Annotated in this window: 42 protein-coding genes (1 of these 42 running past the window's edge); 17 read left to right on the top strand and 25 right to left on the bottom strand. The window is 68.3% G+C overall.

Annotated features, from left to right (window positions below; translation table 11 throughout):
- Both DBY63_RS15645 and DBY63_RS15640 read left to right on the top strand, forming a co-directional pair.
- Positions 1–1,063: efflux RND transporter periplasmic adaptor subunit (locus tag DBY63_RS15645; protein ID WP_218565013.1), on the top strand; the 1,063-nt coding region annotated here is incomplete at its 5' end.
- On the top strand, positions 1,063–4,161 hold the full coding sequence (locus DBY63_RS15640; RefSeq protein WP_108582397.1) for a multidrug efflux RND transporter permease subunit: 3,099 nt from the start codon (positions 1,063–1,065) through the stop codon (positions 4,159–4,161). The genes DBY63_RS15645 and DBY63_RS15640, both read left to right, overlap by 1 nt.
- A 2-nt stretch (positions 4,162–4,163) precedes the next feature.
- On the opposite strand, the gene DBY63_RS15635 is transcribed toward DBY63_RS15640, so the two are convergent.
- From DBY63_RS15635 to DBY63_RS15610, 6 genes are all read right to left on the bottom strand, one after another.
- A complete protein-coding gene (locus DBY63_RS15635) occupies positions 4,164–5,549 on the bottom strand; it encodes an MFS transporter (RefSeq protein WP_037007309.1) in 1,386 nt (461 codons plus the stop codon).
- Between the two features lie 77 nt (positions 5,550–5,626).
- Positions 5,627–6,553 carry a hydroxymethylglutaryl-CoA lyase gene (locus DBY63_RS15630; protein WP_027598452.1) on the bottom strand — a complete coding sequence of 309 codons (927 nt, stop codon included), beginning with the start codon at positions 6,551–6,553 and terminating at the stop codon, positions 5,627–5,629.
- Entirely contained in the window at positions 6,550–7,740 is a 1,191-nt protein-coding gene (locus DBY63_RS15625; RefSeq protein WP_027598451.1) for a CaiB/BaiF CoA-transferase family protein, read from the bottom strand. Before DBY63_RS15625 ends, DBY63_RS15630 begins: the two co-directional genes overlap by 4 nt.
- Before the next feature lie 110 nt (positions 7,741–7,850).
- Positions 7,851–8,756: a LysR family transcriptional regulator gene (locus DBY63_RS15620; protein WP_027602961.1), complete on the bottom strand. Its 906-nt coding sequence runs from the start codon at positions 8,754–8,756 to the stop codon at positions 7,851–7,853.
- A 72-nt stretch (positions 8,757–8,828) separates the two neighbouring features.
- Positions 8,829–9,299, bottom strand: coding sequence for a nuclear transport factor 2 family protein (locus DBY63_RS15615; protein WP_027598449.1), 471 nt, complete (start codon positions 9,297–9,299; stop codon positions 8,829–8,831).
- An 88-nt stretch (positions 9,300–9,387) separates the two neighbouring features.
- Positions 9,388–10,152 (bottom strand): LuxR family transcriptional regulator, encoded by a 765-nt coding sequence (locus DBY63_RS15610; protein ID WP_027602960.1) that lies wholly within the window; start codon positions 10,150–10,152, stop codon positions 9,388–9,390.
- 154 nt (positions 10,153–10,306) lie between these two features.
- On the opposite strand from DBY63_RS15610, the gene DBY63_RS15605 reads away from it, so the two are divergent.
- On the top strand, positions 10,307–11,689 hold the full coding sequence (locus tag DBY63_RS15605) for an APC family permease (protein WP_108582396.1): 1,383 nt from the start codon (positions 10,307–10,309) through the stop codon (positions 11,687–11,689).
- Between the two features lie 26 nt (positions 11,690–11,715).
- Positions 11,716–12,648 (top strand): acetamidase/formamidase family protein, encoded by a 933-nt coding sequence (locus DBY63_RS15600; RefSeq protein ID WP_108582395.1) that lies wholly within the window; start codon positions 11,716–11,718, stop codon positions 12,646–12,648.
- Here DBY63_RS15600 and DBY63_RS15595 read toward each other — a convergent pair.
- The gene (locus DBY63_RS15595; protein WP_058790362.1) at positions 12,614–13,531 is read right to left on the bottom strand and encodes a DMT family transporter; all 918 of its coding nucleotides are present in this window, start codon (positions 13,529–13,531) and stop codon (positions 12,614–12,616) included. The two genes, DBY63_RS15600 and DBY63_RS15595, sit on opposite strands and share 35 nt — an antisense overlap.
- 138 nt (positions 13,532–13,669) lie before the next feature.
- On the opposite strand from DBY63_RS15595, the gene DBY63_RS15590 reads away from it, so the two are divergent.
- Entirely contained in the window at positions 13,670–14,596 is a 927-nt protein-coding gene (locus tag DBY63_RS15590) for a LysR family transcriptional regulator (RefSeq protein ID WP_108582394.1), read from the top strand.
- Here the strand turns inward: DBY63_RS15590 and modC are convergent.
- From modC to ettA, 4 genes are all read right to left on the bottom strand, one after another.
- Positions 14,588–15,664 (bottom strand): molybdenum ABC transporter ATP-binding protein, encoded by a 1,077-nt coding sequence (gene modC, locus DBY63_RS15585; RefSeq protein ID WP_108582393.1) that lies wholly within the window; start codon positions 15,662–15,664, stop codon positions 14,588–14,590. The genes DBY63_RS15590 and modC overlap by 9 nt on opposite strands.
- A complete protein-coding gene (gene modB, locus DBY63_RS15580) occupies positions 15,661–16,338 on the bottom strand; it encodes a molybdate ABC transporter permease subunit (protein WP_042136720.1) in 678 nt (225 codons plus the stop codon). Before modB ends, modC begins: the two co-directional genes overlap by 4 nt.
- A gap of 4 nt (positions 16,339–16,342) precedes the next feature.
- Positions 16,343–17,098 (bottom strand): molybdate ABC transporter substrate-binding protein, encoded by a 756-nt coding sequence (modA, locus tag DBY63_RS15575; RefSeq protein WP_027598442.1) that lies wholly within the window; start codon positions 17,096–17,098, stop codon positions 16,343–16,345.
- Positions 17,099–17,211: 113 nt separating this feature from the next.
- The gene (gene ettA / locus DBY63_RS15570; RefSeq protein ID WP_007162716.1) at positions 17,212–18,876 is read right to left on the bottom strand and encodes an energy-dependent translational throttle protein EttA; all 1,665 of its coding nucleotides are present in this window, start codon (positions 18,874–18,876) and stop codon (positions 17,212–17,214) included.
- A 211-nt stretch (positions 18,877–19,087) separates the two neighbouring features.
- Between ettA and DBY63_RS15565 the strand changes: the two genes are divergently transcribed.
- Positions 19,088–23,281 (top strand): EAL domain-containing protein, encoded by a 4,194-nt coding sequence (locus DBY63_RS15565; RefSeq protein ID WP_108582392.1) that lies wholly within the window; start codon positions 19,088–19,090, stop codon positions 23,279–23,281.
- Between the two features lie 123 nt (positions 23,282–23,404).
- Positions 23,405–24,658, top strand: a complete 1,254-nt coding sequence (glyA, locus tag DBY63_RS15560; RefSeq protein WP_027602952.1) for a serine hydroxymethyltransferase — start codon at positions 23,405–23,407, stop codon at positions 24,656–24,658.
- Positions 24,659–24,867: 209 nt separating this feature from the next.
- Here the strand turns inward: glyA and trxB are convergent, their stop codons facing one another.
- Positions 24,868–25,842: a thioredoxin-disulfide reductase gene (trxB, locus tag DBY63_RS15555; protein WP_108582391.1), complete on the bottom strand. Its 975-nt coding sequence runs from the start codon at positions 25,840–25,842 to the stop codon at positions 24,868–24,870.
- Between the two features lie 300 nt (positions 25,843–26,142).
- On the opposite strand from trxB, the gene cysZ reads away from it, so the two are divergent.
- Positions 26,143–26,913 (top strand): sulfate transporter CysZ, encoded by a 771-nt coding sequence (gene cysZ / locus DBY63_RS15550; protein ID WP_108582390.1) that lies wholly within the window; start codon positions 26,143–26,145, stop codon positions 26,911–26,913.
- A gap of 209 nt (positions 26,914–27,122) precedes the next feature.
- Here cysZ and DBY63_RS15545 read toward each other — a convergent pair whose 3' ends face one another.
- Positions 27,123–27,608: a peptidylprolyl isomerase gene (locus DBY63_RS15545; RefSeq protein ID WP_027598438.1), complete on the bottom strand. Its 486-nt coding sequence runs from the start codon at positions 27,606–27,608 to the stop codon at positions 27,123–27,125.
- A 225-nt stretch (positions 27,609–27,833) separates the two neighbouring features.
- Here DBY63_RS15545 and DBY63_RS15540 point away from each other — a divergent pair, with 225 nt between their 5' ends.
- Both DBY63_RS15540 and DBY63_RS15535 read left to right on the top strand, forming a co-directional pair.
- On the top strand, positions 27,834–28,562 hold the full coding sequence (locus tag DBY63_RS15540; RefSeq protein ID WP_044341928.1) for a GNAT family N-acyltransferase: 729 nt from the start codon (positions 27,834–27,836) through the stop codon (positions 28,560–28,562).
- Positions 28,559–29,356: a lysophospholipid acyltransferase family protein gene (locus DBY63_RS15535; protein ID WP_108582389.1), complete on the top strand. Its 798-nt coding sequence runs from the start codon at positions 28,559–28,561 to the stop codon at positions 29,354–29,356. The genes DBY63_RS15540 and DBY63_RS15535 overlap by 4 nt, the downstream gene beginning before the upstream one ends.
- Here the strand turns inward: DBY63_RS15535 and DBY63_RS15530 are convergent.
- The gene (locus DBY63_RS15530; RefSeq protein ID WP_108582388.1) at positions 29,299–29,886 is read right to left on the bottom strand and encodes an ACP phosphodiesterase; all 588 of its coding nucleotides are present in this window, start codon (positions 29,884–29,886) and stop codon (positions 29,299–29,301) included. The two genes, DBY63_RS15535 and DBY63_RS15530, sit on opposite strands and share 58 nt — an antisense overlap.
- A 94-nt stretch (positions 29,887–29,980) precedes the next feature.
- On the opposite strand from DBY63_RS15530, the gene DBY63_RS15525 reads away from it, so the two are divergent.
- Both DBY63_RS15525 and DBY63_RS15520 read left to right on the top strand, forming a co-directional pair.
- Positions 29,981–30,940, top strand: a complete 960-nt coding sequence (locus DBY63_RS15525) for a 2-hydroxyacid dehydrogenase (RefSeq protein ID WP_108582387.1) — start codon at positions 29,981–29,983, stop codon at positions 30,938–30,940.
- 29 nt (positions 30,941–30,969) lie between these two features.
- Positions 30,970–31,971 (top strand): class I SAM-dependent methyltransferase, encoded by a 1,002-nt coding sequence (locus tag DBY63_RS15520; RefSeq protein WP_108582386.1) that lies wholly within the window; start codon positions 30,970–30,972, stop codon positions 31,969–31,971.
- 117 nt (positions 31,972–32,088) lie between these two features.
- Here DBY63_RS15520 and DBY63_RS15515 read toward each other — a convergent pair whose 3' ends face one another.
- Positions 32,089–32,910 (bottom strand): M48 family metallopeptidase, encoded by an 822-nt coding sequence (locus DBY63_RS15515; RefSeq protein ID WP_007162727.1) that lies wholly within the window; start codon positions 32,908–32,910, stop codon positions 32,089–32,091.
- A 161-nt stretch (positions 32,911–33,071) separates the two neighbouring features.
- On the opposite strand from DBY63_RS15515, the gene DBY63_RS15510 reads away from it, so the two are divergent.
- Complete coding sequence (locus tag DBY63_RS15510) at positions 33,072–35,201, top strand: methyl-accepting chemotaxis protein (RefSeq protein WP_108582385.1); 2,130 nt, start codon at positions 33,072–33,074, stop codon at positions 35,199–35,201.
- 66 nt (positions 35,202–35,267) lie between these two features.
- Here DBY63_RS15510 and DBY63_RS15505 read toward each other — a convergent pair whose 3' ends face one another.
- From DBY63_RS15505 to DBY63_RS15495, 3 genes are all read right to left on the bottom strand, one after another.
- The gene (locus DBY63_RS15505) at positions 35,268–35,885 is read right to left on the bottom strand and encodes an SOS response-associated peptidase (protein ID WP_042136699.1); all 618 of its coding nucleotides are present in this window, start codon (positions 35,883–35,885) and stop codon (positions 35,268–35,270) included.
- A gap of 154 nt (positions 35,886–36,039) precedes the next feature.
- Complete coding sequence (locus DBY63_RS15500; protein WP_007162730.1) at positions 36,040–36,300, bottom strand: DUF2007 domain-containing protein; 261 nt, start codon at positions 36,298–36,300, stop codon at positions 36,040–36,042.
- Complete coding sequence (locus DBY63_RS15495) at positions 36,300–36,482, bottom strand: CPXCG motif-containing cysteine-rich protein (RefSeq protein WP_017639858.1); 183 nt, start codon at positions 36,480–36,482, stop codon at positions 36,300–36,302. Before DBY63_RS15495 ends, DBY63_RS15500 begins: the two co-directional genes overlap by 1 nt.
- A 107-nt stretch (positions 36,483–36,589) precedes the next feature.
- Here DBY63_RS15495 and DBY63_RS15490 point away from each other — a divergent pair, with 107 nt between their 5' ends.
- Entirely contained in the window at positions 36,590–37,750 is a 1,161-nt protein-coding gene (locus DBY63_RS15490) for a 1-acyl-sn-glycerol-3-phosphate acyltransferase (protein WP_108582384.1), read from the top strand.
- A 60-nt stretch (positions 37,751–37,810) separates the two neighbouring features.
- Here the strand turns inward: DBY63_RS15490 and DBY63_RS15485 are convergent, their stop codons facing one another.
- The 7 genes from DBY63_RS15485 to DBY63_RS15455 all read right to left on the bottom strand — a co-directional run bounded on the left by DBY63_RS15485 (position 37,811) and on the right by DBY63_RS15455 (position 47,633).
- Positions 37,811–38,398 (bottom strand): YajG family lipoprotein, encoded by a 588-nt coding sequence (locus DBY63_RS15485; RefSeq protein ID WP_007161696.1) that lies wholly within the window; start codon positions 38,396–38,398, stop codon positions 37,811–37,813.
- A gap of 118 nt (positions 38,399–38,516) precedes the next feature.
- Complete coding sequence (locus tag DBY63_RS15480; RefSeq protein ID WP_042136696.1) at positions 38,517–40,019, bottom strand: efflux transporter outer membrane subunit; 1,503 nt, start codon at positions 40,017–40,019, stop codon at positions 38,517–38,519.
- A 1-nt stretch (position 40,020) separates the two neighbouring features.
- Complete coding sequence (locus DBY63_RS15475) at positions 40,021–43,158, bottom strand: efflux RND transporter permease subunit (protein ID WP_027598429.1); 3,138 nt, start codon at positions 43,156–43,158, stop codon at positions 40,021–40,023.
- Between the two features lie 12 nt (positions 43,159–43,170).
- Positions 43,171–44,367: an efflux RND transporter periplasmic adaptor subunit gene (locus tag DBY63_RS15470; RefSeq protein WP_027598428.1), complete on the bottom strand. Its 1,197-nt coding sequence runs from the start codon at positions 44,365–44,367 to the stop codon at positions 43,171–43,173.
- A 346-nt stretch (positions 44,368–44,713) separates the two neighbouring features.
- Positions 44,714–45,292, bottom strand: a complete 579-nt coding sequence (locus tag DBY63_RS15465; RefSeq protein ID WP_007161692.1) for a YceI family protein — start codon at positions 45,290–45,292, stop codon at positions 44,714–44,716.
- A 35-nt stretch (positions 45,293–45,327) separates the two neighbouring features.
- The gene (locus DBY63_RS15460) at positions 45,328–45,882 is read right to left on the bottom strand and encodes a cytochrome b (RefSeq protein ID WP_108582383.1); all 555 of its coding nucleotides are present in this window, start codon (positions 45,880–45,882) and stop codon (positions 45,328–45,330) included.
- Positions 45,883–46,055: 173 nt separating this feature from the next.
- Positions 46,056–47,633 (bottom strand): flavin monoamine oxidase family protein, encoded by a 1,578-nt coding sequence (locus DBY63_RS15455; protein WP_108582382.1) that lies wholly within the window; start codon positions 47,631–47,633, stop codon positions 46,056–46,058.
- 174 nt (positions 47,634–47,807) lie between these two features.
- Here DBY63_RS15455 and DBY63_RS15450 point away from each other — a divergent pair, with 174 nt between their 5' ends.
- The 3 genes from DBY63_RS15450 to DBY63_RS15440 form a co-directional block, all read left to right on the top strand.
- Positions 47,808–49,208, top strand: a complete 1,401-nt coding sequence (locus tag DBY63_RS15450; protein WP_108582381.1) for an adenosylmethionine--8-amino-7-oxononanoate transaminase — start codon at positions 47,808–47,810, stop codon at positions 49,206–49,208.
- Between the two features lie 13 nt (positions 49,209–49,221).
- On the top strand, positions 49,222–49,950 hold the full coding sequence (locus DBY63_RS15445) for a 16S rRNA (uracil(1498)-N(3))-methyltransferase (protein ID WP_108582380.1): 729 nt from the start codon (positions 49,222–49,224) through the stop codon (positions 49,948–49,950).
- Positions 49,951–50,016: 66 nt separating this feature from the next.
- Positions 50,017–50,382: the 5' portion of an HAD-IA family hydrolase gene (locus DBY63_RS15440; protein ID WP_027602939.1), read on the top strand. It continues 294 nt past the right edge of the window; 366 of the gene's 660 nt are visible here — the first part of the coding sequence; the start codon lies at positions 50,017–50,019; its stop codon lies beyond the right edge, outside the window.

Genomic DNA, 50,382 nt, shown 5'->3' with positions numbered 1-50,382 from the left:
AGCCGCCACCCCGCCCGCGCCCAGGGTGCAGGTGGAGACGCTGCACCCCTCGCCCCTGGCCATCGCCAGCGAACTCAGTGGCCGCCTGGTGGCGCCGCGGACCGCCGAGGTACGGGCGCGGGTCGCCGGCATCGTGCTGCAGCGGGTGTTTCACGAGGGCAGCGAGGTCAAGGCCGGCGCGGTGCTGTTCCGTATCGATCCGGCGCCGCTGCAGGCCGAGGTGGACAGCGCCGCGGCCGCCCTGCGCAAGGCCGAGGCCAGCGCCTTCCAGGCCCGCCGCCTGGCGGAGCGCTATGCGGCACTGGTGGAGAGCGAGGCGATCAGTCGTCAGGCGCAGGACGATGCCCAGGGTGCCAGTCTGCAGGCGCAGGCCGAGGTGGCGGCCGCCCAGGCGGCGCTCAAGCGGGCGCGGCTGAATCTGGGCTATACCACGGTCACCGCGCCCATCGCCGGGCGCATCGGCAAGGCTCTGGTCAGCGAAGGCGCCCTGGTCGGCCAGGGCGATGCCACGCCGTTGGCGATCATCCAGCAGCTGGACCCCATCCATGCCGACGTCACCCAGTCGACCCGCCAGCTCAAGGCGCTGCGCGATGCCCTCAGCGACGGCCGGCTGCAGCAGGTGGCGCCGGACCAGGCGCGGGTCACCCTGCTGCAGGAAGACGGCAGCCCCTACCCTGAGAGCGGCCGCCTGCTATTCGCCGATCTGGCGGTGGACGCCAGCACCGGCCAGATCACCCTGCGCAGCCAGTTTCCCAATCCACGGCGCGAACTCCTGCCGGGCAGCTTCGTGCGGGTGCGCCTGGAGCAGGCACGGCTCGACCAGGGCCTGAGCGTGGCGCAACGGGCGGTGCAGCGCAGCGCCGGCGGCCAGGCCCAGGTCTGGGTGGTGGATGCCGAAGACCGGCTCGCCCTGCGCGAGGTGCGCCTGGGACCGGTGGTGGACGGTCGCTGGGTGGTGGAATCCGGCCTGGCCGCTGGTGAGCGGGTACTGCTCTCGGGCCTGCAACAGGCGCAGCCGGGCCTGGTGGTAGAACCCCAGGCCGCCCCGGCGGAGGCGCGCTGATGGCCAATTTCTTCATCGACCGCCCGGTGTTCGCCTGGGTGGTGGCGCTGTTCATCCTGCTCGCCGGCCTGCTGGCCCTGCCGCAGTTGCCGGTGGCCCAGTATCCCAACGTGGCGCCGCCGCAGATCGAGTTGACCCTGAGCTATCCGGGCGCCTCGCCGCAGACCCTGGACGAGAGCGTGGTCAGCCTGGTCGAGCAGGAACTCAATGGCGTCAATCACCTGCTCTACTTCTCGTCCAGCAGCAGCCAGGGCAGCGCCACCCTGACCGTGACCTTCCAGCCCGGCACCGATCCGGAGCTGGCCAAGGTGGACATCCAGAATCGCCTCAAGGTGGTGGAGCCGCGCCTGCCGCGGGCGGTCACCCAGCAGGGCATCCAGATCGAGGAGACTTCCGCCGGCTACCTGCTGTTCGTCACCCTCACCGCCACCGACGCGCGCCTCGACACCACCGCCCTGAGCGACTACCTGGCGCGCAACGTGGTCAACGAACTGCGCCGGCTGGACGGGGTGGGCAAGGCCCAGCTGTTTGGCGCCGAGCACGCCTTGCGCGTCTGGCTCGACCCCAGTCGCCTGGTGGCGGTCGGCCTGACCCCGGCCGACGTGACCCGCGCCATCGCCGAGCAGAACGTGCAGGTGGCGGCCGGCAGCCTCGGCGAGTTGCCCGCCCCCGCGGGTCAGGAGCTGACCGCGCCGGTGCTGATCAAGGGCCAGCTCAGCGACCCGGCCGAATTCGCCGGCATCCTGCTGCGCGCCGGGGTCGATGGCTCCAGCGTGACCCTGGGCGATGTCGCCCGGGTCGAGGTGGGCAGCCAGAGCTACAACTTCGGCACCCGGCTGGACGGCAAGCCCTCGGTGGCGGTGGGGGTGCAGCTGGCGCCCACCGCCAATGCCCTGGCCACCGCCAAGGCGGTGCGCGCCAAGCTGGCCGAGTTGTCCCGGTACTTTCCGCCGGGGATGAAGTACGACATCCCCTACGACACGGCACCCTTCGTCGAGATCTCCATCACCCAGGTCATCCACACGCTGCTGGAGGCCATGGCGCTGGTGTTCGCGGTGATGTACCTGTTCCTGCAGAATCTGCGCTACACCCTGATCCCGACCCTGGTGGTGCCGGTGGCGCTGCTGGGCACCTGCGCCGTGCTCCTGGCGCTGGGCTATTCGATCAATGTGCTGACCCTGTTCGGCATGGTGCTGGCCATCGGTATCCTGGTGGACGACGCCATCGTGGTGGTGGAGAACGTCGAGCGCCTCATGGCCACGGAAGGACTCGATCCGCGCGCCGCCACGCGCAAGGCCATGGGCGAGATCTCCGGCGCCATCGTCGGCATCACCCTGGTGCTGACCGCGGTCTTCGTGCCCATGGCCTTCATGAGCGGTTCGGTGGGCGTCATCTATCGCCAGTTCTCGGCGTCCATGGCGGTGGCCATCCTCTTGTCCGCCTTTCTCGCCCTGAGCCTGACCCCGGCGCTGTGCGCCACCCTGCTCAAGCCGATTGCCCAGGGCGCCCATGCCCGCGGCGGCTTCTTCGGCGCCTTCAACCGGGGTTTCGAGCGCCTGACCGGCGGTTTCGAAGGCTGGGTGGCCCGCGCCATCCGCCGACTGCTGCCCAATCTCCTGCTGTTCGCCGTCCTGCTGGCGGCCCTGGTGGCGCTCTATGGCCGCCTGCCCGGCGCCTTTCTGCCCACCGAGGACCAGGGCTATCTGATCACCGACATCCAGCTGCCGCCGGGCGCTACCCAGGAGCGCACCCTCAAGGTGCTCGAGCGCCTGGAGCGCCATTACGCCGCGGAACCCGGGGTGGCCAACGACCTCGTGCTGCTCGGCTTCAGCTTTTCCGGCAGCGGCCAGAACGCCGCCCTGGCCTTCACTACCCTCAAGGACTGGTCCGCCCGCGGCCCGGCCGACTCCGCCGCAGCCATCGCCGAGCGGGCCAATACCGTCCTGGCGGGCGAGAGCGAGGCCCAGGGCTTCGCCGTGCTGCCGCCGCCGGTGGAAGGCCTGGGCACCTCCAGCGGCTTCGAGGTGCGTCTGCAGGACAGGTCCAATCGCGGCCAGGCGGCGCTCAAGGCGGCGCGCGATGAACTGCAGGCCAGACTGGCAGGCAATCCGATCATCGCCTACGTGCGGGAGACCGCCCTGGCCGACAGCGCCCAGGTGCAGCTGGTGGTGGATCGCCGCCAGGCCGCCGCGCTAGGAGTGAGTTTCAGCGCCCTCGGCGAGACCCTGGGCACGGCCCTGGGCTCCAGCTACGTCAACGACTTTCCCAATCGCGGCCGGATGCAGCAGGTGATCGTGCAGGCCGACCTGGGTACCCGCAGCCAGGTGGACGACCTGCTGCGCCTGGAGGTACGCAACGAGCGCGGACGCATGGTGCCGCTGTCCGCCTTCGTCAGCGCCGACTGGACCCAGGGCCCGGCGCAGTTGTCGCGCTACAACGGCTACCCCGCCATCAGCCTGGCCGGCGAACCGCTGCCCGGTCATACCACCGGCGAGGCCATGGCCGAACTGGAGCGCCTGGCCGCCGAGTTGCCGCGCGGCTTCGCCCTGGAGTGGACGGCGCTGTCGCTGCAGGAACGCCTCTCCGCCGGCCAGGCGCCCCTGCTGCTGGGCCTGTCGCTGCTGGTGGTGTTCCTCTGCCTGGCGGCGCTCTACGAGAGTTGGTCGATTCCCACCGCGGTGCTGCTGGTGGTGCCCCTGGGGGTACTCGGCGCGGTGCTGGCGGTGACCCTGAGGGGGATGCCCAACGACGTCTTCTTCAAGGTCGGCCTGATCACGGTGATCGGCCTCACGGCGAAGAACGCCATCCTGCTGATCGAATTCGCCAAGCGTCTGCACGACGAAGGCATGGACCTGCACCAGGCCACCTGCCGCGCCGCCCGCCTGCGCCTGCGACCCATCGTCATGACCTCGCTGGCCTTCATCCTCGGCGTGGTGCCCCTGGCCCTGGCCACCGGGGCCAGCTCGGCGAGCCAGCAGGCGGTGGGCACCGGGGTGATCGGCGGCATGCTCAGCGCCACCCTGGCGCTGGTCTTCGTGCCGGTGTTCTTCGTACTGGTGCTGCGGCTGGTCCGGCGCTGGCGCGCGCCGGACCGTTAGCCTCAGGCGTTGTGGGGGCGCTTGTCGCCCAGCAGCGTGGCGTCCTCGACCGGCGCGGGCTCGGGCTTGCGGGCGCCGAGCTTGTCCGAGGTCCGCAGGCTCTGCGGCAGCGCCCAGAACATCAGGCCGGCGGCCAGCAGGCTGGTGCAGCCGATGAGATAGAGCGCCGGGGTGGTGCTGCCGGTCAGGTCCTTGATGTAGCCCACCATCACCGGACTGACGATGCCGCCGACCTGCCCCAGGGTGTTGATCAGGGCGATGCCCCCCGCGGCGCCTGCGCCGGCGCCGGCCAGCAGTTTCGGCGGCAGCGACCAGAAGGTCGGGATGGCGGCGATGATGCCGGCGCCCATCAGGGCCAGGGACAGGATCAGGAAGAGGGTGTGGTCGGCGAAGAGTCCTGCGCTGAAGAACCCCAGGGCGCCGGCGATCACCAGGCCGCAGACGAACTTGCGCCGCTCGCCGCTGGCGTCCGACAGCCGTCCCACCACCACCATGGTGATGGCGCCAAACACGTAGGGCACGGCGGTCAGCAGGCCGATGAGGGTGGGACTCTCGGTACCGGCGCTGCGGATCAGCTGCGGCGCCCAGAAGTTGAGGCCATAGGAGGCGACCTGGATCAGGAAGTAGATCACCGCGAGCAGCAGGAAGCCCGGCAGCCGGATCGCCGCCAGCAGCGAGCCGTGGCTGTTGTTTTCATGGCGGGCGATGCGGCTGGCCAGGAAGGTCTTCTCGTCGGCGTTGAGCCAGGGCGCATCGGCGATGCGGTCATGCAGCAGGCGCAGCACCAGCACGCCGAGCAGCACGCAGGGGATGCCACCGACCAGGAACAGCCAGTGCCAGCCGCGCATGCCGAGCAGACCGTCCATCTGCCCGAGGATCACCCCCGAGACCGGGGCGCCGATCAGCCCGGCAAAGGCCGAGGCGAGAAACAGCGTCGAGGTGATGCGCCCGCGATAGCTCTGTGGAAACCACAGCGTCAGGTAGTAGAGGATGCCCGGCGCGAAGCCGGCCTCCATGGCGCCGATCAGGAAGCGCAGCACATAGAACTGCCATTCGGCGGTGACGAACATCATCAGCGCCGTAGCGATGCCCCAGGAGATCATGATGCGGGCGATCCAGCGCCGGGCGCCGACCTTGTACAGCATCATGTTGCTGGGTACCTCGAACAGCACATAGCCCACCACGAAGAGTCCCGCGCCCAGGCCATAGGCGGTGTTGCTCAGCGACAGGTCCGCCTGCAGCTGGAACTTGGCGAAGCTGATGTTGATGCGGTCGAAGAAGGCGAACAGGTAGCAGACCATGATCAGCGGCATGAGCCGCCAGGCGACCTTGCGGACGATGGCCTGTTCGGTGGCCGCCAGGGCGGCGGAGGTTGCGGATGAGGACATAGCGGTCTCCCGGGAGCGGCCAGGCTGGCGCTCCTTTGTTGTTGTAGTCAGGGCGAACGAATGAAAACGGGGGCGGCTCAGCCAGTGGCGGCGGGCGGCGGATGCAGATCGCAGTTGCGACCGGCCTTGGCCAGCTGACCGGGGGTGTCGTGGCCGAGCAGCGCCGGCAGGGTGCGCGACAGCGCGATCAGCCGCTCCAGGTCGATTCCGGTCTCCACTCCGGTTTCCACGCAGAGATTCACCAGGTCCTCGGTGCAGATGTTGCCGGACGCACCGGGCGCGAAGGGGCAGCCGCCGAGGCCGCCGAGGGCGGCGTCGAAGCGGCGCGCGCCGGCTTCATAAGCCGCCAGCACGTTGCACAGGCCGAGGCCGCGGGTGTTGTGGAAATGCAGGGTCAGGGCGGACGCCGGGATCAGTTCCAGCACCTGGCGGACGATCCGCGCGACCTGCCGCGGATTGGCCATGCCGGTGGTGTCGGCGAGGGTGATGCCGGTCATGCCCAGCGCCAGATAGCGCTGCACCAGCTCGAACACCCAGCCTTCGTCGATGCGCCCTTCGAAGGGGCAGCCGAAGGTGGTCGCCACCGTGCCGTTGAGCGAGACCGCCTGCCCCTTGGCCAGCTGCACCACCTCGGCGAAGCTGGCGAGGGACTGCTCGCAACTCATGCGCATGTTGGCGCGGTTGTGGGTCTGGCTGGCGGAGAGCACCAGGTTCAGCTCGTCGGCGCCGGCCGCCAGGGCACGCTGGGCGCCCTTGAGATTGGGCACCAGGGCGACGTAGGTCACCCCGGGCCGGCGGGCGATGCCCTGGAACACCGCCTCGCCGTCGCGCAGCATGGGTACCGCCTTGGGCGAGACGAAGGAACCGGCTTCGATCCGCGAGAAACCCAGCGCCGAAAGCTCGTCGATCAGAGCGATCTTGTCGGTGGTTTCCACCCAGCTCGGCTCGATCTGCAAGCCATCGCGGGGGGCGACTTCCTGGACGATCAGGCGTTCGGTACTCATTGCACCACCCCGCCCTGCCTGAGTCGCTGGATGTCCGCTTCGCTCAGCCCCAGTTCGGCCAGCAGGCCGTCGGTGTGCTGACCGAGGGTCGGACCCTGCCAGTTGACCTGGCCCGGAGTGGCCGACAGCTTGGGCACGATGCCCGGCATCTTCAGGGTGGCGCCGTCGGGCAGCGTGGTGTCCAGCAGCATCTCCCGCGCCTGGTAATGGGGATCGGCGACGATGTCGGCGGCCGAATAGATGCGACCGGCCGGGACCTCGGCGCCTTCGAGGATCTCCAGCACCTCGTCGATGCCGCGACTGCCGGTCCAGGCGGCGATGGCCTCGTCGATCAGCTCGCAGTGGCGGGCGCGCCCATCGTTCTGCGCAAGGTCCGGGCGCTCGGCCAGATCGGGACGGCCGATGGCCTGCATCAGCCGGACATAGATGGGATCGCTGTTGCCGGCGATCACCACGAAACCGCCATCGCCGGTGGGATAGGTGTTGGACGGCGCGATGCCCGGCAACGCCCCGCCGGTGCGCTCGCGCACATGACCGAGCATGGAGTATTCGGGCACCAGGCTTTCCATGACGTTGAACACGCTCTCGACCAGGGAGACATCGACCACCTGGCCGTCGCCCTGGCCGGTCTTGACCCGCAGCACCGACATCAGGGCGCCGATCACCGCGTGCATGGAGGCCAGGGAATCGCCGAGGCTGACCCCGACCCGCGCCGGCGGCACGCCCGGGGTACCGGTGGTGTAGCGGATGCCGCCCATGGCCTCGCCGATGGCACCGAAGCCGGGTCTATCACGATAGGGGCCGGTCTGGCCGTAGCCGGAGATGCGCACCAGGGTGAGCTTGGGATTGAGGGCGTGCAGGACGTCCCAGCCGAGGCCGAGCTTTTCCAGGGCGCCCGGGCGCAGGTTCTCGATGAGCACGTCGGCGCCCTCGACCAGCTGCTTGACCAGGGCCACGCCTTCGGCGGAGCGCAGATTCAGGGCGAGGGACTTCTTGTTGCGCGACTGCAGGTACCACCAGAGCGAGGTGCCCTCGTGCAGCTTGCGCCACTTGCGCAGGGGATCGCCCTTGTCCAGGGCTTCGATCTTGATCACCTCGGCGCCGAATTCGGCCATCAGCCGAGCGGCGAAGGGGGCGGCAATGAGCGTGCCGATCTCGATGACACGGAGTCCGGTGAGAGCCGTCATGGTGGCCTAGCCTCTCTTTGTTATTGGAATGAGGCCGATGCTAGGACAATAGTGCAGTCGGTGGTTAACGTCTTTCGGCAAGGGGTCTTCGCAGATCGCGAAGACCCGATTCACACGTCCAGCAGGTGGTCGTAGAGCAGCCGGCTGACCGGCGACAGCGACTCGACGTCGCGCACCACCAGCGCCAGGCTGCGCTGGGACCAGTCGTCATCCAGCGCCGCGGCGATCAGCCCGAGCGGTCGCCCGATGAGCTCGAAGGCCTGCAGCGGCAGCACGCCCAGGCCGAAGCCCGCCTGCACCATGCGGCACACGGCATCGAAGCCGGGCACATGGATGCGCAGGCGCAGGGCCTTGCCGTGACTGCGTGCGGCCGCCTTGGTGCGCAGGTTGATGAAGCTGTCGGCGTGCAGGCCGACGTGGTCGTCGTCCAGGGTCTCGGCGAAGGCCAGCCGCGGGCGTGCGGCCAGGCGATGATCCGGACGCATCACCACCACCAGGGTGTCCTGCCGGTAGGGCACGGCCAGCAGGCCGCGGGTATCGGTGTCCGAGGAGCAGATGCCCAGGTCGGCGGCGCCTTCCAGCACGCCCTTCACCACCCCCGCGCTGGGTCGTTCGTCCAGGCTGACCTTGACCTGGGGATGGCCGACGGTGAAGGCCTGCAGGTCTTCGGGGAGGAATTCGATGATGGCGGAGATGTTGGCCATCATCCGCACGTAGCCGCGCACGCCCTGCAGGTGCTCGCCGACATCGATGCTGATGCGTTCGACGTCGGCGAGGATGCGCTTGGCGTAATGCAGCAGCGTCTCGCCGACCGGGGTGAGGGTGGTGCCCTTGGCGTTGCGCTCGAAGAGTTCGATGTCGAGCGAGCGCTCCAGGTCGTGCAGTCGCTTGCTGGCGGCGGACAAGGCGATCATCTCGCGCTCGGCGGCGCGGGTCAGGGTGCCCTCCTCGTGCACCGCCAGCAGCAGCTGCAGCGAGACCAGGTCGAGGCGGCGGAGCAGGTTGCGGTAGTGCATCGTCTTGGGGTCCAGGCGGCCAGAGGTCCTTGTACAGGACCCGGCGCGCCCGGGGTAGCCACCTGCCTCAGGTTAGAGACCCAGGTCGCTCAGGCCGGGATGGTCATCCGGGCGCCGCCCCTGGGGCCAATGAAACAGCCGCTCGGCTTCGGTGATCGGCAGGTCGTTGATGCTGGCGTGGCGCTCGGCCATCAGGCCCTGGTCGTCGAAGTGCCAGTTCTCGTTGCCGTAGGCGCGGTACCACTGACCATCTTCGTCCCGCCATTCGTAGGCGAAGCGCACGGCGATACGCGCGCCGTCATGGGCCCAGAGTTCCTTGATCAGCCGGTACTCGTGCTCGCGCTGCCACTTGCGGGTGAGAAAGGCCTCGATGGCGGCGCGGCCCTGGAGGAAATCGCTGCGATTGCGCCAGCGGCTGTCGGCGGTATAGGCCAGGGCCACCTTGGCCGGATCGCGGCTGTTCCAGCCGTCTTCGGCGGCACGGACCTTTTGCCGGGCGGATTCGAGGGTGAAGGGCGGGACGGGAGGACGGGCGGCGCTCATGGGACACTCCTGGGCAGATGAGGCTCCAGTGTCGGGCCGCAGCGAGGGTGTCACAAGGTCGATCAGCCCACGGATCCGGCCAAGTCGCTCAGACCTCGACCAGGCGATAGTGCAAGCCCCGCACCACCGCCTCGACCCGGTTGCGCGCGCCCAATTTGCGGGCGGCGGAGTTGAGGTGCAGGTTGACCGTGGCGGTGGAGCGGTTGAGGGTCGCGGCGATGCGCTTGGCGGTCAGGCCCTTGGCCGAGTACTGCAGGCATTCGCGCTCGCGCGGCGTCAGGCGGACCTGACCGCAGCGGCGTTCGGCCGGCGCGAGCAGTTCGTCGGCCCGGGCCTGGAAGGCATGGGCCAGCACCAGGAAGGCGCCCAGGCAGGCTTCGCCGGCGGCCTCGGCGTCCCGCGCATCGGCATCGAGGATGCCGGTCAGGGTGGCGAAGGCACCGCCCGGCAGGTGCAGCGGCACCGTCACCCCGGTGGCCAGGCCGCTGTCACGCACATAGCAGGTGACCGGGCGGTGACTGTCACCCAGGTACTCGCGCAGGGCGCTGCGGGTTTCGCTGCGAAACGACCAGACGAAGGGCGCCGCGCGCCGACTGGCGCATTGCTGCACCGGGTCGATCTGGTAGTAGCCGCGCTCGCACCAGAAGGCCTGCATGTCCGCCGGGGCGTTGCGCACCTTGAATACCGAGGGGGTGATGAGCACGCCCTCGTGACTGAGGGGCACCGGGGCATAGTCGTAGATCAGCGCCTTGCACCCCAGGTGGTCGGCACTGGCCTGGACGGCATCCAGACAGGCGTCGAGCGTGGGCAGTCCGGCGAGGCGGCTGCTGACGGTGAGCAGATCGGCATGCATCTTGGAGCTCCTCCCCTGGGTCGCGATGGGGAACGCGAAGCAAAGGTTCTGCCAGTCGCGACAGCACTGCTGCAAACCTAGCACTTTTGCGGATGGGGCCAGGCCCCACCCTGGCCTAGAGTCGAGCCTAACCCGCCCCTTCGAGGAAGCCCCCATGACTCAGCACGCTCCGTCCGGCGACGCCGCCGACCTCGCCCGCTTCGGCTACACCCAGGAACTCAGGCGCCAGCTCGGGTTGAAGGACCTGCTGATCTACGGCCTGGTGTTCATGGTGCCCATCGCGCCCTTTTCCATCTTTGGCGGGGTGTTCGATGCCAGCCATGGCATGGTGCCCCTCACCTACCTGATCGGCTTCGTCGCCATGCTGTTCACCGCGGTCAGCTACCAGCAGATGTCGCGCGCCTTCCCGGTGGCCGGTTCGGTCTATGCCTATGTCGGCCGCGGCCTGCACCCGGCCCTGGGCTTTCTCGCCGGCTGGGCCATCCTGCTCGACTACCTGCTGGTGCCCACCCTGCTCTATGTGATCGGCGCCAACGCCATGGCCAACGTCATCCCGGCGCTTCCCCAGCCGCTGTGGATCCTCTTCTTCGTCGGCCTCAACACCCTGGTCAACCTGCGCGGCATCGAGACCACCGCCCGCGCCAACCGGCTGTTCCTCTATGGCCAGCTGGCGGTGCTGCTGGTGTTCGTGGTGCTGGCGTCGCTGGCCATCAGCCGCGGCGTGAACGGCGCCGAGTGGAGCCTGAAGCCGCTGTACAACCCCCAGGAATTCTCCCTGCCGCTGATCTTCAGCGCCCTGTCGGTGGCGGTGCTGTCCTTTCTCGGCTTCGACGCCATCTCCACCCTTTCCGAGGAAACCCGCGGCGGCAGCCGCGTGGTGGGCCGCGCCACCCTGCTGGCCCTGACCCTGGTGGCGGCGCTGTTCATGGTGCAGACCTGGCTGGCCGCCCTGCTGCAACCCAACCTGATCCAGTACCCCGACGCCGACGCCTCCAACAACGCCTTCTACGAGATCGGTCGGCTGATCGCCGGTCCCTGGCTGCAGGTGGTGATCGCCTTGGCGGTGGCCATCGGCGCCGCCATCGCCAACGCCCTGGTGGCCCAGGCCGCCACCTCGCGCCTGCTGTTCGCCATGGCCCGGGATCGCCAGCTGCCGCAGTTCCTGCGCCAGATCCATCCCACGACCCGGGTGCCGCAACGCGCCATCCTGCTGGTGGCGGCCCTGAGTCTGGTGCTGGGGCTGTTCTTTGTCGGCCAGATCAATCTGCTCGCCTCCATGTGCAACTTCGGTGCGCTGACCGCCTTCCTGCTCCTGCATGTGGCAGTGGCCTGGCATCACCGCGGCGCCGGTCGCCCGCTGCTCCATGCGCTGGTCCCGCTGATCGGCTTCATCATCCTCGCCTATGTGCTGTTCAACGCCGACGTCTACGCCAAGGTCGGTGGCAGCTGCTGGATGGTGCTGGGCCTGGCCGTGCTGGCCTTCCTCAGGCTCAGCGGCCGGACCACGGAATTCAAGGCCAACGACGCCGTCCATTAGGCACAGACCCGCCGCGGAGGCTTCAGATGATCAAGACCCTGCACAGCCAGCACTGCCATTGCGGCTGGGACCACAGCCTCCCCCCGGCGCTGGAGGTCGCGCCGGGCGAAACGGTCAGCTTTGCCTGCCGCGACGCGGCGGACGGCCACTTCCACGGCCACTCCAGCGCCGCCGACATCGCCACCCTGCCCTTCGAGCGGGTCAATCCGGTCTGCGGTCCGCTGTGGATCGAGGGTGCCGAGCCGGGCGACGTGCTCAAGGTGACGCTGGACAGCTTCACCCCCAGCGGCTTTGGCTGGACCGCCAACATCCCCGGCTTCGGCCTGCTCGCCGACCAGTTTCCGGACCCGGTGCTGCAACTCTGGCAGTACGACCGCAGCGGTCAGACGCCGGCCGCCTTCGGCGAGCTGGCGCGGGTCCCGCTCAAGCCCTTCGCCGGCACCCTGGGGGTGGCGCCCGCGGCGCCGGGTCTGCACTCGGTGGTGCCACCGCGACGGGTGGGCGGCAATCTGGATATCCGCGACCTGGCCGCCGGCACCAGCCTCTACCTGCCGGTGGAGGTCGCCGGGGCGCTGTTTTCCATTGGCGACACCCATGCCGCCCAGGGCGATGGCGAGGTCTGCGGCACGGCCATCGAGACCGCCATGGCGGTCACCGCCACCTTCGAGCTGATCAAGGGGCAACCGCTGGCCATGCCGCGCTTCAGCACCCCAGGGCCGGTCACCCGCCACCTGGACGGCGCCGGTTACGAGGTCTTCACCGGCGTCGGACCGGACCTGCTGGCGGCGGCGCGCCTGGCCGTCAGCGGCGCCATCGACTGGCTCGGGCAGAGCCGCAACCTGCCGGCGGAACAGGCCTATCTGCTCTGCTCGGTGTGTGGCGACCTGCGCATCAGCGAGATCGTCGATCTGCCCAACTGGGTGGTCAGCTTCTACTTCCCGCGGATCGTGTTCGAATAGCCGGGGCCGAATGGTCCGGCGCCCGCCGCGGCAACGTCCCCCACAGCGAGGCGATGACGATCAGCAGGCCGCCCAGCCAGCCCCAGAGGCCCAGACGCTCGTCCAGCCAGACGCTGGCGAACAGTGCGCCGAACAGCGGCTCGGCGCCCATCAGCAGGGCGACGCGGGTGGCGCTGGTGCGGCCCAGGGCAAAGTTCTGGGCGAGAAAGGCGCCCAGGGTGCAGAACAGCACCAGGTAGCCGGTGGCGAGCCAGAAGCCTGGCTGTACGGGTAGCGGCGCCAGGCCCGGGCCGAGGGCGAACAGCAGCAGGCAGGCCAGGCCGACCACCCCGGTCTGTACCGCGGTCAGTGCCAGGGCCGGTACCGGGGCACTGGCCTGCTGCAGACGCCGGCGCACCACGCAGACATTGACCGCGCGCAATACGGCTGCCAGCAGGATCAGACCATCACCCAGGTTGAAGCTCAGGGTCACCCCACGGGTCAGCAACCCGGCGCCCGCCACCGCCAGGGCCGCGGCGGCCAGGGCGCGAGCCTCGGGGCGCTGACCGAGTAACCACCATTCGGCGAAGGGCGTCAGGGCCACGCACAGGCTGATGAGAAAGGCGGCGTTGCTGGCGCTGGTCAGGGCCACGCCATAGGTCTCGGCGAGAAAGATCGCCAATAGCAGCAGACCGGTCGGCACCCCGGGTCGCCAGGCCCGCCGGCCCTCGCCCCTCAGGGTGGGCAGCAGCAGCGCTGCGGTGAGACAGAAGCGCAGCGCCAGATAGCCGAGCACCGGATAGAGCACCACGGCGTCCTTGACCACGGCGTAGCTGGTTCCCCAGACCAGGGCGGTGGCGAGCAACAGGCCTTCGGCAAGGCCGAAGGTGGGGCGTGACGACATGACGGCTTCTCCCTGGATCAGGCCGCCAGTGTGCCCGTCTCGCGGTAGGCGCGATAAGCCTGTTCGCGTGCACAGCTCTTGTTCCGCCAGGGAAGCAATGCCAGTCTTTCCAGCCCCATTGCTTCCCACGGACTTGGCATGGATCTCGTGCGCGCCCTCCCCCTGCTGCCCTGCCTGGTCGCCTTCGCCAAGGTGGTGGAGACCGGCAGCTTCACCGCCGCCGCCCGCCTGCTGGACGCCACGCCTTCGGCGGTCAGTCGTCAGGTGGCGCGACTGGAGCGGGAGCTGGGCGTACGCCTGCTGCAACGCACCACCCGTCAGCTGCGCCTGAGCGAGGCCGGCCGCGAGGTGCTCGGCCACTGCCGCCAGCTGCTGGCCGCCGCCGGCGCGGCGCTGGACAGCGGTCTGCAGCATCGCGAGGAGCCCCGCGGCCAGGTGCGCCTTGCCGTTCCCAAGGCGGTCGGCTACCGGCTGATATCTCCGCTGTTGCCGGACTTCTTCCAGCGCTATCCCGAGGTGGATCTGCAACTGCGCCTGGACGATCGTCCGCTGGACCCCATCGCCGACGACCAGGATCTGCTGGTGCGCATCACCGAGCAGCCACCCGCCGGCTTCGTCGCCCGGCCATTGCGCGAGATGGACTTCGTGCTCTGCGCCAGCCCGGCCTATCTCGGGCGCCGCGGCACGCCGCAGCAGCCCCAGGCGCTGGCCGAGCACGATTGTCTCTACCTGGGCGAAACCCCGGGCGACCAGCGCTGGCAACTGCGCCGCGGCGACCGGGTGGAAAGCGTGACGGTGCGGGGCCGCCTGGCCTGCAACCACAGCGGCGTGCGCCTGGAAGCCACCCTCGCCGACCTGGGCATCGCCTGCCTGCCGGCCTTCGCCGCCGAAGCCGGTCTGGCCGACGGCCGCCTGCGGCGGGTGCTATCCGACTGGCAATACCTCGGCCCCTACCAGGGCACCGCCTGGCTGCTCTATCCGCCGGATCGCCAGTTGCCGGCGGCGGTCAGGGCGCTGGTGGACTTTCTGCTGGAGCGGCTCGGGCCAACCCCAGGTTCAGGCTAGCACCGCCACCGACTTGAGCTGCGCCCACACTCGACTCCCCGGCTGCAACGCCAGCCGCTCCAGCGAATAGCGGGTGATCCGCGCCAGCAGCGCCGTGCCGCCCAGGTCCAGGCGCAAGAGCACCTGGGCCGGCGAACGGGTCGGGGCGATCTCGGCGACGGTGGCCGGCAGCACATTGAGGATGCTGCTGTGCTGGCGTTCCAGGCTGAGGCTGACATCCCGCGCCAGCACCTTGATGCGCAGCGACTGCCCGGGCGGCAGCGGGGCATGGGCCAGCAGCACGCGCTGCTCGCCCGACAGGCCCAGGCTGAGCAGCCCGTAGTCCGGGTCATGGCCGAGCACCCGCCCTTCCAGCACCACCCCGGCGTCGTCGGCCAGGGCGATGGGCAGGTCGAGGCGCGCCAGTACCTCGGTGGTCGGCCCACTGGCCAGCACCCGCCCCCGCTCCAGCAGCACCAGGTGATCGGCCAGCCGCGCCACCTCATCGGGGGCATGGCTGACATAGAGGATCGGCAGCGCCAGCTCCCGGGTCAGGCGTTCCAGGTAGGGCAGGATCTCGGCCTTGCGCTCGGCGTCCAGCGCCGCCAGGGGTTCGTCCATCAGCAGCAGCCGCGGACTGGTCAGCAGCGCTCGGGCGATGCCGACCCGCTGGCGTTCGCCGCCGGACAGGCGCGCCGGCATCCGCGCGAGCAGTCCTTCGATGCCCAGCAACTCGACGACCTGCTCCAGTTCCAGCCGGCGCGCGGCGGGCGCCACCCGCCTCCAGCCGAACAGCAGGTTGCGGCGCACGTCCAGGTGCTCGAACAGATTGGCGTCCTGGAAGACGTAGCCCAGGGCGCGTCGGTGCGGCGGCAGGAACAGGCCGCGGTCGCTGTCCTGCCAGGTCTCTTCCGCCACCACCAGGCGGCCACGGGCGGCGGGCTCGAGTCCGGCCACGCACCTCAGGCAACTGGTCTTGCCCGAACCCGAGGGACCGAACAGCGCGGTGACGCCCCTGCCGGGCAGGGCGAGGTCCACGTCCAGCACGAAGTCGGCATGCCGCAATTCGAAGCGCGCAGCGAGACTCATGTCCAGGCCGACCGCCCACGGCGCCCATAGAGCAGCAGCAGGATCACGAAGGAGAAGGCCAGCATGCCCCCGGCCAGCAGGTGCGCCTGGGGATACTCCATGGCTTCCACATGATTGAAGATCTGGGTGGAGACCACCTGGGTGCGCCCGGGAATGTTGCCGCCGATCATCAGTACCACGCCGAATTCGCCCACGGTATGGGCAAAGCCGAGGATGGCGGCGGTGACGAAGCCCGGCCGCGCCAGCGGCAGCACCACGTGGAAGAAGGTATCCAGGGGACCGGCTCTGAGGGTCGCCGCCGCTTCCAGCGGGCGCGGACCGATGGCCTCGAAGGCGTTCTGCAGCGGCTGCACCACGAAGGGCAGCGAATAGCACAGCGAACCCACCACCAGCCCGGCGAAGGTGAAGGGCAACCGCCCCAGCCCCAGCGCCTCGGTCAATTGCCCTACCCAGCCCTCCGGCCCCATGGCCAGCAGCAGGTAGAAGCCGATCACCGTGGGCGGCAGCACCAGCGGCAGGGCCACCAGGGCGCCGACCGGTCCCTTGAGCCGGGAGCGGGTGCGCGCCAGCCACCAGGCGAGGGGCGTACCCAGCACCAGGAGCAGCAGGGTGGTCACGCTGGCCAGTTCCAGGGTCAGGCGGATCGCCGCCCAGTCCGCCGCGCTCAGGCTCATGGGGTCACTGCCGGTAGCCGTAGGCCTTGAGCACCGCGGCCGCCTGGGGGCCCTTGAGATAGGCCAGCAGCGCCTTGGCCGCCGGCTGGTCCTGGCCCTTGTCCAGCAATACGGCGTCCTGGCGGATCGGCTCATAGAGCTCGGCCGGCACGATCCAGGCCGAGCCTTCCTTGATCTTGCCGTCCCCGTAGATCTGCGACAGGGCGACGAAGCCCAGCTCGGCATTGCCGGTGGCGACGAACTGGTAGGTCTGGGTGATGTTCTGGCCTTCCACCCGCTTGGCCGCGACCGCCTCGGTCAGGCCCAGTTTGGCCAGCACTTGGCTGGCGGCCAGGCCATAGGGCGCGGTCTTGGGATTGGCCACGGCCAGGTGGGTGAAGGCGTTCCGCTTGAGCACCGCGCCGTCGCCGTCCACATAGCCGGGCTTGGGCGACCAGAGCGCCAGGGTGCCGATGGCATAGGTGAAGCGCGAGCCCTTGACCGCCGCGCCCTCGCTTTCCAGCTTGGCCGGGGTGCTGTCGTCGGCGGAGAGAAAGACCGCGAAGGGCGCGCCATTCCTGATCTGGCCATAGAGCTGGCCGGTGGCGCCGCTGGAAATCACCAGCTGATGGCCGGTGTCCTGGGCGAAGCGCTCGCCGATGGCCTTGAGCGGCGCGCTGAAATTGGCGGCCACGGCGACCTGGACCTCATCGGCCAGGGCCGGGGTGGCCAGGGCTGCGGTGAGCAGGGAAAGCAACAGGCGGGAACGGCTGGATGGCATCGGGCTTTCTTCCTCGGGGCTGGCAATCCCTCCGCAGTCGCAGGACGCTGGCGGCTGCGGAGGGCACAAAAGAAAACGCCGGCAGGTGGCCCCGCCGGCGTTGGTTCTGGCGCTTAGGCCAGCTTCTTGTACTTCACCCGCTTGGGCTGGGCAGCGGCCTCGCCCAGGCGCTTCTTGCGATCGGCTTCGTACTCTGTGTAGTTGCCTTCGAAGAACACCACGTTGGAGTCATCCTCGTAGGAGAGGATGTGGGTGGCGATGCGGTCGAGGAACCAGCGATCGTGGGAGATCACGATGGCCGCGCCGGGGAAGTCCAGCAGGGCGTCTTCCAGGGCGCGCAGGGTTTCCACGTCCAGGTCGTTGGAGGGTTCGTCCAGCAGCAGCACGTTGCCGCCCTGCTTGAGGGTCAGCGCCAGGTGCAGACGACCGCGCTCACCGCCGGAGAGATCCTTGACGAACTTCTGCTGGTCGGCGCCCTTGAAGTTGAAGCGACCCACATAGCTGCGCGAGGGTACCTCGTAGTTGCCGATCTTGATCACGTCGGAGCCATCGGAGACCTGCTCCCAGACGGTCTTGGTGTCGGACAGGTTCTCGCGGCTCTGGTCGACGCTGGCCAGTTGCACGGTGTCGCCGATCTCGATGCTGCCCGAATCCGGCTGCTCCTTGCCCATGATCATGCGGAACAGGGTCGACTTGCCCGCGCCGTTGCCGCCGATGACACCGACGATGGCGCCCTTGGGCACCACGAAGCTCAGGTCGTCGATCAGCAGGCGATCGCCGTAGCCCTTGCTGACGTTCTTGAACTCGATGACCTTGTCGCCCAGGCGCTGGCCGGCGGGGATGTAGATCTCGTTGGTCTCGCTGCGCTTCTGGAATTCCTGGGACTGCATTTCCTCGAAGCGCTGCAGGCGGGCCTTGGACTTGGACTGGCGGGCCTTGGCACCGGAGCGCACCCATTCCAGTTCGGCCTTCATGGCCTTGGCATGGGCGGCTTCCTGCTTGGCTTCCTGGGTCAGGCGCGCGGCCTTGGATTCCAGCCAGCCGGAGTAGTTGCCCTCGAAGGGGATGCCCTGGCCACGGTCCAGTTCCAGGATCCAGCCGGCGACGTTGTCGAGGAAGTAGCGGTCGTGGGTGATGGCCACCACGGTACCGGGGAAGTCGTGGAGGAAGTGCTCCAGCCAGGCCACCGAGTCGGCGTCCAGGTGGTTGGTGGGTTCGTCCAGCAGCAGCATGTCGGGGGCCGACAGCAGCAGGCGGCACAGTGCCACGCGGCGCTTCTCGCCACCGGAAAGCACCCCGACCTTGGCGTCCCAGGCCGGCAGGCGCAGGGCGTCGGCGGCGACTTCCAGCTGGCGGTCCAGGTTGTGACCGTCGGCGGCCTGGAGGATGGCTTCCAGCTTGGCCTGCTCGGCGGCCAGGGCGTCGAAGTCGGCATCCGGCTCGGCGTAGGCGGCATAGACCTCGTCCAGGCGGGCCTGGGCCTGCTTGATCTGACCGACCGCTTCCTCGACCACCTCACGAACCGTCTGCTCGGGATCAAGTTTCGGTTCCTGCGGCAGATAACCCACATTGATACCGGGCATCGGACGCGCTTCACCTTCGATCTCGGTATCGACGCCGGCCATGATGCGCAGCAGCGTCGATTTACCCGCACCGTTCAGACCGAGCACGCCGATCTTGGCGCCGGGAAAGAACGACAGGGAGATGTTCTTGAGGATTTCACGCTTGGGCGGCACGACCTTGCCGACCCGATGCATGGTGTAGACGTATTGAGCCATGGTGGGACCTTGGGACCGGAATGAAAAACAGGGGACACAGTATGGCGTCAGCAGCGAACGCTGTCGAAACCCCGCGCGACGAAAGCGCCGGCGCTGATCACGCGGAAAAAACCGGCGGAGACACCGTCCGGTCCCTTATCATAGGCCATCCCTGCCCCGCGGAATCGGGCGCAGCCGAACGGCCATCGCCTCTGCAGGAACGCAGTCCGTCGTGAACAGCCCGCCCTCCTCGCTGCCGGAAGCGCCGCTCGCCCCCGCCTCGCGACGCCTCACCCGCGGCCTGCTCGTCCTTTCGCTGGTGGCCATGCTGGCCCTGATGTTCTGGCAGGCCTTCGCCAGCGTGGCCGAGCGCGAGGCCCTGCGGCGCGAACAGCTGGACAGCCTGACCCAGCAACTGGCCAACACCGTCGAATTCGGCCTGGCGCTCAAGGCCCAGGCGGTGCGCAGCACCCTGCGCTGGTCGCTGGACCCTACCCTGCCGCTGGCTCCCAACCTGCTGCTCGGCCTCCAGGACTTCTTTCCCGGGCTGCAACAGGTGCGCTGGCTGCCGGCCAACGCCACTCTGCGCGCCGCCCGCCTGGGCGATACGCCGGACGCCGCCTTCATCCAGCAACTGATCGCGCGCGCCGGCCAGGCCGACTTCCGCTACGGCTACAATGCCGAGGCCGCGGCGGCGCCCCTCTATGTGCTGCTGGCCGGCGATCGCGAGGAGCAGCGGGGCTGGTGGGTGCTGACCAGCGCCCCCCTGCTCGAACCCCTGTGGCGGCCGACCCGGGTCCCGTCCGGCCTCGACTGGCGCCTGGAAGATCGCGCCCAGGGCACCCTGCTGTTCCGCGGCGGGGCGACCCCGGCGGCGGACAGCCGCGATGAAGTACGCCAGGAGCTGGCCTACAGCAACTGGCAGGTGGTGGGCAGCCATCCCGCCGAAGACATGGGCACCACCCTGCTGGGAGCCTCCTTCGGCCGCCTGGCGCTGTTCGGCCTGTCCGGCCTGGTGGCGGTCATCCTGCTCTACCTGCTGCTGCGCGAAGAACGTGGCCTGCGCGCCCTGACCCTCGCCTCGCGACGCGGCCTGCGCCTGGCCGGCATCGCCCTCAACGGCATCGAGGAAGCCGTCTGCATGACCCAGGCCGACGGTCGCCTGGTCCATGTCAACGCCACCGCCGCCCGCCTGCTGGGCATCGCCGCCGATGACGCCCAGCAGTTCTTCCTCGCCAGTCTGTTGCCCGAGGTGGTGGCCCTGACGCCCGCCGAACGTGATGGCGGTGCCCTGGTCACCCTGGTGGTGGAAGGCCAGCCGCGGCGCTTCGCGGTCAGCTGCCATGCCCTGGCGGCCAGCCAGCCCAGCGCCCGCGTCCTGCGCGACCGCACCCAGACCCAGGACGGCTTCGTCTGGGTACTGCGCGACGTCACCGAGCAGCAGCGCAACCTGGAGACCATCCAGACCACCCGGCAGCGCTACGAAAGCATCTTCAACGGGGTGCACACCGGCATCTGCGTGGTCGATCTGAGCGCCGTCCATCCCCACATGCACGCCCTGGGCCTGGAACGTCCCGAGCAACTGGCGGAGCTGTTCGCCCGCCAGCCCGAGGCCCTGGATGCCCTGGGCCGCCAGGTGCGCATCACCGAGATCAACCAGCGCGCCCTGGAAATGCTCGGCATCGGCCACCTGGACCAGGCCTGGGCGCGGCTGGTGGGTGACTCCCGCGTCCAGCTCGGCGGCAAGCGCTACCGCCTGCTGGCCGGTCTGCTCTCCGGCCAGCAGGTGCTGGAACTCGAGACCTGCATCGACACCGCCGAGGGCGAGCGCCATCTCTGGCTGACCATGCACCTGCCGGCCGATCCCCAGCACCTCGATGCCACCCTGCTCAGCCTCACCGACATCACCCAGCGCAAGCTCGGCGAATTGCGCCTGCTCGAGCGCGACAGCTTCTGGTCGAATCTGATCAGCGCCATCCCCGACACCCTCTACACCTACGACGTGGCCAGTGGCGAGCTGACCTACGAGAGTCATTCGCTGGCGCTCAAGCTCGGCTATCCGCCGGAGGCCTTCGCCAGCCTCGGTCGCGCGCGCCTGCATCCGGACGACGTCGAGCTGCACGAGCGGGTGGTCAGCATGCGGCCGACGCTGTCCGACCAACCCAGCAGCAGCCTCCTGCGCTGGCAGCACCGCAACGGCGGCTGGCGCTGGTTCGACGTGCGCGAGCAACGCCTCGCCAGTGCGGCGGACGGCAGCGCGGCGAGCGTGGTGGGGCTGGCTCTGGACGTCACCGACATGGTCCGCGCCAGCGAGCGCCTGCGCGAGAGCGAGAATCGCTACCGGCAGCTGGCGGAAAGCATCAGCGACGTCATCTTCACCACCGACGCCCAGCTGGTGCTCAACTACCTCAGCCCCTCGGTCGAGGAATTGCTCGGCTATCCCGTCACCGAGCTGCAACAGCGCACCCTGGCCGAGCTGGTGGTGCATTCGCGCCAGCTGCAGGAATTCCGCCGCACCCTGCAGCGGCTGTTGCGCAGCCTCGACGATCCGCGCGCCCTGGCCGAGCTGCGCCGGGAACACTTCGCGCCCCTGCTGCTGGATTGCCTGCACGCCCAGGGTCACACCCTGCAGATCGAGCTGCGGCTCAAGCCGCTGTGGGACGACCACGAGCGCTTCGCCGGCCTGCTCGGCATCTGCCGCGACATCTCCGCCCAGCGCCGTACGGAAAAGGACATGCGCATGGCGGCCACGGTCTTCGACCACTCCGCCGGCGCCATCCTGGTCACCGACCCGGCCGGCTACATCGTGCGGGTCAACCGCACCTTCACCCGCATCACCGGCTTCAGCCCCGAAGAGGTGTTCGACCAGCAGCCGATGATGCTCTGCGCGGACAAGCAGGAAGCCAACCAGCTGCAGCACGTGATGCAGCAGCTGCGCACCCAGGAGAGCTGGGAAGGCGAACTCTGGCAGCGACGCCAGGACAACGAGCCCTACCCCTCCTGGGTCGGCATCACCGCCATCCGCGACGACGACGGCGACCTGATGAGCTATGTCTGCTTCTTCGTCGACATCAGCGAGCGCAAGGCCAGCGAAAGACGCATCCATCGCCTCGCCTACTACGACGCCCTGACCCTGCTGCCCAACCGCACCCTGTTCCAGGACCGCCTGCACAACGCCCTGCAGCAGAGTCGCCACAACGGCAGCTGGGTGGTGCTGATGTTCCTCGACCTCGACCGCTTCAAGCCGATCAACGACAGCCTCGGCCACGCCGCCGGTGACCGCCTGCTCAAGGAGGTGGCCATGCGCCTGACCGCCTGCGTGGGCACCGAGGACAGCGTGGCGCGCATGGGCGGCGACGAATTCACCCTGCTGCTGTCGGGCCTGGAAACCCGCGAGGTGGCCCTGGCCCAGGCGATCCGCGTCGGCGAGCAGATCCTCACCCAGCTGTCCGAGGCCTTCGTGCTCGAAGGCCGCGAATTCTTCGTCTCCGCCAGCATCGGCATCGCCCTCTCGCCGCAGGACGGCCATGAGCTCAGCCAGCTGATGAAGAACGCCGACACCGCCATGTACCACGCCAAGGAGATGGGCAAGAACAACTTCCAGTTCTACCAGGCCGAGATGAACGCCCGCGCCCTGGAACGCCTGGAACTGGAAGCCGATCTGCGGCACGCCCTGCTGCAGGGTGAATTCCGCCTGCACTACCAGCCGCAGTACCGCTGCGACAACCGGCGCCTGACCGGGGTCGAGGCCCTGCTGCGCTGGGAGCATCCGGTGCGCGGCCACGTCTCGCCGGCGGAATTCATCCCGGTGCTCGAAGAGATCGGCCTGGTGGTCCAGGTCGGGGACTGGGTGATTCGCGAGGCCTGCCGGCAGATGCGCGAGTGGCACGCGGCCAGGGTGCGCATTCCCAAGGTCTCGGTGAATCTCTCCGCGCGGCAATTCAGCGACGGCCAGCTCGGCCAGCGCATCGCCGCGATCCTTGCCGAGACCGGCCTGGCGCCGGCCTGCCTGGAGCTGGAACTGACCGAGAGCATCCTGATGCGCGACGTCGGCGAGGCCCTGCAACTGCTCGGCGAACTCAAGAGCCTGGGCCTGTGCATCGCGGTGGACGACTTCGGCACCGGCTATTCCTCGCTCAACTACCTCAAGCAGTTCCCCATCGACATCCTCAAGATCGACCGCAGCTTCGTCGACGGCCTGCCCCACGGCGAGCAGGATGCGCAGATCGCCCGGGCCATCATCGCCATGGCCCACAGCCTCAATCTCTCGGTGATCGCCGAGGGCGTCGAGGAACCGGCGCAACTGGAATTCCTGCGCCTGCATGGCTGCGACGAGGTGCAGGGCTTCCTCTTCGACCGTCCGCTGCCGCCGGATCTGCTGCGCGAACGGCTGGAGCACCAGGGGCTGTTTCCGGTCCTGACATGAGACCGATGGCGCCACCGCATGACCGGCGCTCATACCTCAGAGTTCCCGCGATGGGGTAGAATACTGCCCCTCACGAGCCCGATCGGGCTCGCTCTTCGCCATGCCTCAGGGGACCCTGCCGCCATGTTCAGCCGTGAAACCACCCTCGCCCGCTTCGACGCCGACCTGTATGCCGCCATGCAGCAGGAAGCCCAGCGTCAGGAAGATCACATCGAGCTGATCGCTTCGGAAAACTACACCAGCCCGGCGGTCATGGAAGCCCAGGGCAGCGTGCTGACCAACAAGTACGCCGAAGGCTATCCCCACAAGCGCTACTATGGCGGCTGCGAATACGTCGACGTGGTCGAGCAACTGGCCATCGACCGCGCCAAGCAGCTGTTCGGCGCCGACTACGCCAACGTCCAGCCGCACTCCGGCTCCCAGGCCAACTCGGCCGTCTACCTCGCGCTGATCGAAGCCGGTGACACCATCCTCGGCATGAGCCTGGCTCACGGCGGTCACCTGACCCACGGCGCCACCGTGTCCTCTTCCGGCAAGCTGTACAACGCCGTGCAGTACGGCATCGACGAGCAGGGCCTGATCGACTACGCCGAGGTCGAGCGCCTGGCCCAGGAACACAAGCCCAAGGTCATCGTCGCCGGCTACTCCGCCTACTCCCAGGTGCTGGACTTCGCCCGCTTCCGTGCCATCGCCGATGCCGTGGGTGCCTACCTGTTCGTCGACATGGCCCACTTCGCCGGGCTGGTCGCCGCCGGCGTCTACCCCAACCCGGTCCCCTTCGCCGACGTGGTCACCAGCACCACCCACAAGACCCTGCGCGGCCCGCGTGGCGGCCTGATCCTGGCCAAGGCCAACGAAGCCATCGAGAAGAAGCTCAACTCGGCGGTCTTCCCCGGTGCCCAGGGCGGTCCGCTGATGCACGTCATCGCCGGCAAGGCGGTGTGCTTCAAGGAAGCCCTGCAGCCCGAGTTCAAGACCTACCAGCAGCAGGTGATCAAGAACGCCCAGGCCATGGCCGGCGTGTTCATCGAGCGTGGCTTCGACGTCGTCTCCGGCGGCACCGACAACCACCTGTTCCTGCTCAGCCTGATCAAGCAGGAAATCACCGGCAAGGACGCGGACGCCGCCCTGGGTCGCGCCTTCATCACCGTGAACAAGAACTCGGTGCCGAACGATCCGCGCTCGCCCTTCGTCACCTCCGGTCTGCGCATCGGCACCCCGGCCGTCACCACCCGTGGCTTCCAGGAAGCCGAGTGCCGCGAACTGGCCGGCTGGATCTGCGACATCCTCGGCAACATGGGCGACGAATCGGTGATCGACGCCGTCCGTGAAAAGGTCAAGGCCGTCTGCGCTCGCCTGCCGGTCTACGGCAAGTAAGAGGCACGCCTTCCCCCTCTCCCCCTGGGAGAGGGCCGGGGTGAGGGAACCCCCAAAACAAAGAGCCCCGACAAATGGCCGGGGCTCTTTGCATTTTGAGAGGGGTCGTCAAGGCAGCCAGGCCAGACCTTGCCGCCTGCCGGAAGACCCCGGAAACGAAAAACCCCGGCCAGTGCCGGGGTTTTTCTTTGTCAGGCGTCGATCAGGCCTTAGAGGACCTGGAGATCGCCCAACCCATCCAGGTAGCGCTCGGCGTCCAGCGCCGCCATGCAGCCGGCACCGGCCGAGGTGATGGCCTGGCGGTAGGTGTGGTCGGCCACGTCGCCGGCGGCGAACACGCCCGGCACGTTGGTGGCGGTGGCATTGGCCTCGCGACCGCCCTTCACCACCAGATAGCCGTCGTGGGTCTCCAGCTGGCCTTCGAACAACCCGGTGTTGGGGGTATGGCCGATGGCGACGAACAGACCGGCCACCTGCAGCTCTTCGCTGCTGCCATCGTTGTTCTTGATGCGCACGCCGGTGACGCCCATGTTGTCACCCAGCACCTCGTCGACGCTGGCGTTGAGCTTGAGCGCCATCTTGCCCTCGGCGACCCGGGCGCGCAGCTTGTCCTGCAGGATCTTCTCGGCGCGGAAGGTCTCGCGGCGGTGGATCAGGGTGACCTTGCTGGCGATGTTGGCCAGGTAGAGGGCCTCCTCGACCGCGGTGTTGCCGCCGCCGACCACCGCCACCTCGCGGTTGCGATAGAAGAAGCCGTCGCAGGTGGCGCAGGCGGACACGCCCTTGCCCATGAAGGCCTCCTCGCTGGCCAGGCCCAGGTAGCGGGCGCTGGCACCGGTGGCGATGATCAGGGCGTCGCAGGTGTAGGTGGCGCTGTCACCCTTGAGGGTGTAGGGCTTGCCGCCAAAGTCCACGGCGTTGATGTGATCGAAGATGATCTCGGTCTCGAAGCGCTCGGCGTGCTCGCGCATCCGCTCCATCAGCGCCGGACCGGTCAGGTCGTGGGGATCACCCGGCCAGTTGTCGACTTCGGTGGTGGTGGTCAGCTGGCCGCCCATCTGCATGCCGGTGATCAAGAGCGGCTTGAGGTTGGCACGGGCGGCATAGACCGCGGCCGTGTAACCGGCCGGACCGGAACCGAGGATGATGAGACGCGAATGGCGCGAGTTGCTGACTTCAGACATGACATTCTCCCTGCCGGGGTCTCCGGCAGACCTAAGAGTAGAGTGGCCGGCGCGCCCTGGGGGCATGCCGGCCGGTGTGCGTGCGGAGCCGTTCCGCAAGCGCCGGTCGCTCCTGGCGACGGCGCGACCGGCGCCGAAAGGCGGACACCGGGTCCAGGGATGGGGCTCAGCCTAACGGGTGCCGCCCCTCCACAGAAGCGACCATTCTAAATCCAGACCATAGGGCGCGCCTATGTCGACCGCTTCGGCCAGGGAGCCCTGAGGTAAGCTGTGCCTTCCCACCACCTGTCAGGAATCTTCATGGCTGTCGCTCCGCTGTCCGGCTCCGCCTACTTCGCCGAAGGGCTGCGCCTGGTGACCCGCCCCGGCATGCGCCGCTTCGTGGTCATCCCGCTGACCATCAACCTGCTGCTCTACGCCGCCATTCTCACCTTTGCCGTGCGCGGCTTCGAGGGTTGGCTGGAGCAGCTGATGCCGAGCCTGCCGGCCTGGGCGAGCTTCGTCGAATGGCTGCTCTGGCCGCTGTTCGTGCTCCTGCTGCTGGCGATCATCTTCTTTACCTTCACGATGCTGGCCAACCTGGTGGCGGCGCCCTTCAACGGCTTTCTGGCGGAAAAGGTCGAGGTCATGGTGCGCGGCCAGGACGGCTTCCCGCCGTTCAACCTCACCGAACTGGTCACCATGGTGCCACGCACCCTGCAGCGCGAACTGCGCAAGCTGGGCTACTACCTGCCGCGCGCCCTGGGCCTGCTGGTGCTGACCTTCATCCCCGGCCTCAACCTGATCGCCGCGCCGCTGTGGATCCTGTTCGGCGTCTGGATGATGGCGGTGCAGTACATCGACTTTCCCGCCGACAACCACAAGCTGGACTTCCGTGCCATGCTCGCCTGGCTGCGCACCCGCCGCCTGCGCTGCCTGGGCTTTGGCGGGGTGACCTACCTGGCGCTGCTGGTCCCTGGCCTGAACGCCCTGTTCATGCCCGCCGCGGTGGCTGGGGCGACGCTGTTCTGGGTGCGTGAAGGGGGCGACAAGGCCCTGGTGGTGCGTCCCCAAGGCAGCCTGGCCCGGTAGGGTGGAAAACCGCGCAGCGTTTTCCACGCGGCCATCGTGCCTCCGTGGATGAGGCTGCGCCGTCATCCACCCTAGGCCACATCATCCAACCAGCCCCCTCTCCCCCTGGGAGAGGGTTGGGGTGAGGGCCACCCCGCACGGACGCCACAAACGACAACGCCCGCGCCGGCAAGGCCGGACACGGGCGTCGCAGGAGCCTGAGGCCAGGCTTAGTGGTGGTGACCACCTTCGCCATGGATGTGGCCGTGGGCGATTTCTTCGTCGCTGGCCGCACGCACGTTGACCACCTTGACGTCGAAGTTCAGACGCTGGCCAGCCAGGGGGTGGTTGCCGTCGACGGTGACCTGGTCGCCGTCGATGTCACGCACGGTGACGATCTGCATGGCGCCGTCCGGGCCGGAGGCGTGGAACTGCATGCCCACTTCCAGCTCGTCCACGCCTTCGAACATTTCCTTGCCCAGGGTGGCAACCAGTTCGGGGGTGTATTCGCCGTAGGCGTCTTCCGGCTCGATGGCCACCTTCAGCTCGTCGCCGGCCTGCTTGCCGGAAAGGGCGCGCTCGAGGCCGGGAATGATGTTGCCCGCGCCTTGCAGGTACACCAGCGGAGCACCACCAGCGGAGCTGTCGATGACTTCGCCGGCGTCGTTGGTCAGGGTGTAGTCGATGGATACTGCCGTGTTCGCCGCGATCTGCATGGCCAGAACCTTCATGCTGGGAAAAAATAGGATTGACGCATCAGTCTACGCGTCCAACCTAGCAATTGCGAATGCGTTCGGTCAGTCCCCTGGCGCCCGGAGGCATCTGGAGGGCGCCCCTGCAACGGTGCCCGACCGCTCGTCACGAGATCGCCACGGCCGCTTCACGGGGCTGTCATCCCGGCTACCTAGGGTTTGCTGCATACCCACTGCCGGAGCCCTGCCATGCCGATTCCAGTGTCCGCACCGCCCGCGCTGCGCGCCGAACGCCTGTCGACCGCCGCGGATATCCGCGCCGCCCAGCGCCTGCGGGCCAACGTCTTCGGCAGCACCTACGGCGTGCATTTCGCCGACAACCTCGACCAGGACGCCTACGACGCCCACTGCCTGCACCTGGGGGTGCGCGACCTGCGCAGCGGCGAGCTGATCGCCACCACGCGACTGCTCGACGGACGCCGCCGCGAGCGCCTGGGCAGTCTCTACAGCGAAAGCGAATTCCAGCTGGAAGGCCTGGACGGCCTGCAGGGTCCGCTGCTGGAAATCGGCCGCACCTGCGTGGCGCCCGGGCATCGCACCGGCGCCGCCATCGCCCTTCTGTGGGCGGAACTGGCCGAAATCATGGCCTGTGGCGACTATCGCTACCTCATGGGCTGCGCCAGCGTGCCCATGGCCGATGGCGGCCTGCAGGCCGCCGCCCTGCTGCGCCAGGCCGCGCGGGACGAACGCATCCCGGCGATCCGCGCCACGCCGCGGCGCCCGCTGCCCTTCGTCGCCGTGCCGGACAACCTGGTGGTGCAGCTGCCGCCCCTGCTCAAGGCCTATCTGCGCCTGGGCGCCCAGGTCTGCGGCGCGCCCTGCTGGGATCCGGAATTCGGCGTGGCCGACGTCTTCATCCTGCTCAAGCGCGAAGACCTCTGCCCACGCTATGCCCGCCACTTCAAGGCCGCGGTATGAGGCGACTGCACCTCGCCCTGCGGTTGCTGCCGGTGCTGGCCGCGCTGCTGCTCGGGGCGCTGTTCGCCCTGACGGTGGCGCTGGCGGTAACGCTCGGTCGGCGGCCCTGCCTGGGGCTGCGGCAACGGCTGACGCGGCGCTTCTTCCAGCTGCTGGCCCGGGCGCTGCGCTTGCGCCTGGAGGTCCGGGGCGAGGTGCCGCACGGCACCCACCTGTGGCTGGCCAATCATGTGTCCTGGCTGGACATCGTCGCCCTCGGCAGCCTGCGGCCGCTGGGCTTCTTGTCCAAGGCGGAGGTGGCGGACTGGCCCTTCGCCGGCTGGCTGACGCGCCAGGCCGGCACCCTGTTCATCCGCCGCGGTGCCGAACGCGGCGACGCCCTGGGCGAAGCCTTGACCACGCGCCTGACCCAGGGCCTGTCGCTGGCGCTCTTTCCCGAGGGCACCACCACCGACGGCAGCGTGCTGCGGACCTTTCATGGCCGGCTGCTGAGTCCGGCCATCGCCACCGGCACCCCGCTGCAACCCGTGGCCCTGAGCTACTGGCGCCACGGCGAGCCTGACCGGGCCGCGGCCTTCATCGGCGACGACGACCTGGTGAGTCATCTGCTGCGCCTGCTGGAGAATGGCGGGACCACCCTGAGGATCGAGTTGCTGCCCGCGGTGCTGCCCCAAGGCCAGGCGCGCCAGGTACTGGCGGGTCGCTGCCAGGCGGCCATCGCCGGCCGCCTCGGGATTCAGCTGGAAACCCGCGCCGCCCGCTCGGCGGCGGCGAAGGCCTGCAACTGCGGATAGAAGTCGCGAAAGTCTGCCAGCAGGCCGTCGTAGGCGGCGTCCAGTTCGGCGAAGGCCCCGGCCAGCAGCTCCGGGCGTGACAGCCGCCGCGCCATGCCTTCCACCACCCGCTCCAGCACGGCGAAGTCTTGGTAGCTGCCCAGCCAGTCCTGACGCGCCATCAGGGGCGCAATGCGGGCCAGCCGCGGCGGCAGCTCCGGCTCCTCCAGCAGGGTCTGGTAGCAGTCCGCGACGAAATCCGGCAGCGGCTGCTCGGCATAGTCGTGCCAGAGGCGCGCCAGGCAGTGATCGAAGAAGACATCCACCAGCAGTCCGGCCACCCGCCGCCGCGCCGCGGGCAACCGGGTCTTGGCCCGGATCACCAGGGGATGGTCGTCGGTATAGACGTCGATGCGCCGGTGCAGCCGGATGCCGGCGGCAATCCCGGCCGGCCAGAGGTCCGCCGAGCCCTTGACGAAATCGCCGTAGAGACTGCCGAGGCGATCTTCGCGGCCGGGGCCGCCCAGGTGCAGGTGCGCGAGATAATTCATCCCCTCAGCATACTCCAGCCGCGCCCGGGCGGTTTTCCTGGACGACCCGCGGCTGCTAGGCTCGGACCTCCCTTCCCTGTCCGCTGGAGTCGTCATGCCCGTTCGCGCCGTGTTCCTCGACTATGCCTCTCTCGACCTGGGCGATCTGGACCCGGCGCCCTTGCGCGCGGTGTTCGACGAACTGGAACTCCATCCGGCGAGCGCCCCGGAGGAGGTCGCGGCGCGCCTGGCCGGCGCCCAGGTCGCCCTCGTCAACAAGGTGGTGCTGGACGTCGCCATCCTGGCCGCCTGCCCCGAGTTGAAGCTGATCCTGGTGAGCGCCACCGGCACCAACAACATCGACCTGGAGGCCGCGCGCGCCCAGGGCGTGCGCGTCTGCAACTGCCAGGGCTACGGCACCGCCTCGGTCGCCCAGCACACCCTGGCGCTGCTGCTGGCCCTGGCCACCCGGTTGCCGGACTACCAGGCGGACATCCGCGCCGGGCGCTGGCAGAGCGCCAGCCAGTTCTGCCTGCTCGATCACCCCATCGTCGAGCTGGAGGGCAAGACCCTGGGCCTGCTCGGCCTCGGCGAACTGGGCAGCGCGGTCAAGCGGCTGGCCGAAGCCTTCGGCATGCAGACCCTGGTGGGCCAGTTGCCCGGTCGGCCCGCCCGCCCGGGCAGCCTGCCGCTGGCCGAGCTGCTGCCCCAGGTGGATGCCCTGACGATGCACTGCCCGCTGACCGAGCAGACCCGCGGCCTGATCGGTACGGCGGAACTGGCGGCGATGAAACCCACGGCCTTCCTGGTCAACACCGCCCGCGGCGGCATCGTCGACGAACAGGCCCTGGCCGACTGCCTGAGACGCGGCCACCTGGCCGGCGCCGCCACCGACGTGCTCAGCGTCGAGCCGCCGCGCGACGGCAATCCGCTGCTGGCCGGCGACATTCCACGACTGATCGTCACCCCGCACAACGCCTGGGGCAGTCGCGAGGCGCGCCAGCGGATCATTGGCCAGCTCGCCGCCAATGCCGAGGGTCATTTCGCCGGCACGCCGCAGCGGGTGGTCTGCTAAAGTTCGCGCTTTTTTCGCCAGGTAGCCCCATGGATCCGCGCAGCGAAGTCCTCCTCCGTCACCCCGAGCGCTTTGGCGGCGCCTTGCTGCTGGCCGGCTTGCCGGCCGATGAGCTGCTGGGCGCCCTGCCCGCGGCCAGCGGCTGGAGTTGGCATGCGGGCGAGGCCGAACAACTGATGCGGCGCTATCCGGGTCGCGTCAGCCTGGGGATCGAGCCCCCGGCGGGCGACTTCACCGCTGCCGTGCTGTTCCTGCCCAAGTCCCGCGAGGCCACCGACTTCCTGCTCACCGCCCTGAGCCAGCGCCTGCCGGCCGCGGGTAGTCTGTTTCTGGTCGGGGAAAAGAAGGCCGGGATCGAACGCGCGGCGCGCCAGCTGGGCGTCCTGGGCCAGGCCAGCAAGCTCGACAGCGCCCGCCATTGCCAACTGTGGGTGGTGCAGGACCCTAGCACCTCGGCCGATCCGCAGCCGGACGCCTGGCTGCACCGCCATCGGCTGGAACGGGCGGGGATGAGTCTGGAGATTCTCAGCCTGCCGGGTGTGTTCAGCCATGGCCGGCTGGACGTGGGCACGGCGCTGCTGCTGGAACACCTCGACGGCCTGCCCGAGGGGGCGGTACTGGACTTCGGTTGTGGCGCCGGCGTGGTCGGCGCCGCCCTGGCCCGCCGCTATCCCGCCAGCACCCTGCACCTGCTCGACGTGGACGCCTTCGCCGTGGCCAGCAGTCGCCAGACCCTGGCGGCCAATGGCCTGGCCGGAACCGTGATCGCCGGTGACGGCATCGCCGCGGCGCCCAGCGGTCTTGCCGCCATCGTCAGCAATCCGCCCTTCCACAGCGGCGTGAAGACCGACTACCGCACCACCGAGACCCTGCTGGCCGAGGCGGTGCGCCATCTGCGCCCCGGCGGCGAATTGCGCCTGGTGGCCAACAGCTTCCTGCGCTATCCGCCGCTGATCGAGGCCGCCTTCGGCAATTGCCGCTCCCTGGCCGAGCGCGAAGGCTTCAAGGTCTACAGCGCCCGGCGGCGGTAGCGACGCTGAGCCCTGCCGGGCTTCGCTGCACTCAATCCAGCCTACGGCGCCTACCCGCCCCCTCTCCCCCTGGGAGAGGGCTGGGGTGAGGGAAACCCTCTCACCCAACCCAAACCCTCAACCCTTCTTCGCCGCCTCGTACAGCGGCATCACCTTGGGAATCGCCGCCTGCAGCGCCTTGGTGCGGTTGGCGTCGGAGGGGTGGGTGCTGAGGAATTCCGCCGGCTGCTTGCCCTGGCTGGCCTGGGCCATCTTCTGCCAGAGGGTGATGGCGGCATTGGGGTTGTAGCCGGCGCGCGCCGAGAGCTCCAGGCCGATCAGGTCGGCTTCGTTCTCGTTGCCGCGGCTGAATGGCAGGGTCAGGGCCACCTGGGACACCTGGTCGGCCAGCTGCATGCCGCCCTGGCCGACGCCCAGCAGGGCGCCGCCGAGGTTCTCGCCCATCTGGATGGCATAGGCCCGCGACATCTGCTCGCGGCTGTGCTCGCGCAGGGCGTGGGCGATCTCGTGGCCCATCACCGCCGCCAGTTCGTCGTCGGTCAGCTTGAGCTGATCGATGAGGCCGCTGTAGACGAAGATCTTGCCGCCGGGGCCGCAGTTGGCGTTGAGTTCGTCGCTCTGCACCAGGTTGACCTGCCAATCCCAGTTCACCGCGTCCGGACGGAAGGCCGCGGTCTGCGGGATCAGCCGCTTGGCGATGGCGGCCACGCGCTTGCCGTCGGCCGTGTCGTTGGCCAGCTTGCCGGCGGACTTGGCCTCGCTGACCGTCTTGGCATAGGACTGGGCGTACATCTGGTTGACCTGCTGCTCGGACAGCATGCTGAACATGTACTGCTTGCGCTGCACCCCGACCGCACCACCCGAGGTGGTATTGACGGTCTGGCAGGCGACCAGCAGCAGGCTCAGGGACAGGCCTGCGAGGGGAAGGATACGGCGCATGGGAATCTCCAGGTATCGAGGCGGATACAGTCTAGAGAGGGGCGTCAGACCCGGCAACGTCCGGTAATGCCCGGCAACGCTCTCCTGCCAGCCGACCGGAGGCCTCAATGGACAGACATCTGCGCCGATAGCTCCCGGTATCGAACGCCCCGGAGTCCCCCATGAATTCCCGCTCCATCCGCACCTCCATCACCCTGCTGGCCGGCGCCTGCATCCTGGCGGTGGTCGCTGCCCTGATCGCCTACACCCTGTTCGCCGGTCAGCGCACCCGCGCCCTGGTCGACAGCCATACCGAGGCCCTGGCCGCCACGGCCGCCGAAGCCCGGCTCACGGCCGAGGCCGAGGCCGTGGGCAACCAGCTGCAACGCCAGCTGGACGTCCCCCTGCAACTGGCCAGTCAGCTGGCGCAACTCAACGTGGCCATGGCCAGTCCGGGCGACCAGCAGGTCGAGCTGGATCGCCAGAGTCTGGTCCGCCTGCTGGGCCGGAGTCTGCAGCGCCAGTCCGGCCTGCTCAGTCTCTATACCGTCTGGGAGCCCAATGCCATCGACGGCCAGGACGACCGCCATCGCGGTGATGCCGCGGCCGGCTACGACGAGCAGGGGCGCTTCACCCCCTGGTGGCACAAGACCCTCGACGGCGATGTGACGGTGGAACCGATCGGCCCGACCCTGGAAAGCCAGACCCGCCTGCCCTCGGGCGTGCGCGAAGGCGAGTACTACCTGTGCCCGCGGGAAAATCGGACGACCTGCGTGCTCGATCCCATGCCCGACACGGTCAACGAGCAGCAGGTGCTGATCGCCTCCTTCAACGTGCCGATCCTGGTCGGCGGCGCCTTCAAGGGCGTGGTCGGTGCCGACGTGCCGCTGGACTTCATCCAGCGCCAGCTGGTCAAGGCCAATGGCCGCCTCTATGGCGGCGTGGGCCGCATGGCCCTGGTGGCCGGGCGCGGCACCCTGGTCGCCTACACCGCCGATGCCAGCCAGCTGGGCAAACCGGCCGAACCGGTGCTGGGCGCGACCCTGACCGGCCTCAAGGACCTCGGCGAAGGCGTCACCCGTCGCTTCGACGCCCAGAGCGAGCGCTATCAGGTCTATCTGCCGCTGCGCTTCGCCGGCGACAACCGCCAGGTCTGGACGCTGATCATCGAACTCCCCCGCGAAGCCGTGCTGGCCGACCTCTACAGCCTCAAGGACACCCTGGGTAGCCAACGCCACCAGGACGTGATCGGCATGCTGCTGGTGGGCCTGGCGGTCGCCGGCGCCGGTCTGCTGGTACTCTGGCTGATCAGCCTGCGCATCGCCCGGCCGCTGAGGCAGATGGTGACCATGCTCGACGCCATCGGCCAGGGCGACGGTGACCTCACCCAGCGCCTCGCCACCGAGCGCCGCGACGAGGTCGGTGCCATGGCCGGCGGCTTCAATCGCTTCCTGGCCTCGCTGCAGGGCCTCATCGGCCAGCTGATCCGCTCCGTGGGCGAGGTGGCCTCGGCCGCCGAGCACACCTCCCATATCGCCCAGCGCACCCGCGACGGCGTGCAGCGCCAGTTGCAGGAGATCGACCAGCTGGCCACCGCCATGCAGGAGATGACCGCCACCGCCCAGGACGTGGCCGGCAATGCCGGTCGCGCGGCGCGGGCCGCCACCGAGGCGGACGGCGCGGTCAACGAAGGCCAGCGGCTGGTGCAGCAGAACGTCGCCAGCAGCGCCACCCTCGCCCGGGAGATCGAGCGCGCGGTGGAGCAGGTCCGCCGGGTCGCCGAGGACAGCGAGAACATCGGCTCCATCCTCACCACCATCAACGGCATCGCCGAGCAGACCAATCTGCTGGCACTCAACGCCGCCATCGAGGCGGCGCGGGCCGGCGAGCAGGGCCGCGGCTTCGCCGTGGTGGCCGACGAGGTGCGCAACCTGGCGCAAAAGACCCAGGTCGCCACCGGCGAGATCCAGGAGATGATCCAGCGCCTGCAGCAGGGCACCCGCGAGGCGGTGACGGTGATGCAGGCCAGCGGCGCCCAGACCAGCACCCAGGTCGCCCAGACCGAGGCCACCCGCCAGGCCCTGGACACCATCCTGGCGGCGGTGGGCGAGATCACCAGCATGAATCTGCAGATCGCCAGCGCCGCGGAAGAACAGAGCGCGGTGGCCGAGGACATCAATCGCAACGTGGTCAATATCGGCCAGAGCGCCCAGGCGGTCCACGGCGAAGCCGACAGCGCCTCCCGCGCCGGCCAGCAACTGCGCGAACTGGCCGAACAGCAACGCCAACTGGCGGGACGGTTCCGGGTCTAGCCCCCTCCCCTCAAGTGCCAAGCCACCCCCTCTCCCTCCTGGGAGAGGCAGGGGTGAGGGCCGCGTCTACAGCGGGGTCAGACACTCCGGCCCGTCCACCTCGGGTCGGTTGACGATATCGGCCAGCACCCGCTCGCGCAGCGGCATGCCGCCCGTGGCCAACAGCGCCTGCAGGGCTTCAGGCGGGCTGTCCGGATCCTGCCAGAGGGCACGCCCCGCTTCATCCAGCAGGATCGGCCGCCGCAGCGGGCCGGCGGCCTGGGTGACCATGGCCACCGACAGCCAGAGCTGGTCCCCGGCCGGATAGGCCTCCCAGAGCGCGGCGAACCAGGCCAGGGGTTCGCCATTGAGCATCCAGTAGGGCCGCTTGCGATGATTGCCGCGCCATTCGTAGAAGCCGTTGGCGGGCAGCAGGCAACGCCGCAGGCGAAAGGGCTCGCGAAACATCGGCTGGGTGGCCAGGCTTTCGGCGCGGGCGTGGGTGGGGGTGCGGGAAAGATCGGTGAGCCAGGGCGGAGTCAGTCCCCAGCGACCGCTGTCGACCCGCTCGCCCTCGGCGGTCCGCCGCTGCAGCAGCACCTGCTGATGGGGGGAGATGTTCCAGCGCGGCGCATGCTTTTCGGGGAATCCCGCCAGGGCGGCGAATTCGGCGGGCCAGCGGAACAGGGCGTAGCGTCCGGACATGAAAACCTTTTTAGGTTCTTTACGAAAAGTCGCCGAGCGAAGGTCAGGCGAGGCGAAAAATGCTGAGGAAGCGGAGTTTACAAGTGGTAAATGAGCATTCCGAAGCGTTTTTCAACGAAGCATCACCGATGCGTAGGCACTTTTCGTCTAGAACCTAGCAGACGAGGATGCCCTGCTCGGGGGACGGATCCTCTCCCGGCAGGGGCGTGGCGGCATTGTACGCGGCGATCAGCGCCTGCGCGCGGAGGGCCTCCTCATCCTCGACCAGCAGGCCGAGCAGCCCTGCCGCCGGCAGGTCGCCGATGCCCCCGAGCAGATGGCGCCCGGCGAGAAAGCCGCTGATGCCTTCGCTGGCCAGCACCGCCAGGAGCAATTCACCCTCGTGCAGCGAACCCGGCTCGTAGATGCGCCGCATCAGTCGTCCTCCCGACGAACCTCGAGATTCCAGTCCTCGCCATCGGTGTGCAGGCCGAAGCGGATCGGCCGGCAGCAGACTTCGCAGTCTTCGTAGTAGTCCTGATCACCGCCGCTGAGGTCGAGCACCACCTCGCCCGGTTCGCCGCAATAAGGGCAATCGTATTCCTGGCTTTCCAGCATCTGCCTGCACTCCTCGACCGCCAACCTGCCGCCCATCCGGCCCCTGGCGCTTGCATCTGGCGCCACGCCCACTACTATGGCCGCCGGAATTTCTACAAGAGAACACCATGGGCGAGTTCGAAGCCATTCGACCCTATAACGACGCGGAAGTCCCCGGGGTTCTGGCCCGCCTGATCGACGACGACCACTTCATCGCCATCCTCGCCGGCTACCGTTTCCCGCGCCTGTCCAAAGGCCTCGGCTGGGTGGTGCGGCCCCTGTTGCGCACCCGCCTGCGCCAGGAACTGGGCGGCATCCAGAGCGTCGCCGCGCTGCAGGACAAGCTCGAACCCTATGTGGATCGCGCCATCGAAAAGGCCTCGGACGGCGTCACCTACTCCGGTATCGACCAGCTGCGCAGTGGCCGGGCCTATCTGTTCCTGGCCAACCACCGCGACATCGTGATGGACCCAGCCTTCGTCAACTATGCCGTCTACCACGCCGGCCTGCCAACGCCGCGCATCGCCATCGGCGACAACCTCCTGCAGAAGCCCTTCGTCAGCGACCTGATGCGGCTGAACAAGAGCTTCATCGTGCACCGCTCCATCAGCGGCCGGCGCGAGAAGCTGGCGGCGTACCAGAATCTGTCCGCCTACATCAATCACTCGATCCGCCAAGACGGCCAGTCCATCTGGATCGCCCAGGCCGAGGGCCGGGCCAAGGACGGCGACGACCGTACCGATTCGGCCATCCTCAAGATGTTCCACATGAGCTGCAAGGACGCCCCCTTCGCCGAGCTGGTCAAGGCGCTGAACATCGTGCCGGTGTCGATCAGCTACGAATTCGATCCCTGCGACCAGGCCAAGGCCCGCGAACTGCACATCCGCGCCACCACCGGCGGCTATACCAAGGCACCGGGCGAGGACGACGTCAGCATCGCCCTGGGCATCACCGGCTACAAGGGCCGGGTGCACGTGGCCTTTGGCGAGCCGGTCACGGGTGAGTTCGAGGATGCCAAGGCGCTGGCCCAGGAAATGGACCGGCAGATCCTCGGCAACTACCGGCTGTTCCCGGCCAGCTACCTGGCCTATGCCGCCTGGGAGGGCCGCGATCCGGAGCTGGCCGTGCCCGCGGTGGACACCCTGTTTCCCGCCGAGGAGATCGCGGTCGCCCGCGGCGAGTGGGAAAAGCGCCTGGCCGAGTGCCCGGCGGAATACCGCGCGCAGCTGGTGCGCCAGTACGCCCAGCCGGTGCTCAACAAGTACCGCGTGCTGGCCGGCCTGGAATAGCGGTCGGCGACCCATGAAAAAGCCCGGCACTGGCCGGGCTTTTTTGTGGGCGTCGGGTTTTCAGCGACCGCTGAGCACCTGGACCACGGTCGGATCCTTGAACACCCGGGTCAGGGCATCGCTCAGCACATCGCTGACCAGCTTGGTGTTGGCCTCGGCGTTGGGCGCCATGCCGAAACGCTGGTTGAGGCTGGCGCCGTAGCGGCCGCGGTAGCCGCGCTGGCTGTTGCGCACGTCGACCTGGAAGGCCGCGGCAACGTCGGAGGCGGTGACGTACAGTTCCTTGGGCGACTGGTAGTTCAGCTCGGCCAGGGTCAGGGTCAGCTGGGGCGCGCCGGGGCCGGCATTGGGCGACGGGGTGAAGCCCATCTGGCGGACCGCCTTCTCGGCTTCGGCCTGCAGCTTGGGAATCACGTCCTGGGTCTGCACCACCACCACGCTGGTGTCGGGATAGAGACCGCCACGGGTGCCGAGGGTAAAGGAGGAACGGCCGTCGACCACCCGGACCGAGACCGGCTGGCCCTGGCCGACCGGGGCGATGGGCGCGGTGATCTGGGGTTGCGGACTCAATTGCTGGGGGCTGCTGGCGCAGCCGGCCAGGGTCAGACCAGTGGCGGCGAGCAGGCCGAGCAACAGGCGATAGCGCATGCAGAGACTCCAGAGAAAGGGACAGGGGGCAGTATACCCAGCCCCCCAGCGGCGTCGATAGACGGGCACCCCGGACAGAAGAACGCCGGCACGAGGCCGGCGTCTTGCTGGAGCAGGATCAGGGCTTGGCCGCCAGCGGCGGTCGCGTCTGGCTGCGCTCCAGCCAGCCACCGCCGAGGGCCTTGTACAGGGTGACCTCGCTGTTGAGCTGGTTGAGTCGATCGGTGATCAGCTGCTGCTGGGCGCTGTACAGCGAGCGCTGGGCGTCGAGCACCGTGAGGTAGTTGTCGATGCCCTGGCGATAGCGCAGGTTGGCAAGGTCGTAGTACTCCTGGCTGGCCTGCACCAGGTCCTGCTGGGCCTGCAACTGGTCGTCGTAGGTGCCCTTCGCCGCGAGGGCATCGGCCACTTCGCGGAAGGCGGTCTGGATCGACTTCTCGTAGGTGGCGACGTTGATGTCCTTCTGGATCCTGGCCGCATCCAGGCTGGCCTTGAGGCTGCCGGCCGTGAAGATCGGGATGTTGATGCTCGGCGAGAAGGTCCAGTAGCCGGAGCCGGCGTCGAACAGGCCATTCAGATCGCGACTGGCCGTGCCACCCTGGGCGGTCAGGCTGATGCGCGGGAAGAAGGCCGCCCGCGCCGCGCCGATGTTGGCGTTGGCGGCGCGCAGCTGCAGCTCGGACTGGAGGATGTCCGGGCGCTTCTGCAGGAGATCCGACGGCAGGTTGGCCGGCAGGTCGGCGAGCAGGTCCTTGCCGTCCAGGCCCTTGCCCTGCGGCAGGTCGGCCGGGATCGAGGTGCCCAGCAGCAAGGCCAGGGCGTTGCGATCCTGGGCCACCTGGCGGGTGTATTGCGCCAGATTCGCCCGCGCCCCTTCCAGGGCGGTGCGCGACTGGCGAAGGTCCAGGCCGCTGGCCACGCCGTTCTCCACGGTCTGACGGGTCAGGTCGTAGGAGCGCTGATAGGCGTCCAGGGTCTCGCGGGTCAGTTGCAGCATGCGCTGGTCGGTGAGCCAGGCGTAGTAGGCGTTGGCCACTTCCGAGACCAGCGAGATCTGGGTGCTGCGGCGTCCTTCGCTGGTGGCGAAGTAGTTGAGCAGCGCCTGCTCACTGAGGCTGCGCAGGCGACCGAAGAGGTCCAGCTCATAGGAGGTGAAGCCCAGGGTCACGCTGTACTGGCTGCTGATGCTGCCGCCGCCACCGCCACCCGCGCCGTTGGCGCTGTTGCCGGCGAGCAGTTCGCGGATGGCGGAGACCTGGCTCAGGTCCTCCGGCTGGCGGGTACGGGTCCCGGTGCCGCTGACACTGATGTCGGGAAACAGCTCGGCGCGCTGCACGCGGTACTGCGCCTGGTAGAGGCGCACGTTCAGCGCGGCCTGGCGCAGGTCGCGGTTGTTGTCCAGCGACAGCTGGATCAGTTGCTGCAGGGCCGGATCGCGATAGAAATCGCGCCAGCCGATGTCGGCCGCCTGCTGGTCGCGATTAACCGTCAGGGCATCGTAGGCCTGGCCATGGGGCCAGGCATTCTCCACCGGCGCGTTGGGTCGCTGGTAGTCGGGGATCAGGCTGCAGCCGGAGACGGCCAGCATGCCCACGACCACCGCCAAGACAGACTTCTTCATATCAGTGTCCTTCCTTGCCATGGGCTTCCTGGTCCTTGGTGGCCTTGTCCTTGAACAGGCTGCTGACCACCACGTAGAACATGGGAATCCAGAAGATCGCCAGTATCGTGGCGGTGAGCATGCCGCCGATCACGCCGGTACCCACGGCGTGCTGACTGCCGGAGCTCGCGCCCGAGGAGATCGCCAGGGGCACCACGCCCAGGATGAAGGCCATGGAGGTCATGATGATGGGCCGCAGACGCATGCGCGAGGCTTCCACCGCCGCATCGACGATGTTCTTGCCGCCCTCGTGCAGCTCCTTGGCGAATTCCACGATCAGGATGGCGTTCTTCGCCGCCAGACCGATGGTCGTCAACAGACCGACCTGGAAGAAGACGTCGTTGGCCAGGCCACGGAAGTAGGTGGCCAGCAAGGCCCCCACCACCCCCAGCGGCACCACCAGGATGACCGCGATCGGGATCGACCAGCTCTCGTACAGCGCCGCGAGGCAAAGGAACACCACCAGCAGCGACAGGGCGTAGAGGGCCGGCGCCTGGGAGCCCGACAGCCGCTCCTCGTAGGACAGACCGGTCCAGGCGATACCCACGCCCTGCGGCAGGTCCTTGGCCATGCGCTCGATCTCGGCCATGGCGTCACCGGTGCTGTAGCCGGGCGCCGCGGAACCGAGGATCTCCAGCGAGGAGATGCCGTTGTAGCGCTCCAGCTTGGGCGAGCCGTAGATCCACTCGCCGCGGGCGAAGGCCGACACTGGCACCATCTCGCCCGCGCTGTTGCGCACGTACCACTTGTTGAAGTCCTCGGGATTCATCCGCGCGCTGGCTTCGCCCTGCAGGTAGACCTTCTTCACCCGACCGCGGTCGATGAAGTCGTTGACGTAGCTGGACGCCCAGCCGATGGACAGCGTCTGGTTGACGTCGCTCTGCGACAGCCCCAGGGCGCGCACCTTCTCGTCGTCGACGATGAGCTTGAATTGCGGCTCGTCGTTGAGGCCGTTGGGACGGGTCTGCATCAGTTTGGGATTCTGCGCGGCCATGCCGAGCAGTTGGTTGCGCGCGGCCATGAGCGCCTCGTGGCCGATGCCGCCCTGGTCCTGCAGATAGAAGTCGAAGCCGGTGGCGTTACCCAGCTCCAGCACCGCCGGCGGCACGATGGCGTAGACGATGGCGTCCTTGATGCCCGACAGGTAGCCCATGGCCCGACCGGCCACGGCACTGGCCCCATCCTTGGCGTCCGGACGCTCTTCCCAGGGCTTGAGCTGGATGAACGCCAGGCCCGAGCTCTGGCCGCGACCGGCGAAGTTGAAGCCGTTGACGGTGAACATCGAGCTGACCGCGCTCGAGTCGTTCTTCATCATCATCTCGCGCATGGTGTCGAGCACCTTCTGCGTCCGCTCGGCACTGGAGCCCGGCGGCGTGGTGACCTGGGCGAAGATCACGCCCTGGTCCTCTTCCGGCAGGAAGGACGACTGGATGCGGGTGAACAGGAACACCATGACGCCGACGATCAGCAGGTACAGCAGCAGGAAGGGCACCTTGTGGCGGATCACCGCGGCCACGCTGCGCTCGTAGCGGTGCTGACCGCTCTCGAACTTGCGGTTGAACCAGCCGAAGAAACCGCGCTTCTCGTGGTGCCCCTGCTTGACCGGCTTGAGCAGGGTGGCGCACAGCGCCGGGGTCAGGATCAGGGCCACCAGCACCGAGAGCACCATCGAGGAAACGATGGTGATGGAGAACTGGCGATAGATCACCCCGGTGGAGCCGCCAAAGAAGGCCATGGGCACGAACACCGCCGACAGCACCATGGCGATACCGACCAGGGCGCCCTGGATTTGACCCATGGACTTGCGCGTCGCCTCCTTGGGCGAGAGCCCCTCCTCGGCCATCACCCGCTCGACGTTTTCCACCACCACGATGGCATCGTCCACCAGCAGGCCGATGGCGAGCACCATGCCGAACATGGTCAGGATGTTGATGGTGAAACCGGCCGCCAAGAGCACCGCGAAGGTGCCCAGCAGGACCACGGGTACGGCGATGGTGGGGATCAGGGTGGCCCGGAAGTTCTGCAGGAACAGGAACATCACCAGGAACACCAGCAGGATCGCCTCGCCCAGGGTCTTGACCACCTCGTGGATGGAAGCGGTCACCACCGGGGTGGTGTCATAGGGATAGACCACTTCCATGCCCGGCGGCATGAACGGCTTGAGCCGTTCGATGGTGGCGCGGACCGCCTTGGCGGTATCCAGGGCGTTGGCCCCGGTGGCCAGACGCAGGGCCATGCCGGAGGCCGGCTTGCCGTCGAACTGAGCGTCGATGGAATAGTTCTCGCCCCCCAGCTCCACCCGTGCCACGTCGCGCAGGCGCACCTGGGCGCCGCTCTGATCGACCTTGAGGAAGATCTTGCCGAATTCCTCGACGCTGGTCAGGCGGGTCTTGCCGATGATGGTGGCGTTGAGCTGTTGCCCCGGCACCGCCGGCAGACCGCCGAGCTGACCGGAGGCGATCTGCACGTTCTGGCTCTGAATGGCGCTGCTGACGTCGACCGGCGTCAGCTGGTACTTCACCAGCTTCTGCGGATCGAGCCAGATGCGCATGGCGTACTGGGCACCGAACACCTGGAAGTCACCCACACCGCTGGTCCGCGCGATGGGATCACGCATGTTGGAAACGATGTAGTTGGACAGGTCTTCCTTGGTCAGGGAGCCGTCCATGGAGACCAGGCCCACCACCATCATGAAGTTGCGCTGGTACTTGGCCACGCGCATGCCCTGCTGCTGCACTTCCTGCGGCAGCAGCGGCGTCGCCAGCTGCAGCTTGTTCTGCACCTGGACCTGGGCGATGTCGGAGTTGGTGCCCTGGTTGAAGGTCACGATGATGGTCATGCTGCCATCGGAGTTGGACTCCGAGGAGATGTACCTGAGGTTGTCGATCCCGTTCATCTGCTGCTCGATGACCTGGACCACGGTGTCCTGCACCGTCTGCGCCGAGGCGCCCGGGTAGCTCACCTGGATCGAGACCGCCGGGGCGGCGATGTTCGGGTACTGGTTGATCGGCAGATTGAGGATCGACAGGATACCGGCGAGCATGATCACCAGGGCGATCACCCAGGCGAAGATGGGCCGGTCGATGAAGAACTTGGACATCGGGCGCTCCCCTTACTGAGCCTGACCCGCCGGCTTCTGCTCGGCGGAGGCGATGTTGCTCGCCGGCTTGGTGGTGACGGTGGCGCCCGGCTTGATCTTCTGCAGGCCCTCGGTGATGACCTTGTCACCCGCCTTCAGGCCGTCGGTGACCAGCCAGTCGGAGCCCACGGTACGCTCGGTCTTGAGGATTCGCTGCTCGACCTTGCCTTCGCCGTTGACCACCATGGCGGTGGGCTGGCCCTTGATGTCGCGGGTCACGCCCTGTTGCGGCACCAGCAGGGCATTCTGGCGAACGCCGGACTGCAGCTGGGCACGCACGAACATGCCGGGCAGCAGCAGCTTGTCGGGGTTGGGGAATTCGGCACGGATGGTCACCGAGCCGGTGCCCTGATCCACCGAGACCTCGGCGAACTTGAGCTTGCCGGGACGGCTGTAGGCGCTGCCGTCTTCCAGCATCAGCTTGACCTCGGCGGCGTTCTCGCCCTGCACGCGCTGCAGCTGACCGCTGTCCAGTTCACGGCGCAGGCGCAGCAGGTCGGTGGCGGACTGGGTCACGTCGACATAGATGGGATCGAGCTGGGTGATGCTAGTCAGGGCGGTGGTCTGGTCGGCGGTGACCAGGGCGCCTTCGGTCATCATCGAGCGACCGATGCGGCCGGAAATCGGCGCGGCGACCTTGGTGTAGGCCAGGTTGATCTCGGCGTTGCGCAGGGCGGCTCTCGCCGATTCCACCTGGGCTTCGTTCTGCCGCTGCATGGACAGGGCGTCGTCGGCTTCCTGCTTGCTGATCGCCTGCTCCTTGACCAGGGCGCCATAGCGCTGGGCCTTGAGCCGGTTGGAGGCCAGGGTCGCCTGGGCCTGGGCCAGCGAGGCCTTGGCCGAGTTGACGTTGGCTTCGTAGGTGCGCGGATCGATCTGATAGAGCTGGGTGCCGGCCTTCACGTCGGCGCCCTCGGTGAAGTAGCGCTTGAGCAGGATGCCGCTGACCTGGGGACGGACCTCGGCGATGCGGAAGGCCGAGGTGCGCCCGGGCAGTTCGTCGGTGAGGGTCACGGTGCGGGGTTGCATCGTCACCACCCCGACCTCCGCGGGCTTCTGCTGCTGTTGCTGCTGCTGGTCCTTGTTGTCCTGCTTGCCGCAGGCGCCCAGGGCCAGGGCCACGGCCAGCAGGGCGGGGGCGAAAAAGGCATGCGCCGGCTTGATCTGCATATCAAAAGTCCTTGAAAGCGGGGAAATGAGCATGCGCAGCGCGCCTTGTGGATCCGCACCGGCTCGAGCATAGGAATTATTATCAGACAAATATACTTACGTTCACGACTGTTTGTAAATAACCCAAGCGCCATGCTCGGGTATCTCGCCGGCGGCTCCGGCGCCTCGTGAAAACGGCTATTCCTAAGACATCAGGCCCAGACGACCGACCTCGGTAGCAGACCATCAGGCTGAAGGCGAGTTCTGCCGGGGGATTCCTCTGGCGCCCGCCTCGTCGCCAAAAACGACCAGGCATAAAAATGCCGGACGAATCCGGCATCTTTGGTTACAACCTGAGGGCGTCCCGTTACTGGCGCACGCCTTCGAAGGACAGCATGAATTCCACTTCCTGGGACTTCGGACCGAGGTCCTTCTGGATGTTGAAATCCTTGAGCTTGAGGGTGGTGGTGCCCTCGAAGCCGGCGCGGTAGCCGCCCCACGGATCCTTGCCCTCGCCCATGAAGTGGGCCTTGATGGTGACCGGCTTGGTCACGCCGTTCAGGGTCAGGTTGCCGGTGACGTCGGCGGTGCCGTCGCCGGTGGGGGTGACCTTGGTGGATTCGAAGCTGGCCTGGGGATGGGCGGCGACGTTGAGGAAGTCGGCGCTGCGCAGGTGCTTGTCACGCTCGGCGTGGTTGGTGTCGACGCTGTCGGTGTTGATGGTCACCTTGATCTTGTCGGCGGACGGATCCTTGGCATCGAAGCTGAAGTTGCCGTCGAAGTCCTTGAAGGTGCCGTACAGCCAGCTGTAGCCCAGGTGCTGGATGCGGAACTGGATGAAGGCGTGCTGGCCCTGCTTGTCGATCTTGTAATCGGCGGCCATGGCCTGGCCGGCGCCCAGCAGAGCGGTACCCAGGGCCAGGGCGGCAACGGTTTTCTTCAGCATTGGATGGAGCTCCATGTGGTGGTGGGAAGCGAACATCAGGAAGGGGTATGGACCCGGCCGAGCATGCGCACCAGGGTGCCGTCGCGATCGACGAAATGGTGCTTGAGCGCGGCCAGCACGTGCAGGCCGGCCAGGACGATCAGCGTCCAGGCGAACCAGAGGTGGATCTTGCCGGCGGTATCGGCCTGGTCCGGCAAGCCGCTCAGGGTCGCCGGCACCTTGAACCAGCCGAAGACATCGATGGCCACACCATCGGCGGTGGAGATCAGATAGCCGGCTACCATGACGCTGAACATCAAGGCATAGAGCAGGAAGTGCCCGGCCCCGGCGGCGCGGCGCACCAGGGGGCTGCCCTCCACCGGCGGCGGCGGACTGACCAGGCGCCAGAGCAGGCGCAGCACCAGGGCGATCAGCAGGAGGATGCCGGCGCTCTTATGCAGTTCGGGGGCGGTGTGGTACCAGGTGTCGTAGTAGTCCAGGGTGCGCATCCACAGGCCGGAGGCGAACATGGCGACGATCGCCAGGGCCATGACCCAATGCAGAACCAGACTTACCAGACCGTAGCGAAGGCCATCGTTGCGCCAGTGCATCGCTTTTCTCTCCTGAAAAAGCTTTGCCTAAGCCTAGCCGCAAACGTATCGATGGAAAGCGGAAAAAGTGTCGAATCAATATCGAAGGAATCGATGGATCGGACGGCGCATGGAGGCCCCGTCCGCTGCGGCCGGGAGGCTCCGCAGGGGCAGCCTCCCGGCGCGGGTCTGGATCAGAACGACCAGTGGAACAGCTTCCAGAAGAAGCCGTGCTCGCCACTGTCCTTGGCCGGCGCGGCGTCGGCGGGCTTGGGCGCGGCAGCCGGCTGAGCCGGGGCCTTGGCGCTGGCGACGACCGGCACCACGGCCTTGCCGGCCTTGAGGTCGCGGACCTGGCCGGCGGCGCGCTGACCGCTGGCCAGGGCCCCTTCCAGGGTGCCCGGATGCAGCGGATCGGTGTGCTCGCCAGCAAAGATCACCCGGCCGGTGGGCTTTTCCCACAGCCGCCAGTAGCGGGTGATCTGGCCCGGACCATAGGCCAGGTAGGCACCGCCCACGCCCGGATCGCGGCTGTAGCGACGGACTTCGTAGCCGGAGAAGGCACCGCGCGCCTTGGGATAGAGGGCGTGGAAGCGGATCAGCACCTGATCGACCATCTGCTTGTCGCCGAAGGCCTGCACCAGGCGCGCGCTGTCGCCGGCCAGGTTGACCAGCACATTGGCGCCGCCCTTGACGTCCGGTTCCACCCACAGCATGCCCAGACCCTGGTCGCTGTAGATCTCGCCGCTCATGCGCGACTTGCTGTCCCACACCGGGGTCTTGAACTTGAGCAGGATCTGGTCGCGCCAGCCATAGGTGGTGCCCTTGATGGCGGCCTGCTGGGTGGCGTCCAGCGCCGGGGTCATCTGCACCTGACCAAGGGCGCGCAGCGGCACCGCCATCACCACGTAGTCGGCCTTGTAGCCATTGGCGCCGGCCTTGACCGTCACGCCGCTCGGATCCTGGACGATGCTCGACACCTTGCTGTCGGTCTTGATCGTCTTGATCTGCTTGACGAAGGCCTGGGCCAGGACGTCGCTGCCGCCGGGCAGGCGCGAGGCGCGCAGGTCCTTGTCCTCGACGCCGCGATAGACGCGGGTCTGCTGGGCCAGATAGAGCAGCGACAGCCGCGAGGGCTCGTCATAGCGCACGCGGATGCGCTGGTTGATCAGCTGGCGGGCCACCGGCGGCAGATTCTGCTTGTCCAGCCAGGTGGCGGCGTTGATCTGGTCGAGGGCGTGCAGGGTCGGGGTGGCGGTCGGCTGCAGCGGATCGCTGATGGCGGCGGCCAGGTCGTCCAGGGACTTGTCGACGCGCTTCAGGGCATCGGCCACGGCCGGCATCTTCTGCACCAGGTCGTCCTGGGAATAGTACTGGCCGTCGATCAGATAGCCCGGGGTGCGCACGAAGGACGGCGCGTCCACGGTCTTGAGTTTGAAGGTGTCCAGGTAGTGGTTGAGCACCGGCTGGGCCTTGGTGTCGCCGATCCATTCGCTGGAGGCGAGACCGGAGCGACCGCCGACGCGCGCGCCGGCTTCCAGCAGGGTCACGTTCCAGCCGGCCTGCTGCAGTTCATAGGCCGAGGCCAGACCGGCCATGCCGGCACCGACCACGATCACCGAGGGACCACTGGGCGCGACGGGCGCCGCGGCAGCCTTTTCCGGCGCCTTGTGCGACTCTTTATGGGCCTTCTCGGCAGCGCCTGCGCTCAGGCTGGTAGCGAATACGCCGGCTGCCAAGCAGACGGTAAAACCTGTCCAACGCGACGACATCTTTTCTAGACTCCTGGGACCGGGAAACGGCGGTGGCGCAGCATACGCCAGCGGCCCCGGGGCAACCAGACGGCGCCACGACCGGCAATCGGCCCGCGCCTTGCTCCCGTCGCGCGCCCTGGCTTAGGCTTGCGCCCCCTTTTTATCGCCGGGCCCGTCGCCAGGAGACCGCCAATGACCAATCACGACTGGATGCGCCGTGACCTGGAGGTGCTCTGGCACCCCTGCACCCAGATGAAGGATCACGAGCAGCTGCCGGTGATCCCGATCCGCCGCGGCGAGGGCGTCTGGCTGGAAGACTTCGACGGCAAGCGCTACCTGGACGCCGTCAGTTCCTGGTGGGTCAATGCTTTCGGCCACGCCAATCCGCGCATCAACGACCGCATCAAGGCCCAGGTCGACCAGCTGGAGCACGTCATCCTCGCCGGCTTCAGTCACCAGCCGGTGATCGAGCTGTCCGAGCGCCTGGTCGCCCTGACCCCGGCCGGTCTCGACCGGGTGTTCTATGCCGACAACGGCTCCTCGTGCATCGAGGTGGCCCTGAAGATGAGCTACCACTACTGGCGCAACGTGGGCCAGCCGGACAAGCGCCGCTTCGTCACCCTGACCAACAGCTACCATGGCGAGACGGTGGCGGCCATGTCGGTGGGCGACGTGGCGCTGTTCACCGAGACCTACCAGGGCCTGTTGCTGGACACCCTCAAGGTGCCGAGCCCCGATTGCTACCTGCGCCCCGAAGGCATGGACTGGGAAGAGCATTCGCGGCAGATGTTCGTGCACATGGAGCGCACCCTGGCCGAGCACCACGCCAGCGTCGCCGCGGTCATCGTCGAGCCGCTGATCCAGGGCGCCACCGGCATGCGCATGTACCACCCGGTCTATCTGCGCCTCCTGCGCGAGGCCTGCGATCGCTATGGCGTGCACCTGATCCATGACGAGATCGCCGTGGGCTTCGGTCGCACCGGGACGATGTTCGCCTGCGAACAGGCCGGTATCCGTCCGGATTTCCTCTGCCTGTCCAAGGCCCTGACCGGCGGCTACCTGCCGCTGGCCGCCTGCCTGACCACCGATGCGGTCTACCAGGCCTTCTACGACGACTACCACACCCTGCGCGCCTTCCTGCATTCCCACAGCTACACCGGCAATCCGCTGGCCTGCGCCGCCGCCCTGGCGACCCTGGACATCTTCGCCCAGGACGACGTCATCGAAGCCAACAAGCCCCTGGCCCGGCGCATGGCCGAGGCCACCGCGCACCTGGCCGAGCATCCCCAGGTCGGCGAGGTGCGCCAGACTGGCATGGCCCTGGCCATCGAGATGACCGCCGACAAGGCCCGCCGCACGCCCTACCCCTGGCAGGAGCGCCGCGGCCTGGCCGTCTACCAGCACGCCCTCTCTCGCGGTGCCCTGTTGCGGCCGCTGGGCAACGTGGTCTACTTCCTGCCGCCCTATGTGATCACCCCCGAGCAGATCGACTTCCTCGCCGAGGTGGCGAGCGAAGGCATCGACCTCGCCACCCGCACCTCGGTCAGCGTCGCCCTGAGCGACCTGCACCCCAACCACCGCGATCCCGGCTGATCTGGAGTCCGCCATGCGTCTCACCCGCTGCCACCTCGACCTGCCCCTGGCCCTCGGCCGTCTCGACCTGCCCGAGGCCCAGGCCCACTACCTGGGCCGCGTGCTGCGCCTGGCGCCGGGGGATGCCGTGCAACTGTTCGACGGCAGCGGCCGCGAATACCTCGGCCAGGTCGCCGAGGTGGGCAAGAAGACCCTCAGCGTCGAGCTCACCGAGGAACTGCCCGGCCAACCCGATTCGCCATTGCGGATCCACCTCGGCCAGGGCCTGTCCCGCGGCGAGCGCATGGACTGGGCGATCCAGAAGGCCACCGAGCTGGGGGTGGCCGAGATCACCCCACTGGTCAGCGAACGCTGTGAGGTGCGCCTCAAGGAGGAACGCGCCGACAAGCGCCTGCAGCACTGGCGCCAGGTCGCCATCAGCGCCTGCGAACAGTGCGGTCGCTCCACGGTGCCGCTGATCCATCCACCGCAGTTGCTGGCCGACTGGCAGGCCGGGCTGGACGCCGATCTCAAGCTGGTCCTGCACCCGGTGGCCGAGCCCCTGGAAAGCCATGCCCGCCCCACTCGCCTGGCCCTGCTGATCGGGCCGGAAGGCGGCCTGAGCGAGACCGAAGTCACGGCCGCCCGCGCCGCCGGTTTCCAGCCGGCCCGCCTGGGGCCGCGGGTGCTGCGCACCGAGACCGCGCCGGTGGTGGCCCTGAGCGTGGCCCAGCAACTCTGGGGTGATTTCCAGACCCCCTGACCTGCCCCCGGACCGCTGCCCCGCGGCGGTCCGTCCCTTTCCCCACGGATAGTTTTGGAGCCCCGGATGACCCTGCCCTCTCGCCCCTACGCCGCCTTCCTGTTCGACATGGACGGCACCCTGCTCACCAGCGTGGCCTCCGCCGAACGCGCCTGGAGCACCTGGGCTCTCGGCCATGGCCTCGATCCGGCGGACGTCCTCGCCGTGATGCACGGGGTGCGGGCGGTGGAGACGGTCAAGCGCTTCGCCCCGGCGGGCGCGGACATCGACGCCGAGACCCGCGCCATCACCGAACTGGAGATCGCCGATGTCGCCGATATCCAGGAAATCCCCGGCGCCGCGGCCTTTCTCGCCAGCCTGCCGGCCGGCAGCTGGGCGCTGGTCACCTCGGCTTCGCGCCGGCTGGCCGAAGTGCGGCTCGCCGCGGCCGGC

This window comes from Pseudomonas sp. RIT411 (assembly GCF_003057735.2).
GTDB lineage: Bacteria > Pseudomonadota > Gammaproteobacteria > Pseudomonadales > Pseudomonadaceae > Chryseomonas > Chryseomonas oryzihabitans.
Note: the sequence above shows the minus strand (reverse complement) of the source record. Positions and strands in the feature narration are given on the sequence as shown.

What these genes read in the sequence shown, in the direction of transcription:
- DBY63_RS15640 (WP_108582397.1), top strand. Translation starts at nt 1,063, where the DNA reads ATGGCCAATTTCTTCATCGACCGCCCGGTGTTCGCCTGGGTGGTGGCG.
- DBY63_RS15635 (WP_037007309.1), bottom strand. Translation starts at nt 5,549, where the DNA reads ATGTCCTCATCCGCAACCTCCGCCGCCCTGGCGGCCACCGAACAGGCC.
- DBY63_RS15630 (WP_027598452.1), bottom strand. Translation starts at nt 6,553, where the DNA reads ATGAGTACCGAACGCCTGATCGTCCAGGAAGTCGCCCCCCGCGATGGC.
- DBY63_RS15625 (WP_027598451.1), bottom strand. Translation starts at nt 7,740, where the DNA reads ATGACGGCTCTCACCGGACTCCGTGTCATCGAGATCGGCACGCTCATT.
- DBY63_RS15620 (WP_027602961.1), bottom strand. Translation starts at nt 8,756, where the DNA reads ATGCACTACCGCAACCTGCTCCGCCGCCTCGACCTGGTCTCGCTGCAG.
- DBY63_RS15615 (WP_027598449.1), bottom strand. Translation starts at nt 9,299, where the DNA reads ATGAGCGCCGCCCGTCCTCCCGTCCCGCCCTTCACCCTCGAATCCGCC.
- DBY63_RS15610 (WP_027602960.1), bottom strand. Translation starts at nt 10,152, where the DNA reads ATGCATGCCGATCTGCTCACCGTCAGCAGCCGCCTCGCCGGACTGCCC.
- DBY63_RS15605 (WP_108582396.1), top strand. Translation starts at nt 10,307, where the DNA reads ATGACTCAGCACGCTCCGTCCGGCGACGCCGCCGACCTCGCCCGCTTC.
- DBY63_RS15600 (WP_108582395.1), top strand. Translation starts at nt 11,716, where the DNA reads ATGATCAAGACCCTGCACAGCCAGCACTGCCATTGCGGCTGGGACCAC.
- DBY63_RS15595 (WP_058790362.1), bottom strand. Translation starts at nt 13,531, where the DNA reads ATGTCGTCACGCCCCACCTTCGGCCTTGCCGAAGGCCTGTTGCTCGCC.
- DBY63_RS15590 (WP_108582394.1), top strand. Translation starts at nt 13,670, where the DNA reads ATGGATCTCGTGCGCGCCCTCCCCCTGCTGCCCTGCCTGGTCGCCTTC.
- modC (WP_108582393.1), bottom strand. Translation starts at nt 15,664, where the DNA reads ATGAGTCTCGCTGCGCGCTTCGAATTGCGGCATGCCGACTTCGTGCTG.
- modB (WP_042136720.1), bottom strand. Translation starts at nt 16,338, where the DNA reads ATGAGCCTGAGCGCGGCGGACTGGGCGGCGATCCGCCTGACCCTGGAA.
- modA (WP_027598442.1), bottom strand. Translation starts at nt 17,098, where the DNA reads ATGCCATCCAGCCGTTCCCGCCTGTTGCTTTCCCTGCTCACCGCAGCC.
- ettA (WP_007162716.1), bottom strand. Translation starts at nt 18,876, where the DNA reads ATGGCTCAATACGTCTACACCATGCATCGGGTCGGCAAGGTCGTGCCG.
- glyA (WP_027602952.1), top strand. Translation starts at nt 23,405, where the DNA reads ATGTTCAGCCGTGAAACCACCCTCGCCCGCTTCGACGCCGACCTGTAT.
- trxB (WP_108582391.1), bottom strand. Translation starts at nt 25,842, where the DNA reads ATGTCTGAAGTCAGCAACTCGCGCCATTCGCGTCTCATCATCCTCGGT.
- cysZ (WP_108582390.1), top strand. Translation starts at nt 26,143, where the DNA reads ATGGCTGTCGCTCCGCTGTCCGGCTCCGCCTACTTCGCCGAAGGGCTG.
- DBY63_RS15545 (WP_027598438.1), bottom strand. Translation starts at nt 27,608, where the DNA reads ATGCAGATCGCGGCGAACACGGCAGTATCCATCGACTACACCCTGACC.
- DBY63_RS15540 (WP_044341928.1), top strand. Translation starts at nt 27,834, where the DNA reads ATGCCGATTCCAGTGTCCGCACCGCCCGCGCTGCGCGCCGAACGCCTG.
- DBY63_RS15535 (WP_108582389.1), top strand. Translation starts at nt 28,559, where the DNA reads ATGAGGCGACTGCACCTCGCCCTGCGGTTGCTGCCGGTGCTGGCCGCG.
- DBY63_RS15530 (WP_108582388.1), bottom strand. Translation starts at nt 29,886, where the DNA reads ATGAATTATCTCGCGCACCTGCACCTGGGCGGCCCCGGCCGCGAAGAT.
- DBY63_RS15525 (WP_108582387.1), top strand. Translation starts at nt 29,981, where the DNA reads ATGCCCGTTCGCGCCGTGTTCCTCGACTATGCCTCTCTCGACCTGGGC.
- DBY63_RS15520 (WP_108582386.1), top strand. Translation starts at nt 30,970, where the DNA reads ATGGATCCGCGCAGCGAAGTCCTCCTCCGTCACCCCGAGCGCTTTGGC.
- DBY63_RS15515 (WP_007162727.1), bottom strand. Translation starts at nt 32,910, where the DNA reads ATGCGCCGTATCCTTCCCCTCGCAGGCCTGTCCCTGAGCCTGCTGCTG.
- DBY63_RS15510 (WP_108582385.1), top strand. Translation starts at nt 33,072, where the DNA reads ATGAATTCCCGCTCCATCCGCACCTCCATCACCCTGCTGGCCGGCGCC.
- DBY63_RS15505 (WP_042136699.1), bottom strand. Translation starts at nt 35,885, where the DNA reads ATGTCCGGACGCTACGCCCTGTTCCGCTGGCCCGCCGAATTCGCCGCC.
- DBY63_RS15500 (WP_007162730.1), bottom strand. Translation starts at nt 36,300, where the DNA reads ATGCGGCGCATCTACGAGCCGGGTTCGCTGCACGAGGGTGAATTGCTC.
- DBY63_RS15495 (WP_017639858.1), bottom strand. Translation starts at nt 36,482, where the DNA reads ATGCTGGAAAGCCAGGAATACGATTGCCCTTATTGCGGCGAACCGGGC.
- DBY63_RS15490 (WP_108582384.1), top strand. Translation starts at nt 36,590, where the DNA reads ATGGGCGAGTTCGAAGCCATTCGACCCTATAACGACGCGGAAGTCCCC.
- DBY63_RS15485 (WP_007161696.1), bottom strand. Translation starts at nt 38,398, where the DNA reads ATGCGCTATCGCCTGTTGCTCGGCCTGCTCGCCGCCACTGGTCTGACC.
- DBY63_RS15480 (WP_042136696.1), bottom strand. Translation starts at nt 40,019, where the DNA reads ATGAAGAAGTCTGTCTTGGCGGTGGTCGTGGGCATGCTGGCCGTCTCC.
- DBY63_RS15475 (WP_027598429.1), bottom strand. Translation starts at nt 43,158, where the DNA reads ATGTCCAAGTTCTTCATCGACCGGCCCATCTTCGCCTGGGTGATCGCC.
- DBY63_RS15470 (WP_027598428.1), bottom strand. Translation starts at nt 44,367, where the DNA reads ATGCAGATCAAGCCGGCGCATGCCTTTTTCGCCCCCGCCCTGCTGGCC.
- DBY63_RS15465 (WP_007161692.1), bottom strand. Translation starts at nt 45,292, where the DNA reads ATGCTGAAGAAAACCGTTGCCGCCCTGGCCCTGGGTACCGCTCTGCTG.
- DBY63_RS15460 (WP_108582383.1), bottom strand. Translation starts at nt 45,882, where the DNA reads ATGCACTGGCGCAACGATGGCCTTCGCTACGGTCTGGTAAGTCTGGTT.
- DBY63_RS15455 (WP_108582382.1), bottom strand. Translation starts at nt 47,633, where the DNA reads ATGTCGTCGCGTTGGACAGGTTTTACCGTCTGCTTGGCAGCCGGCGTA.
- DBY63_RS15450 (WP_108582381.1), top strand. Translation starts at nt 47,808, where the DNA reads ATGACCAATCACGACTGGATGCGCCGTGACCTGGAGGTGCTCTGGCAC.
- DBY63_RS15445 (WP_108582380.1), top strand. Translation starts at nt 49,222, where the DNA reads ATGCGTCTCACCCGCTGCCACCTCGACCTGCCCCTGGCCCTCGGCCGT.